The sequence below is a fragment of the Blastomonas sp. AAP25 genome, from assembly GCF_001295965.1.
Taxonomy (GTDB): Bacteria; Pseudomonadota; Alphaproteobacteria; order Sphingomonadales; family Sphingomonadaceae; genus Blastomonas; species Blastomonas fulva.
In genome coordinates, this window is record NZ_LJHP01000015.1 from 1 (window position 1) to 40,575 (window position 40,575).

32 protein-coding genes are annotated in these 40,575 nt (G+C 64.9%); 14 read left to right on the forward strand and 18 right to left on the reverse strand.

Translation table 11 applies throughout. The features are described from left to right. The 6 genes from IP68_RS11810 to IP68_RS11835 all read right to left on the reverse strand — a co-directional run. A partial coding sequence (locus tag IP68_RS11810; RefSeq protein WP_054135230.1) for a GspE/PulE family protein occupies positions 1-1,183 on the reverse strand: 1,183 nt, incomplete at its 3' end. 92 nt (positions 1,184-1,275) lie between these two features. Further along, positions 1,276-3,468 (reverse strand): type II secretion system secretin GspD, encoded by a 2,193-nt coding sequence (gene gspD, locus IP68_RS11815; RefSeq protein ID WP_054135204.1) that lies wholly within the window; start codon positions 3,466-3,468, stop codon positions 1,276-1,278. Then, on the reverse strand, positions 3,465-4,361 hold the full coding sequence (locus tag IP68_RS11820) for a type II secretion system protein N (RefSeq protein ID WP_082382320.1): 897 nt from the start codon (positions 4,359-4,361) through the stop codon (positions 3,465-3,467). The genes gspD and IP68_RS11820 overlap by 4 nt, the downstream gene beginning before the upstream one ends. A gap of 195 nt (positions 4,362-4,556) precedes the next feature. Continuing rightward, positions 4,557-7,286, reverse strand: coding sequence for a TonB-dependent receptor domain-containing protein (locus IP68_RS11825; RefSeq protein ID WP_054135205.1), 2,730 nt, complete (start codon positions 7,284-7,286; stop codon positions 4,557-4,559). A gap of 77 nt (positions 7,287-7,363) precedes the next feature. Next, a complete protein-coding gene (locus IP68_RS11830) occupies positions 7,364-8,908 on the reverse strand; it encodes a hypothetical protein (protein ID WP_054135206.1) in 1,545 nt (514 codons plus the stop codon). Between the two features lie 427 nt (positions 8,909-9,335). Further along, positions 9,336-9,746: a tol-pal system YbgF family protein gene (locus IP68_RS11835; RefSeq protein ID WP_054135207.1), complete on the reverse strand. Its 411-nt coding sequence runs from the start codon at positions 9,744-9,746 to the stop codon at positions 9,336-9,338. 210 nt (positions 9,747-9,956) lie between these two features. On the opposite strand from IP68_RS11835, the gene IP68_RS11840 reads away from it, so the two are divergent. Both IP68_RS11840 and IP68_RS11845 read left to right on the forward strand, forming a co-directional pair. Then, the gene (locus IP68_RS11840; protein WP_054135208.1) at positions 9,957-11,603 is read left to right on the forward strand and encodes an alkaline phosphatase; all 1,647 of its coding nucleotides are present in this window, start codon (positions 9,957-9,959) and stop codon (positions 11,601-11,603) included. A gap of 192 nt (positions 11,604-11,795) precedes the next feature. Beyond that, on the forward strand, positions 11,796-13,994 hold the full coding sequence (locus IP68_RS11845; protein ID WP_054135209.1) for a M13 family metallopeptidase: 2,199 nt from the start codon (positions 11,796-11,798) through the stop codon (positions 13,992-13,994). Positions 13,995-14,082: 88 nt separating this feature from the next. Here the strand turns inward: IP68_RS11845 and IP68_RS11850 are convergent, their stop codons facing one another. Then, the gene (locus IP68_RS11850; RefSeq protein WP_054135210.1) at positions 14,083-14,712 is read right to left on the reverse strand and encodes a murein L,D-transpeptidase catalytic domain family protein; all 630 of its coding nucleotides are present in this window, start codon (positions 14,710-14,712) and stop codon (positions 14,083-14,085) included. Positions 14,713-14,787: 75 nt separating this feature from the next. Here IP68_RS11850 and IP68_RS11855 point away from each other — a divergent pair, with 75 nt between their 5' ends. The 4 genes from IP68_RS11855 (at position 14,788) to IP68_RS19780 (ending at position 18,200) form a co-directional block, all read left to right on the forward strand. Next, entirely contained in the window at positions 14,788-15,930 is a 1,143-nt protein-coding gene (locus IP68_RS11855; RefSeq protein WP_156318087.1) for a L,D-transpeptidase family protein, read from the forward strand. A gap of 89 nt (positions 15,931-16,019) precedes the next feature. Further along, positions 16,020-16,658: a GAF domain-containing protein gene (locus IP68_RS20630; protein ID WP_156318089.1), complete on the forward strand. Its 639-nt coding sequence runs from the start codon at positions 16,020-16,022 to the stop codon at positions 16,656-16,658. Further along, entirely contained in the window at positions 16,643-17,890 is a 1,248-nt protein-coding gene (locus IP68_RS11865; protein WP_231683956.1) for a bifunctional diguanylate cyclase/phosphodiesterase, read from the forward strand. The genes IP68_RS20630 and IP68_RS11865 overlap by 16 nt, the downstream gene beginning before the upstream one ends. Positions 17,891-17,984: 94 nt before the next feature. Then, positions 17,985-18,200: a DUF1289 domain-containing protein gene (locus IP68_RS19780; RefSeq protein ID WP_082382325.1), complete on the forward strand. Its 216-nt coding sequence runs from the start codon at positions 17,985-17,987 to the stop codon at positions 18,198-18,200. Here the strand turns inward: IP68_RS19780 and IP68_RS11870 are convergent. The 11 genes from IP68_RS11870 to IP68_RS11920 form a co-directional block, all read right to left on the reverse strand. Then, entirely contained in the window at positions 18,178-19,395 is a 1,218-nt protein-coding gene (locus IP68_RS11870) for a trans-acting enoyl reductase family protein (protein WP_054135214.1), read from the reverse strand. The two genes, IP68_RS19780 and IP68_RS11870, sit on opposite strands and share 23 nt — an antisense overlap. A 164-nt stretch (positions 19,396-19,559) precedes the next feature. After that, the gene (locus IP68_RS11875; RefSeq protein WP_054135215.1) at positions 19,560-20,150 is read right to left on the reverse strand and encodes a carboxymuconolactone decarboxylase family protein; all 591 of its coding nucleotides are present in this window, start codon (positions 20,148-20,150) and stop codon (positions 19,560-19,562) included. A gap of 4 nt (positions 20,151-20,154) precedes the next feature. After that, positions 20,155-20,922 carry an SDR family oxidoreductase gene (locus IP68_RS11880; RefSeq protein ID WP_054135216.1) on the reverse strand — a complete coding sequence of 256 codons (768 nt, stop codon included), beginning with the start codon at positions 20,920-20,922 and terminating at the stop codon, positions 20,155-20,157. Further along, positions 20,919-22,682: a hydantoinase B/oxoprolinase family protein gene (locus IP68_RS11885; RefSeq protein ID WP_054135217.1), complete on the reverse strand. Its 1,764-nt coding sequence runs from the start codon at positions 22,680-22,682 to the stop codon at positions 20,919-20,921. Before IP68_RS11885 ends, IP68_RS11880 begins: the two co-directional genes overlap by 4 nt. Continuing rightward, complete coding sequence (locus tag IP68_RS11890; RefSeq protein ID WP_054135218.1) at positions 22,679-24,745, reverse strand: hydantoinase/oxoprolinase family protein; 2,067 nt, start codon at positions 24,743-24,745, stop codon at positions 22,679-22,681. Before IP68_RS11890 ends, IP68_RS11885 begins: the two co-directional genes overlap by 4 nt. After that, a complete protein-coding gene (locus tag IP68_RS11895; RefSeq protein WP_054135219.1) occupies positions 24,745-25,677 on the reverse strand; it encodes a 3-keto-5-aminohexanoate cleavage protein in 933 nt (310 codons plus the stop codon). Before IP68_RS11895 ends, IP68_RS11890 begins: the two co-directional genes overlap by 1 nt. A gap of 56 nt (positions 25,678-25,733) precedes the next feature. Next, entirely contained in the window at positions 25,734-27,107 is a 1,374-nt protein-coding gene (locus IP68_RS11900) for an MFS transporter (protein ID WP_231683949.1), read from the reverse strand. Continuing rightward, on the reverse strand, positions 27,068-27,835 hold the full coding sequence (locus IP68_RS11905; protein ID WP_054135221.1) for an SDR family NAD(P)-dependent oxidoreductase: 768 nt from the start codon (positions 27,833-27,835) through the stop codon (positions 27,068-27,070). The genes IP68_RS11900 and IP68_RS11905 overlap by 40 nt, the downstream gene beginning before the upstream one ends. Next, positions 27,832-28,974 (reverse strand): serine hydrolase, encoded by a 1,143-nt coding sequence (locus IP68_RS11910; protein ID WP_054135222.1) that lies wholly within the window; start codon positions 28,972-28,974, stop codon positions 27,832-27,834. Before IP68_RS11910 ends, IP68_RS11905 begins: the two co-directional genes overlap by 4 nt. Positions 28,975-29,018: 44 nt before the next feature. After that, positions 29,019-31,187: a TonB-dependent receptor gene (locus tag IP68_RS11915; RefSeq protein ID WP_231683950.1), complete on the reverse strand. Its 2,169-nt coding sequence runs from the start codon at positions 31,185-31,187 to the stop codon at positions 29,019-29,021. 159 nt (positions 31,188-31,346) lie between these two features. After that, a complete protein-coding gene (locus IP68_RS11920; protein WP_231683952.1) occupies positions 31,347-32,132 on the reverse strand; it encodes a GntR family transcriptional regulator in 786 nt (261 codons plus the stop codon). Positions 32,133-32,395: 263 nt separating this feature from the next. Between IP68_RS11920 and IP68_RS11925 the strand changes: the two genes are divergently transcribed. The 8 genes from IP68_RS11925 to IP68_RS11960 all read left to right on the forward strand — a co-directional run bounded on the left by IP68_RS11925 (position 32,396) and on the right by IP68_RS11960 (position 40,394). Next, positions 32,396-33,895, forward strand: coding sequence for an AMP-binding protein (locus IP68_RS11925; RefSeq protein ID WP_054135223.1), 1,500 nt, complete (start codon positions 32,396-32,398; stop codon positions 33,893-33,895). Then, a complete protein-coding gene (locus IP68_RS11930) occupies positions 33,886-35,175 on the forward strand; it encodes a malonyl-CoA decarboxylase domain-containing protein (protein ID WP_054135224.1) in 1,290 nt (429 codons plus the stop codon). The genes IP68_RS11925 and IP68_RS11930 overlap by 10 nt, the downstream gene beginning before the upstream one ends. After that, positions 35,166-35,579 (forward strand): thioesterase family protein, encoded by a 414-nt coding sequence (locus tag IP68_RS11935; RefSeq protein ID WP_156318091.1) that lies wholly within the window; start codon positions 35,166-35,168, stop codon positions 35,577-35,579. The genes IP68_RS11930 and IP68_RS11935 overlap by 10 nt, the downstream gene beginning before the upstream one ends. 158 nt (positions 35,580-35,737) lie before the next feature. Further along, on the forward strand, positions 35,738-36,805 hold the full coding sequence (locus IP68_RS11940; RefSeq protein WP_231683954.1) for a L,D-transpeptidase family protein: 1,068 nt from the start codon (positions 35,738-35,740) through the stop codon (positions 36,803-36,805). Between the two features lie 137 nt (positions 36,806-36,942). Then, positions 36,943-37,749 carry a DUF1206 domain-containing protein gene (locus IP68_RS11945; protein ID WP_054135226.1) on the forward strand — a complete coding sequence of 269 codons (807 nt, stop codon included), beginning with the start codon at positions 36,943-36,945 and terminating at the stop codon, positions 37,747-37,749. Between the two features lie 409 nt (positions 37,750-38,158). Continuing rightward, positions 38,159-39,064: a LysR substrate-binding domain-containing protein gene (locus IP68_RS11950; RefSeq protein WP_054135227.1), complete on the forward strand. Its 906-nt coding sequence runs from the start codon at positions 38,159-38,161 to the stop codon at positions 39,062-39,064. A gap of 133 nt (positions 39,065-39,197) precedes the next feature. Next, the gene (locus IP68_RS11955; protein ID WP_054135228.1) at positions 39,198-40,007 is read left to right on the forward strand and encodes an SDR family oxidoreductase; all 810 of its coding nucleotides are present in this window, start codon (positions 39,198-39,200) and stop codon (positions 40,005-40,007) included. Positions 40,008-40,172: 165 nt separating this feature from the next. Further along, complete coding sequence (locus tag IP68_RS11960) at positions 40,173-40,394, forward strand: DUF2798 domain-containing protein (protein WP_054135229.1); 222 nt, start codon at positions 40,173-40,175, stop codon at positions 40,392-40,394. Positions 40,395-40,575 lie beyond the last annotated feature (181 nt).

Here is a 40,575-nt window from a genome sequence, read left to right on the forward strand (position 1 = left end):
AGCCATCGGCCTGCACCGGCTCGCGGCATTCGGGGCACAGCCGCCGCACCAGCCGCTGCGCGACGACCGCGCGCAAGGTCGAGGCGAGCAGGAACGGCTCGATCTTCATGTCGCGCATCCGGGTGATCGCACCGATCGCGTCGTTGGTGTGGACGGTCGAGAGCACCAGATGCCCGGTCAGCGAGGCCTGCACCGCGATCTCGGCGGTTTCGTGATCGCGGATTTCGCCGATCATCACCACATCGGGGTCCTGGCGCAGGATCGCGCGCAGCCCGGCGGCGAAGGTCAGCCCGACCTTGGGGTTCACCTGAGTCTGGCCGACACCCTCGATGGCGTACTCGACCGGGTCCTCGACGGTCAGCATGTTGCGCGAGCCGTCGTTGAGCTGCTTGAGGCACGAATAGAGCGTGGTGGTCTTGCCCGATCCGGTGGGACCCGTAACCAGCACGATGCCATTGGGCTCGGACAGCGCCTCGGCAAGGATCTTGTGGGTGCGCGGGCTCATGCCCAGCAGCCCCAGATCCATATTGGCGTTTTCCTTGTCGAGCAAACGCAGCACCACGCGCTCGCCAGCCCGGCTAGGCAGCGTCGATACGCGCACGTCGAGCAGTTTGCCGCCAATCGTCAGCCCGATGCGGCCATCCTGCGGCACGCGGCGTTCGGCGATGTCCAATCGCGCCATTACCTTGATGCGGCTGACGATCACCGGCGCGACATTGGGCGGCATCCGCAGCTTTTCCTGCAGCACGCCATCCATCCGCATCCGGATCACGAGCCCGGTCTCATAGGGCTCGATGTGGATATCCGACACGCCCTGCCGCGCCGCCTCGGCGATGACGCCGTTGATCAGCCGGATCGCAGGCGCATCGTCGGCGCTGTCGAGCAAATCCTCGGCACTGGGAAGGTCGCTCGCCAGCATCTCCAGATCGCTGCCATCGATGTTCATCGAGCTCGCCATCGCCGCGGCATTGCCTTCGACCGCGTAATGATCCGACAGATAGCGCTCGAACTGCGCCACCGGGGCGAGCTCGACATCGAACGGCATCGCCAGATAGCGCCGCACCTCGAGCAATGTGATCGGGTCCGCGCCCTCGCGCAGCGCGACCTTGAGCCGCCCGTCGGCCTCGCCCAGCATCACCACGCCGTTGTCGCGGGCAAAACCATAGGGAATGTCGAGCATCATCCGCGCGAGGCTGCGTTCGGCGGCAAGCTCGAGCGGCGCGTCGGCGGCGGCTTCATCGATCGTGCCGTCGCCGGCTTCGCCCTTGCGGATCTTCATGGCCGGTCTCCCCCCACCGGCGGCAGCTCGGCCTGGCCGGGCTGGCTGGCAGGCAGCGTGGTTGTATCGAGCGGTCCGCTGCCGGGCATCGGACGCGGCGCGATCACCTGGTCATTCGGCCCCGGCGGCGCGGCGACCGGAATGTTCGCGCCCAGATAGTCGCGCACGATGGTGTCGAGCGAGGGTTCGACCTTGGGGTTGAACTCGATCTGCGCCGCGCGGACATAATTGTAGCGCCGCGCCGCGATCGCCTGCGCGTCCTCGGCGGTGCGCAGGATCGTCGGGCGGATGAACACCATCAGGTTGGTCTTGGTCCGCTCGCGCCCGCGCGACTTGAACAGCTCGCCGATGATCGGGATGTCGCCGAGCAGCGGGATCTTCTGGATCGTGCGGCGCTCGTTGTCGTCGAGCAGACCGCCCAAAGCGATGATCTCGCGGTCCTTGACCGTGACCGTGGTCTTGACCTCGCGCTTGTTGATGATCAGCTCGTTGAAATCGTTGCTCACCGGCCCGACGATCGAGCTGACCTCCTGCCGTATGTCGAGCTTGACCTGGTTGCCCGCGTTGATCTGCGGCTTCACCTCGAGCTCGATGCCGACATTCTGCCGCTGGATGGTGCGGAAGGCGTTGTCGAAATTGTTCGACAGCGCCTCGCCGGTGCTGATTGGGATCTCCTGGCCGAACAGGATCGAGCCCTGCACATTGTCGTTCACGGTCAGCGATGGCGTCGACAGGATGTTGGACTCGCTGTCCTCCTGCACCGCATTGATGATCGCGCCCAAGACCCGGTTGTTGCCGATATCGGCAGCAAAGCCGGTATAGCCGCCGCGCGCGCCCAAGATGCGGTTGGCAGCGTTCTGGCGCAGGAAATCGCCCACCGCGCTGTTGTTGCTGGTGGTCACGGTATCACCGTTGATCACCGTGGTGGTCTCATCCAGATCGTTGGCGAGAATGCCGCCCGCGATATCGAGGATGTTGGGCGCGACGTTGGAGAACGGGGTGACGAGGAACGGAATGTCCTTGCCGCCGATCAGGAACTGCACACCGAGCTCGCGCGCGACCCGGTCCGAGATCTCGACGATGATCGCCTCGACCAGCACCTGTTCCTGGCGGATATCGAGCTGGCGAACCAGCTCGGCGAGCGAGCGCTGGACATCGACCGGGGCGGAGATGATCACCGCATTGGCGCCCTCATAGCGGGTGATGATCGCGGTGCCGCGTCCGTTGGACAGCCCCACCGCGCCGCCGATCGGGGCGGACGCCGCAGCCGGGGCTGCGCCATTGGCAGAGGGAGCCGCCGCAGGCGTCGCGGACATCGGCTGCAAACCGCCGCCGCCCTGCGCGCCGACCATCATTTGCAGCACCGGCACCAATTGTTCGGCATCGGCATAATCGAGCCAGATCACGCGGATCTCGCTGCCGTTCGCAGCGCGCGCATCGAGCTCCCTGGCGATCGCGGTCAGCCGCGCAACGGTGGGCGCATCGCCGCGCAGCGCGACCGAATTGCTCGAATCCACCGCAACGACCGACACCAGCGGCGCGCCGCCCCCGCCGCCTTCCGCGCCGCCGCCGGGCGCGGGCGCCAGTTGCTGCAGCGTCATCGCGATCTCGCGCGCGCCGGCATGGTTGAGCGTGATCACCTGGGTGGTCGCATTGTCGCGGTCGATCTGGCCGATCAGCGAGCGAATGCGGCGGATGTTGTCGGCATAATCGGCGACGACCAGGCTGTTGCCGCTGCGGTTGGCGGTGATCGATCCTTCGCGGCTGACAAGCGGACGCAGCGTCTCGACCGCGGTGGTCGCGTCGATCGCGCGCAGGCGGAAGACCTCGGTGACGAACTCGTTCTGCCCGCCGCGGCTGCCCACCCGGCCCGGCGCAGACGCTGCGCCATCGGTCGGCTGGATGCGATAGGCGCCGTTGGCGGTCGGCACCGCGATCAGCCCGTTGGCGCGCAGCGTGGAGAGGAACACCTCGAAATACTCGCTGCGGCTCAAGGGTCGGTCGGTAACCACCGAAACCTTGCCCTGCACCCGGCCATCGATGATGAACGTGCGCCCGGTCACCGTGGCCGCATCCTCGATAAAGGCGCGTACATCGGCATCGCGGACATTGAGGCTGTGCTGCGCGGCCAGAGGTGACGCGAACACGAGCGCGGCGCAAAGCGCCAGGGTTGAAATGTGTTTTTTCATGGTTCCGGTATGATCAGCGCAATGGGAAGGGTCTCGGTGCCGCGCTCAATGAGCAGCGACAGCCGGGCTCCGGAACGAAGCTGCCCTGCCAACGCCGCGCCATCCTGCGCGGAGCTGACCTTGCGGCCGTTGATTTCGGTGACGATATCGCCGGGCTTGAAGCCGGCCTGCGCGAACACCGCGCCATCGGCCTTGGGGGTGACGGCAAAACCGCTGACCCGCCCGTTCTCGGTGCGCGGGGCAAAGCCGATGCCCGCGGTGATCGCCTCTGCAGTGAGCGGCCCGGCCTGCGCCACAGGCAGCGCCTGCGCCGGTGTGGCTGGCGCCGCCGCTGTGTCGCCCACGGTATCGGCGGGAACCGACTGGTCGATGAACAGGCTCTCGCGCAATCCGCCGCGTTCGAGCACGACATGATCGAACAGCACCTGCACCAGCTTGACGCCCGGTGCCACCTCCTCGCCCACGCCATAGCTGCGCTGGACGCCGTCCGACCCGGCGATGATCGCCGAGCCGCCGCCCGAAGCCTCGTTCATCCGCAAACCGTAGAGCGTCAGATCGAGCGAGGTGACTGCCGCGCTGGCATCGCCCGCGGCCGCCGCGCGGTCGAACCCGTCGAAGCTCGCGAACAGCGCGGCGCGCGAAGGCGCGGACATGACATTGGCGGTGCGCGCCTGCCAGTCGCCCAAAGGCGCGATCGGTGTGATGATGGTCCAGATCAGCCGCGCGATCTGGATGACCAGCGCAAGGATCAGCAGCGCCCGCAGCCAGCCATACAACCCCTTGGGCAGAAACCGCGCCAGACCGCTGGCCGGGGCTGCAAATCTTGCCGACCGGAATCGGGAAAGAGAAGCACCAAGGCCTGTCTGCGCGCCGTGATGGGCCGCTGATGCCACGAATCACTCCCCGTTGCGGGCCGATCCCCTTGGCCCTGACACGCTGCTAGGCGCGGCGCATGACGGTTGGATTACCAGTTTATGACAGATATTTGAATGCAAATGCGCGCGTGATCGGCCTGAAACGCCAACGGCAAGGGGCAGCCCCTGCGGACTGCCCCCCATCACACATATCGTTTGGCCGGCTTGGACCGATCAGAACTGCAGCGATGCGCTGATCGAGAAGGCCCGGCCGATGTCATAGGCGTTGTTGAGAATGGTCGAAGTGTTGAGCTGCTGGAACTCGACATAATCGGTTCCCAGCAGGTTGCGGGCCTCGAACTTGAGCTCGGCGACCTTGTTGAAGACCTTGAAGCCCTCGCGCCACACGAAGTCGAGCCGGGGACCGGTATATTCGATGAAATCGGGCTGGCCCGCAGGACCGCGGTTGGTCACGCGGTTGCTGTTCCACGACAGCAGGATGGTCTGCTGCGACAGACGTTCGCCGGTGCCTTCAAGCCCGACCTGCATGTTGGCGATATGATCGGACTGGCCGGTCAGCGCAAAGCCGCCGGTGCGGAAGATCGTCGAGGCGGCGACCATGTTGCCGCTCAGCGGATCGGCGATCTGGTCCTGCGCGGTCACCTTCACATCCGAATTGGTGTAGGTGTAGTTGCCCGCGATCAGCAGACGGCGTTCCTCGAAGAAGGTGCCGCCCAGATCGATCAGATCGAAATATTTCACCAGCTCGATTTCCGCACCGTACAGCGTGGCGGTCGGCGCGTTGGCGAAGGTGGTGAAGAAGTTGTCGCCCTGACGGAAACCGAGGTTTTCGATTGGATCCTTGATGTCCTTGTAGAAGATCGCGGCGGTCACGCGCTCGTCACGCCCGAAGAAATATTCGTAGCGCGCTTCGAGGTTGATAAGGCGGCTGTTCTTGAGGAACGGGTTGCCGAAGAAGGTGCGGTCGAATTCCAGATCGAGATACTGCTGCGGCGCAAGTTCGCGGAACTGCGGCCGGGCGATGGTCTTGGAGGCGGCAAAGCGCACCTGCATGTCCTCGGCCAGGTTCCAGGTCAGCGTCGCGGCAGGCAGAAAGTCATCCTTCTTGATGCTGGTCGCCACCAGATTGGCGCTGCCCAGGCCGAACAGATCGATCGGCAGCACGAACTGGGAGCCATCTTCATAGCGCACGCCAGCCTGAAGCTTGAGGGTGTCGGTGAACTTGGCCTCGAACTGCAGATAGCCTGCATGCACTTCCAGCCCGGCATCATAGGCTGCCGCGCCGTTGGTGCCCGAGGTTTCGACCAGGCGAACATCGAAGGTGTAGACGTTGAAGTCCGACAGCAGGAAGTCGGGGCGCTGCTGCGAAACCGCAAACGGCAGCGGTCCCTGCCCGCTCAGGAAGCGGAAGTCGCGGCGGATCGAGGTACGGTCGTTTTTGTAATAGGCATAGCCCGCCGAGAAGGTGATCGGAAAGCCGATGTCGGTGTCATAGGCGAGGTCGACATTGGCGCCGTAGACATTGTCGTCGAGATCGCTGAACGCGATGCGCGCGCCCTCGCCCGCCGACTGGAGATCGTTGACGAAGTCACCAGCGACCGCGTTGAAGGTATAGTCGAACGTCCGCTCATACGGGGCTTCGCGCTGCGAATTGGCGTAGCTGCCGCGGAAGTTGAGGCGGAAATCGTCGAACTTCATCTCGCCGACGAACTGGGTGTTCATCAGCTGGCGCTCGAACCAGTTGGTGCGGCTGCGGTTGATCAACCGGGTGTCGGTGACGCGCGCGTCGATGCCTTCACGGATCGATGCGTCCTTCAGTGTATCGCGGATGAAGACGTTGGTGAGCTTGAACTTGTGCTCGCCGACGTCCGCGGTGATTCCCAGCAGGCCGTTGACGACGATGCGGTTCTCGGTGGTCAGATAGCGAAAATCGATGTCGGGGTTGAGCGTATCGACGCCGTTCACCGGCACGATGCCCTGCGAGATCTGCTGGACGCCGCCGCGCGTACGCCAGGTGTTGTTGATGCCGGTCGCGCCGACGATGCCGATGTTGACATCGCCGATCAGAAAGCTGGTCGCGCCGCTGATCTGGCCCGAGAAATTGACCGGGATGTTGTTGTTGCGCTGAATCAGCGCGGTGTTGGCGTTGGCCAGGCTTGCGGTCAGGTCGCGCACTTCACCGGCGGTGAAGTTGGCCCCCACGGAAATCGGATTGCCCGAGGCAAAGGCGTTGCGCAGGTTGCGCGGCAGCGTACGCGCGCCATTGTCGAAGCCGGTGAAATCGGTCGAGGAGCCGAAATAGGTATAGCCCACCTCGCCGGTGGTGATGGTGTCAACGCCGGTGCCGACCTCGATCTTGAAGAACGGGTCGCGCGGAACCGACTTGGTGGTGAGGTTGATTGCGCCACCGCCGAATTCGCCGGGATAGTCCACCGAATAGCTCTTCTGGATGGTGGTCGAGGCGATGACGCTGGTCGGGAAGATGTCGAGCGGCACGGTGCGGCGCAGCGGATCGGGCGAGGTCAGCGGCGATCCGTTCATCAGCGCGAGCGAATAGCGCTCACCCAGACCGCGAACGAACACGAAGCGGCCGCCGACGACGCTGAGGCCGGTCACGCGCTGCAGCGATCCGGCAATGTCGCCATCGGCGGTACGCGCAATATCGGCTTCGCTGAGGACCGAGAGCACCTCGGAGGTCGCGCGGATCGGGTTGGGGATGAAGCGACCGCGCACCACGATTTCACTGCTGCCGCCGCCCGCACCGGGACCGGAGATTTCGATCTCTTCCTGGGCGGGTTCCTCGGCGTCCGGTTCCTCGGCAGCCGGCTGGGCGGCATCCTGGGTCGGCTGCGCGGGGGCTTCCTGGGCGAAGGCGGCCGGCGAAATCAAGCCTGAGCTGGCCATCAGCAATGCAGCGAATGAAAGCGGCGTCAATTTCGCCATGAGTCCCTCCAAGAATTCATCAAAAAGGGGCGGCGGCGCTTTTCGCCGCCGCCCCGAAACCGGTCAGCGGTTTGCAATCAGGTGGTCGGAATGGTCGGCACGGCGGTGCAAGCAGGCGTGCTGCTGTAAAGGCCGCAGGTCCATCCCTGGAACCGCGTGTCGGCAGCATCACGCACCGCACCGATATAGGTGACCGAGTTGTAGAAGCTGTTGATCGCGGTGACGTTGAACACCGGACGCGCGGTTTCGTTGGCACCATTGATGAAGATGCCCGACAGCGTCGAGGTGCCGTTGGTGGTGTTGTTCGATCCGGCGGTGAACAGCGCCTGGATGGCGGCAACGGTCACGTTGCCATCATCGGTGAAGGCGTTGGGGCAGCTGAGGAACACCGATTCAAAGCGCGGCGGGCCGGCTTCGTCGCCTGCAGCACCGGAAGCCTGCATGGTGATCGCGCTGTCGACGTCGAGGCACCAGCCGGGACCGCTGATCACGCTGTTGAACGCGGCAAAGTCCATGCCGCCGCGCAGCAGGATCGCCGCTTCGTCCGCGGTGGTCTGGGTGGAGACGAACGTGGCGTTCGACATCGACCACTTGGTGCGCGGCTCGGCGTTTTCGTTGCCGTTCGAATCGCCTTCGATCACGTGGTTGGCGCTGGCGGTCTGGATGCCCAGCAGGAACTGGTTGAAGCCCTGATAGCCCAGATCCATGTCGAAGGTGTCGTCGTCATTGCCCAGGCCGACGAGGTTGCGTCCGTTGACGCGGCCGCCGAACCATTCGATGCCGTCGTCCGAGCTGTTGTAGACCTGCACGTTCTGGAAGAAGGTGCCCGAGCCCACGCCTGCCAGGGTGATGCCGTTGAGCTCGTTGCCCGGCTGGACCTCGAAGCCCGAATAGCGAACCTGGAAGAACGCGATGCGGCCCGAATTGTCGGTGGGCACCGCGCCGCCATAATTGGCGTTGGTGCCTTCCACGACGCCCGAGCAATCGGTGCGGGTGCCGCCGGGGTTGGTCGGCGAACCGGTGGCGCAGTCGGACAGCGGCGCGCGGCCGAGGATCACGACACCGCCCCACAGGCCCTTGGAGTTGGCGGTGGCGGTGCCCACGACGTTGTCGCGTGCGGTGAAGATGATCGGCTGAGTCGCGGTGCCTTCGGCAAACAGCTGCGAGCCGCGGTTGACCAGCAGGAAGTCCGCGCCCGACGATCCGAAGAAGGTCACGCCCGGCTCGATGGTCAGGATGGCCGAGGTCCCGGCGCCACCTGCGGCACCGACATCGACGCCGACCTGTACGCGGCCCGAGAGCGAGTAGACAGTGCCGGCGCGGCGCGGGATCACCAGGTTGGTCGTGATCGTGCCCGAAAGCTGGCAGTTGCGGGCAACTGCGCCGCCACCCAGCGTGATGGTGCCGACATTGGCGGTGCCGTTGGGGCAGTCTGCAGCCGGACCGGTCGGGGTCGGCGTGGGGGTCGGAGTCGGCGTCGGGGCCGGCGCGGGTGCCGGCGTGGGAGCCGGAACAACGATGACGCCTTCGCCGGGCGATGCGACGTCATCTGCGCCGCAAGCGGTAACTACCAGGGCCGCGGCCGAAGCCATCAGGACCGAACGAACACGTGCATTGAGCATCTTTGAATCTCCGCAAATCAGGACAGATCAGTCTGTCGGCTTTTCTGGAACGAGGCGGAGATGAGCTGATTCCACCCCCTGGAACGCCGTTCGAAGGGGCAGATAGGCAGGCAAGATGAACCTGCGGCGCTATTTCAGTGACAATGGAGCGACAGGATTATGACGGTTTGGAGTCTTATGTGACAGAACCGGGTCACGGGGCAGATGCACCGACCTATCCACCTAATAAATAAGGACTAATCCGAACGCCTGGGCGAAGCCTGCAGTTCAGCCAAGGCCTTGGCGAGCGCCGAATGAGTCGCCGCGCGCATGCGCATTGCGCGAATAAGGTGACTTAATTGCCACAACTGTCCCACAGCCGGACGCAAAAACGCCCGGTCGGAACAGGTCCGGCCGGGCGCTGGTGATTTTCGATCGATCGGCGCGATCAGCGGCTGGCATAGCCCTGATCGAGGCGGCGCATGGCGTGGCGCGCGGCAACGCGGCTGTCCATCACGCGCCCGTCCGACAGGATGATGTCGAACGATGCCGGGGCGTTGATCGCCGCCTGGTAATGCTGACGCGCCGAAGCAACATCGCCCATCTTGGCATAGGCCAGCCCCATGTTGATCAACCTTGCGGGATCGCGGCGGGCGGCCGGTGAAACCTGTTTCTCTGCGGCCTGCATCTGTTCCAGAGCGGCCGGGTAATTGCCCTGCAGCAGCGCGGCATAGCCCAGCGCGCCGGCATCATAACCGATTTCATTCGCCGCCGCCCGGTTCTGCGCAGGCTGGGCAAAGCCAGGCGCAGCCATACCGAGGGCGGCCAGGGCCGCGATTGCGATAACTTTGGTGTTCATGTCATCTGATCCTTTCTCAACGTGACAGGTCGAATGCTATGCCTATGTGACAGTCAATGCAACATCATTGTAATATAAAAGACGTTCATATGTCATATTTCTGTAATTTTCTAAATTTGGTGGCATTGTCACACGCACGACACGGGACTTGACCATCAGACACGCGCGCTGTCCGATGCGCTGCCAAAACACTCCGGAGAGGCCATCCCCATGACCATGACAATCGACCGCAGGCTGCTGATCAAGGCGGGCACCTTCGGGCTTGCCGCATTGTCCATTCCCGGTGCGGCGCAGGCGCTGTTTGCAGGGCGCGGCTTCACCCATGGCGTGGCGAGCGGCGAACCTTCGGGCAGTTCGGTGCTGCTGTGGACGCGCTATGTTGCGGACAGCGATGCACGGCTGACCGCCGAGCTCTCCCCTACCCCCGATTTCGACAGGCCTGTGGGCGGCGGGTCGGTAACTGCCAGCGCCGCGCGCGACCATATCGCCAAGCTCACCGTCACCGGGCTCAAGCCCGACAGCTGGTATTTCTATCGCTTCGTGGCGGCCGATGGCAGCACGTCACCGGTCGGCCGCACCCGCACGCTGCCGGTGGGCGAGACCGCAGGCTTCAACATCGGCGTGTTCTCCTGCTCCAACCTGCCCTTTGGGTGGTTCAACGGCTATGCCCATGCCGCCGCGCGCAACGACCTGGATCTGGCGGTGCACACCGGCGACTATGTCTATGAATACGGCCTCGACGTGTACCCCACGCGCGGTCAGGCGCTCCCCGGGCGCAGCGTCCAGCCCGATCACGAGATGGTGACGCTGGCCGATTACCGGCTGCGCTATGCCAGCTACCGGCTCGATGCCGATCTGCAGCGGCTGCACCAGGTGGTGCCGATGATCGCGATGTGGGACGACCACGAGATCGCCAACGACAGCTATCGCGATGGCGCGCAGAACCATCAGAGCGACAGCGAAGGCGATTATGCGACCCGCCGCCGCATCGCCGAACAGGTCTATCGCGAGTGGATGCCGGTCGCCGATCTGGCGCCCGCCGACCCCTTGTGGACCAGCTACCAGATCGGCAACCTTGCCACGCTGATCCGCACCGAAAGCCGCCTGTCGGGCCGCGACAAGCCGATCGAACTTTCGGAAGCTTTTGCCGGTGGCGGCGACATCGCTGCAGCACTGGCCAGGTTCCGCGACGAAAAATGGGTCGACCCTGCCCGCCGCATGCTGGGTGACGATCAGGCGCGCTGGCTGGGCGACCAGTTCAAGGCGTCCAAGGCGTCGGGAACTCGCTGGCAGGTGTGGGCGCAGCAATGCGTGATGGGATCGATGAAGCTTCCGCTCGAAACCGCCGACTGGGTGCCCAGGGACGCGCCCGCGATCGTGCGCAGCCGATCGGCTGCGGGGCTTGCCGCGAGCAAGGCCGGCCTGCCGTTCAACATGGACGCATGGGATGGCTACCCCGTCCAGCGCGAGGCGCTGCTCCAGTCCGCGCAGGCCGCGGACGCCGATCTGGTCGTGCTGTCGGGCGACAGCCACAATGGCTGGGGCTTCGATCTGGATGCGGGCGGCAAGCCCGCCGGGGTCGAGTTTGCCGGTCATTCGATCAGCTCGCCGGGGTTCGAGGCCTATGCGCCGACGATTGCCCCCGCCGATGTCGCAGGCGCACTGGTGCGCGGCAATCCGCAGCTCAAATGGGCCGATACCAGCTCGCGCGGCTACATGACGCTGCAGCTGACCCAGCAAAGCGCCACCGCGCACTGGCACAAATTGCGCACCATTCGCGAACGCAGCACCGACCTGGCCGGGAGCAGCAGCCTGAGCGTCCTGCCCGGCCGGCGAACGATCGCGATGCCCGGCTGATCGCGGCGGCGGGGGCGGCGCGGCCAGCCGGCGCTGCAAAGCCGTTGGTCGACGCTGCCCTGCTGCCTGCCGAAAAGCTTTGCCCGCCTGTCGGACACGCCCTAGGCTGCCCGCATCGTCGCAGTCCGCCGTTCCGGCGCGGCATGGCGACCGCCCGCAATGCGGGCTCAACAGACCTTAGGGGAGCTACATATGGTAAAATCGATTCTGCTGGCATCGGCAGCGCTCATCGCGCTGGCGGCGGCACCTGTCAGCGCGCACGAAACCGACGGCAAGGGCCCGGAAATCGACCTGCTGATCGAAGGCGAAGCGTCTGCCGACGCGCCGCTGGCCGGCACCCCCGATGCCGAGGGCATCACCACCACCGCACGTGATTACTGGGGCAACTGGGGCATCGACACCACCGTGATGAACCCGGCGGTCAAGCCCGGCGATGACTTCTACGCCTATGTCAACGGCAAGTGGCTCGACAGCTTCGAAATGCCCGCCGATCGTACCCGCTATGGCGCGTTCACGCTGCTCGCCGAAAAGTCCGAGCAGCGCGTGCGCAAGATCATCGACGAGCTCGCCGCAACCAAGCCCGATCCGAAGACCGGCGCAGGCAAGGTTGCCGCTTTCTACAATTCCTATCTCGATACAGCAGCGATCGACGCGGCGGGCCTTGCCCCTGCCCAGCCCTATCTCGACAAGATCAAGGCGGCCAAGACCCGCGAAGACCTTGCCAAATTGTTCGGCGCGCCCGGCTTCCGCAGCCCGGTGGCGGGCTTTGTCGATATCGATTCCAAGCAGACCGACACCTATATCTTCCAGGTCACCCAGGCGGGCCTGGGCCTGCCCGACCGCGACTATTATCTCGTCGACAGCGAGGCGAACCTGAAGATCCGCGCCGGATACATGCAGTATCTGACCTTCCTGATGGGCAAGGCAGGCTATGCCGATCCGGCAGCCACCGCGCAGACGGTCTATGATCTGGAAAAGCAGATCGCGACCGCGCATTGGGACCGCGCTGTCGGCCGCAACCGCAACCTTACCTACAACAAGCTCACCAAGGCCGAGATGGTGGCATTGGGCGGCGGCTTCCCGGTCGAGACCTTCATGAAGGCGATCGGCGTCGACGGCCAGCAGGACTTCGTCGTCCGCCAGCTCACCCCGACCGCCGAGGAACTCGCCGCCGAAAAGCTGACCCCCGAACAGGCGGCGAAGCTCGGCAGCGGCATCGGCGGGCTGTTCACGCTCGCCAACACCGCGCCGATCGCGGCCTGGCAGGCCTGGCTTGCAGCCGGTTTCCTCTCGAGCAACGCCAGCGTGCTGCCCTCGGATATCGATGAGGCCAATTTCGCATTCTACGGCAAGGTGCTGGGCGGCCAGCAGAAGCAGCGCGAGCGCTGGCAGCGCGGTGTCGCCGCGGTCGAAGGCACGATGGGCGAGATCGTCGGCAAGATCTATGCGGACCGCTATTTCCCCGCGGAAAACAAGGCCGCGATGGACGATCTGGTCGGCAATCTGCGCAAGGCGATGGCGGCGAACCTCGACGACATCACCTGGATGGGCGATGCCACCAAGGTGGAGGCGCGCGACAAGCTCGCCAAGTTCACCCCCAAGATCGGCTATACCGAAAAGTTCGAGACCTATGACAGCCTGGCGATCGCGCCGGGCAAGGCGCTCGACAATGTCATCGCCGCGACCACCTGGGGCTACAAGGACAACATCTCCAAGCTGGGCAAGCCGATCGACAAGACCGAATGGTTCATGCTGCCGCAGACGGTGAACGCGTATTACTCGCCGCCGCGCAACGAGATCGTCTTTCCCGCCGCGATCCTGCAGCCGCCGTTCTTCAACCTGACCGCGGACCCTGCGGTGAATTATGGCGCGATCGGCGGGGTCATCGGCCATGAAATGGGCCATGGCTTTGACGATCAGGGCTCCAAGTCGGATGGCGACGGCGTGCTGCGCGATTGGTGGACTCCAGAAGACCAGGCCAACTTCAAGAAGCTGACCAGCGCGCTGGTCGCTCAGTACAGCGCCCTGTGCCCGCTCGACGACGGCAAGACCTGCGTCAACGGGGCGCTCACGCTGGGCGAGAACATCGGCGATGTCGGCGGTCTGTCGATGGCGTATCGCGCCTACAAGATCCACCTGAACGGCAAGGAGGACAAGGTAATCGACGGGCTGACCGGCGACCAGCGCTTCTTCATGGCCTGGGCACAGGTGTGGCGCAACAAGTCGCGCGAAGAGTTCCTGCGCCAGCAGCTGCAGACGGACTCGCACTCGCCCGCCAATTACCGCGCCAACGGCACCGTCCGCAATTTCGACGAGTGGTACAAGGCATTCGACGTCAAGCCGGGCGACGCATTGTACCTGCCGCCCGAAAAGCGCATCCGCATCTGGTGATCACGCGTCACCGGTGCTTCCGGCCCGGCTTCGTCCCCTTTTGGGGGCGTTGCCGGGCGGGAGCGCCGGGCGCTGACGACCCGCCAGCCTAGCGCGCGGAGAACAGCAGCCGTCCCGGCCCCAGCTGCGCCAGCACCATGGCGATATCGCTGTGCGAGACGGTGAAGCAGCCGAAACTGCGCCCCACCCTGCCCGATGTGCTCGCCATGGTCTGGCTGACATAATCGGCGCTGTGGATCACGATGGCGCGATCGAACGCCAGGTCGTTTTGCGGATCGAGCCCGTGCAACCGCCGCGAGCGGCCATATTTGCCGACATAGCTCTCGCCCACCAGAAAGCTGCCTGCGGACGAGGCATTCGATCCCGGTTCGTTCGAGAATCGCTGCACGAAGCCGGTGTTGGCGGGGTCAGACCCGCGCCCATGCGCCACAAGGTTGCTCGACACGATCCGCCCGCTGGCAAGATCGATGACCTGAAAGCGCGGCTTGCCCGAAGGTGCGGCAAAATCGACGAGGCCGACAACGTCGCGGTGCGGTACCTTGGCGCCATGGGCGTCGAGCGCCGCCCTGGCCTTGGCGAGCAGACCCGGAGCGGCATCGGTGCGAACGGCGGCAAAGGCGCGCGGCGCGCCCAGCCCGCCTACCCCCAGGCCGTCTACCCCAAGCCCGGCTGCCCCCAGCCCCAGCGCTCCGATAAAGTGGCGTCGTGTCAGTTTCATTGCTACACCGTCAAACAGTTCAGTCACCGCAGAATTGGGCACTCCAGGCACAAAGTGCAAACGGACGGATCAAGAATGCAGAAAAAATCGCGGATGACAAGGTCGGCGCTGCTCGGCCTGGCGCTGGCAGGGCTGGCGGTTGCAGGCTCGACATCGGCGCATGCGGCGTCCTGGCGGATCGCGCAGGCGCAGGAACTGCGCCAGTGGATCGCCGCCGCGCCGCAGGATGCGCTTCCGGTTCTGGACACCGCAGAGCTCGACACCGCGCTGCGCGAAGGGCCGGGCCCGGCGTTCGACCTGAGTGCACGCACGCTCGCGCTGAAGCTCGCCGCGATGCATCTGCTGGGCGCTTCGCCTGCAAACCAGAAGGCCGGCTGGCAGATCCCCGATACCGATGCGCAGACCGACCTGGGTCAGGGGCTCGACCAGGCGCTTGCCAGCGACAGCCTCGCCAGGTTCCTCACCGGCCTGCGTCCCGCGCACCGCGACTATGCCGCCCTGCGCGCCGCTTATGCCATCGAGAGCGACCCGGACCGCAAGGCAGTGATCGCCCGCAACATGGAACGCTGGCGCTGGATGCCGCGGGAACTGGGCGTGAACCATCTGCTGATCAACGCCGCGTTCTTCGAGGCGCGGCTGACGCGGCAAGGCAAGCCCGACCGGGCATGGCGCGTCATTGTCGGCAAGACCGCAACCCCGACCCCGGTGTTCGCGACCCAGATCACCGGCGTCAACCTCAACCCCTGGTGGAACATCCCGGTGAGCATCGTTCGCGAAAAGGGCGGGCGCTTTGCGGCAAGCCAGGGATATGTCCAGACGGGCGGGCAATGGCGGCAGAAGCCCGGCCCCGGCAACGCGCTCGGGCAGATGAAGCTGGTGATGCCCAATCCCTATAGCGTCTATATCCACGACACCCCCAGCAAGGCGCTGTTCGCCAGGGAGACCCGCGCCTTCAGCCATGGCTGCGTGCGGATCGACGATGCGGTCGGATTTGCCACCGTTCTGCTCGAAGGCAGCAAGACCAGCACCGAGGTCGCCGCAGCGGTCAAGGCGGGCAATTCGGTGACCTTCGATCTGGCGAACCCGATCCCGGTATACCTCGCCTATTTCACCGCCGCGCCCGCTGCCGACGGCACGATCGCGTTCAGCCCGGACATCTATCGCCGCGACAGCCGAATCGCGCTCGCCGCGAAAACGGGCGTGCCCTGCCGGGGCTGACGCCACGGCATGCCGCTGCTGCCGATGCCGCGCTTAACCAAACCTTAGACTGCCCTTGCTAGGCGTGATCGCGGTTGCTGGAGAAGGCCGTGATATCGCAGAGTTTTGAGCAACAGGCGCATGTGGTCGAGATCCTTGCGGATGCGATATCGGCGCATGTGTGCGACGCGGATCTGGCGATCGAGAAGATATTGTCGGGCATGGGCATCCTGAGCGGCGTCGACCGCGCCTATGTGTTCCAGCGAAAGCCCGGCGACCTGCTCGACAACACGCACGAATGGTGCAGCGACGGCGTGGCGCCGATGATCGATGTCCTCCAGAACATGCCGATGGACATCATCGCACCTTGGCGCGAGGGCTTCGAGCGCGGCGAGCCGCTGCATGTTCCCTCGATCGATGCGATCGATCTTGCCCCCGAGCTTCGCGAACTGCTCGAGATGCAGGGCATTGTCGGGATCCTGCTTGTACCGGTGCAGTGGGACGGTTCGGTCATGGGGTTCGTCGGGTTCGACCAGGTCGACCAGGCGCGCCCGTTCTCGTCCGAGGTGCTGCGCATCCTGATCGCGGTGGCAGGCGCAGTGGGCACCATCCTGGCCCGCGCCGCGGCGAACCGCGAGATCATCCGCACCAAGACCGAGCTGGAAGAGGCCGTCACGCAGCTGCGCCATCTGGTGATGCACGACGATCTGACCGGCGCGCGTTTCACCTCGCGATCAAGGCGGCGCTAGACAGCGGCGCGCGCTACCAGACCGAAACCAGCGTCGCGATGATCGACCTGGCGCGGTTCAAGAGCGTCAACGAGAAATACGGCCATACCGAGGGCGACCGGCTGCTGCGGCAGATCGTCGAACGCTGGGCTGTGGTGCGGACCCATGGCGTGGACATCTACCGCATCGGCGGCGATGAGTTCGCGGTCGTGCTCAATGGCAGCGATGCCGAACAGGCGATGCACACGGTGATCAAAACCATGCGCGCTGCGCTGATCGAACCGTTCATCCTGGGCGACCAGAACACGCGGATCGACATGAGCGCGGGGCTCACGGTTGCGCCGCGCGACGGCACCACTGCCGATGTGCTTGCCGCCAATGCCGATCTTGCGGTGCTGACCTCCAAGATCGAAAAGGGCAAAACCTGCACCTACAGCTCCGAACTGCGCAAGCTTGCGCTGCAGCGGCACGAGATCGCGCAGGATCTGCTCGCCGCGCGCCCGGACCGCGATTTCGTGCTGGCCTATCAGCCGATCGTCGATCTGCGCACCGGCGCCATCGTCAAGGTCGAGGTGCTGCTGCGCTGGCAGCATCCCACGCGCGGCCTGCTGATGCCCGCCGACTTCATCGATGTGCTGTGCGGGCTCGACCAGTCGCGCAGCGTCGGGCGCTGGGTGCTCGACACCGCCTGCCAGCAGATCGCGCACTGGAACAAGCGCTTCGGCATGGACCTCGTGGTGTCGGTCAACGCCTTCCCGCTTCAGGTGGCGACGTTTGATTTCATCCTCGACGTGCAGAGCGCGCTCTACCGCAGCGGCCTTCCGGTCGGATGTCTCGAGATCGAGGTCACCGAGAACATCACGCTTCAGGAAGGCTCGCTCAACCTGAAGGTGCTCAAGCAGCTGTCGGAAATGTTCGTCGCGATTTCGCTCGACGATTTCGGCACCGGCTTTGCCAGCCTCAACAGCGTGACCCAGATCGAGGTCCAGACGCTGAAGATCGACCGCAGCTTCGTGTTCGGCCTGCGCCCGGGCGATCCGCGGATCGAGGTGCTCAAGGCCATGCAGCGCATGACCAAGGGTCTGGGCATCCGCACGGTCGTCGAGGGGATCGAGCACAAGGCCGTGGCCGACATCGTGCGCAAGATCGGCTTCGACTGCGGCCAGGGCTATTACTGGAGCCGCCCGGTCGATCCCCGCTCCTTTGCAGGCCTGCTCGAGGCCGAATGCGCATCGGCGGTGCAGTTCGGCTGATCCCGCCGCGTCCGTCTCCCGGACCGGTGCGCCTGCGCGCATCTCCCACAATGGTGCGCTTGCGCGCAGGGGGGCGTTGTGGTTTGTGCGCGGCGTGAAGTCACCCTGTAACCTGACCTGCCGGATTGAACCCGATAGCGGCTATTGCGCGGGCTGCGGCCGCGACATCGCGGAAATCGTCGAATGGCCGAGCGCGCCTGATGACCGCAAGCAGCAGATCCTCTCGGCGTTGCCGCAGCGGCTGGCGGCGATGACCGACGCGCACCCCGCGCCGGTTGGACCACCCTCTATTCCAGCAGCTCGAACGTAAGCCCGGCATCGGCCTGCAGCCGCTCGATCAGCCTGTCGCCCAGCAGCGTCGCCGGCGTCCAGAACCCTCCCGGAACATCGTCCGCCACGTCGCGGGCAAGACACGCCGCGGCTTGCGACAGCATCTTGGCGGTGGATCCATAGCCGGGGTCGCGATCCCCCGTCACCCGGCAGGCGATCGTCTCGCCCTTGGTGGTCGTGCCGCGGAACACGATATCGAACCCGCCTTCCAGCTGCGCCTTCTCGCTTGGGCCCTCGCCCGGCTTGGGCAGCACCGCGGTTTCGAGCAGCCAGCGCACCGGCGGCACCGCCAGACCCAGCATCAGGGCATTCAGGCCCCAGCTCGTCGCCCGCGCCGCCGTCTTGCCGCGCGCGCCGTCCCCGGTCACCACCGCCTCTTCGTAGCGAAAGCCGGTGCCATAGCTGTTGCCGCTCAGCGCATTCGACCGATGCACCACCCGGGCGTTGATCGCCTCCATGATGAACGGCGCGATCCAGCCCCCCGAGGCATCGTCATGGGCTATCTTCACCTCGCGCTGCGGGGCCGAGAACCCATGCCCCGGCGGGCAAAGGCTGTAGGGGTCCTTCAGCTCGCGCCGCAGATCGGCATCGCCCACCGCTTCCTTGACCATGTTGATCATGCTCGCGATGGTCCCGCCCGATGCGCCGCCCTTCATGCTGACGACCCGCATCGCGATCTTCTCGCACGGCTGGCCGAAGCGCTGCAGCGCGTGCCGCTGGAGAAAATGCACGCCCAGATCCGACGGGATCGAATCGAACCCGCAGCAGTGCACGATCCGAGCGCCACTTGCCTTGGCGTCGGCTTCATGCCGTGCCTGCATCTTGCGGATCCATTGCGGCTCGCCGGTCAGGTCGCAATAATGCGTGCCGCTGGTGGCGCAGACCTGCACCAGCAGGCTGCCGTACAGCGCATAGGGGCCGACAGTGGACATCACCACGCTGGTCCGCGCGCACATCTTCCGCAACGCGGCCTCGTCGGCGGCATCGGCAACGATCATCTCAACCCCCGACAGCCCGACCGCCTCGCTGACGCTCTGCAGCTTGGCCAGCGAGCGCCCGGCGATCGCCCATCTGATCGACCCGTCCGCAAACTGCTCTTTCATGTACCGCGTTATGATCTGGCCGACGAAACTGGTCGCCCCGTAAACGATGATGTCGAAATTCGCGTCGGTCATGTGTGTCTCCAGAGCAAGGCCCGGAGACGGTGATACGGGAATAACGCGCGGCTGCCACAGATTAGTCTGCTCGTGGCGGCAACAGCCATTGCCGCATGGGGCGCACCAGCGCCGTGGCGCAGGGCTGTCGGATCAGGATCGCGGCGCGCGCGATCCGTGCCAGCTCATCCGGCGTGGTTGCCGATTTGCCACCCCTGACCTGCCAGATGGGCTTCGCCGAACCGGCGGGGAGTCTCTTCGAGCGTGGTCGCGAGGCTGTCGTTCCAGCGGTTGAAAAAGCCGTAGAGCGCGATGACCGCGAGCAGTTCGACGATCTGTTGCTCGTCGAAATGCACGGCCAGTTGCGCCATCGCTGCATCGGTCACTCCGGAGGGGGACTGTCCGGCAAGCACCGCAAAGGAGAGCGCGGCGCGTTCGGCTTGCGAGAACAGCGGGCTGCGCTCATAATCCCAGATCGCCGCGATCTTCTCGACCGAAGCGCCGCTGTGCGCCGCGTTGCTTGCTGTGTGCGCCGAACAATATTGGCAGCCTGCGGCCATGCTGGCGAGATAGCCCGCCATGTACTTGAGATCGGCTGCCACGCGCCCTGCCCCCATGATCGCGGTCCAAAGACCAAGCGTGGCCTGCAGGATATCGGGCCGGTAGCCCAGCGTGGTGATGCTGCCGGGCAACTCGGCGAAATCGGCGAGAAACGGGCTGGTGTCGATTCCGCGCTCGGCGAGTTCCTCGATTGTCAGCGATTTGATGCGTGCCATGCTGTCAGCCTTCCCATTCGCAATTGCCATCGACGCCGATGATTTGCCCGGTGACGTGCCGCGCCGCGTCCGATGCCATGAACAGCGCCATGTCGCCGATTTCCGACGGCTGGATCTTGGTCCTCAGCGAGATGAAGCCCAGCGCCTCGGCTTCGACTTCAGGCACGGTCAGCCCACGCGCTTCGGCCGCCCGCCCCATCAGCATCCGCATCCGTTCGGTGTCCATGAAACCCGGGCGGATCGCGTTGACGCGGATGCCATCGGGGCCAAGCTCGCGCGCCAGGTTGCGGGTCATCCCCTCCAGCGCCCATTTCGATGCGACATAAGCGGTGCGCCCGGGTAGCCCGGTGACCGCCGATGCCGTCGAGATGTTGATGATCGCGCCGCTGCCCACGTTCTTCATCCCGGGGACCACTGCGCGGATCATGTGGAACGCGCCCTGCACGTTGACCGCAAAGCAGCGCGCCCATTCGTCGGGCGCGTTGGTCTCGATCCCGCCGATCGGCCCTGCGATCCCGGCGTTGTTCACCAGCACGTCGACCGGCCCCATCGAGGCCGCAAAAGCCTCCACCGCGACCGGATCGGCAACGTCGACGCAGTATCCCGAAAGTCCCGGATGACCGTCACATGCGCTGTCGAGCGCGGTCGGATCGACATCGCAGATGCTGACCTTCCAGCCCGCGCCGGCAAAGACGTGCGCGATGGCAAGGCCGATGTTCGCCGCGCCCGCGGTGACCACCGCGTGCCTGATCGGAGTCGCTGGAATGCTCATGAATGGTGCTCCCGCAATTGCCGTGTCGCAAAACCGTCAAGCCGCCCGTCCGGCAGCGCGACGACCCCGTATATGCTGCGCGCCCGCTCGGCGCTGATCAGTCCTTCGGCCATGTCGCGCAGCACCGTCTCGGCTGGCCGCTCGAAGGGTGATCCGTAGCCACCGCCGCCGCACGACACCGCCAGCACGCGCTCGCCGTCCTCGACATGCACCTGTGCACAGGCGGCGAGCCGCTCGCTGCTGCCGTCGACATGGATGATATGCTGGTCCGCACCGCCGCCCGATCCACCGCCACGCACGCCCACCGGCGCATTGACGTGGCCGTCGGACAGATAGCCGATGTCGATCGCACCGCCCACGGGACCGAACTCGATGACGGTCGATGGCGCGCCATTGGTGCGGCCAGCGCCCTCGCTGTCGGGCACGAACGCGCGCCGGTGAACGAGGATGGGCTGGACGATCTCGGCATGCTCGACCCCGTCGATGCAGCACAGCCCGGCGTTGCCGACATGCCCCACCGTCCACCACGCATCGGCGACCGGGCTTGCAGCCCCGCCGCTCATGCCCAGGAACACCTGGTTGACGAACGCCTTGCCGCTGCGGGGGTCGATCCCAGAGACGACGCCGGCCGAAGGCGCGATCACCGCGCCGACTTCGGCCATGCCGATGCCATCCTGCAGCCCGGCGAGCGCGGTCTGCACCGAGTTGGCGACGCGGTCGGCGATGTTGGTGGTAGCTGCCGAGCACGAGAACGGATGGATCGGGATGCCCGCGATGCACCCTTCGCGCAAACGCACGTCGATCCGCCGGAACGAGCCTGCGTTCTTGGGTACCTGATAGTCGATGCTGTTGAACACCCCGATCATCGCGGCGGTGCGCGCGCAGGCTTCGGACAGGTTCATGCCGCAGGGCATGCAATCGGGATTGTCGGCAAGGTCCACCGTCACCCGGCCCGCTGCCGGATCGACGGTGATGTGCGAGGTGATCTCGACCCCCTCGGCGGGAAGCCCGGGGAACGGATCGTGCGTCGAGCTGCCGCTGACCTGGCCTGCGGGCAATGCCGCGATCGCCTCGGCCATGCGCGCCTCCGAATAGTCGAACCACTCCCCGGCGAACGCTTCGAGCCGGTCCCAGCCGATGTCCTCGGCCAAGGCGGTCAGGTTGCGCTCGCCGACGCGGACTGCACCGACGGTCGAGAGGTAATCGCCATGCCACTGGTGCGGCACGCGGATGCGCACCTTGCACATGCGGATGATGTCGTCGATGTCCTGCCAGTCGCGCTGCACCTGCACGGCGGGGAAGATCAGCGCGCCCTCGTTATACACGTCGGTCGCCTCGCCCATATAGGTCGTAGGCTGCGAGTTGCCGATATCAGCCTGGTGCGCCTTGGCGAGCAGGGTGAAGCGGTGCCGCCCCTCGGGATCGAAAACCGGTGCGATCACAGAGAGGTCGGCGGGGTGCGAGCAGCCGTGATAAGGCGAATTGTGCAGGAAGGCATCGCCCGGCTTCTGGACCGGGTGGAAGTCTTTCACCGACTTGACCATCAGATCTGGCCCGGACAGCACGTGGATCGGCAGGCTGTCGGCGGCGGTGATGAGCTCGCCGTCATGGGTGAGGATGCAGCACGAGAAATCGCGCGCACGGTTGAGCACTCCCGATCGCCCGGTGCGCAGCAACGTGTTCGACATCGCGCGCACCACGCCATCGAGACGGCTGCGCAGCACCGCCATTTGCGCGCCGTTGAAGCTGGGCGAAGTCATTGCGAGCGCTCCTCGATCAAGATGGCCCCCGGCGCCGAGCGCCAGAAACACGACGCCGGATCGACGACGATGGTGGTGAAATCGGATTCGATGATCGCCGGGCCGTCGATCTTGAGATCCGGCGCAATCGCCTCGAGCCGCCAGACCGCGGTGCTGCACCAGCCGCTGCCAGCAAAATACACCTGGCGCGTGCCCGCCTCGCGCCGCTCGGCCTGGTGCATCGCGAGCCTGAAGTCCGATGCGCCGTCGCGCGCCGAACATTGCACGCGCGCGCGCAGGCCGATCAGTTCGATGTCCGATGCCGGATCGACGATCGTGAACAGCCGCAGATGCTCTGCCTCGAAGCGCTTGCGGAAATCCGCGATCGCACGGTCGCTGGCAAAATCGGTGTTCGGCAGCGGGACGTCAATCTCCCACGCCTGGCCTTCGTAGCGGGCCTCGGCGATGAAATGCGTCTCGCCCGGCCTGCCCGACCGTGCAATGAATTGGGCAGCGCGCGCTGCCAGCCCGGCCACCGCAGCGCCGACCGCGTCGCTGTCGAACCGCGCGGTGTTGCTGTGGACGGTGGCAGCGAACTCGGCAGTGATGTCGGACATCATCGCACCTGCCGCGCTCATCGCTGCGCCGGTCTCGGGGATCAGCAGCCGCGGGCAACCCAGGCGCCGCGCGATGAAGGTCGAGTTGAGACCCGCCGCCCCGCCCCCGCCGATCAAGACCGCCCTGGCCGGGTCGATGCCCTGGTTGACGACGAGGTCCTGGATGGCCTGCACCATCGCTTCGGTGGCCAGGTCGACGATCGACCACGCGGCTTCCTCGATGGAAACTCCAAGCGGCGCGGCAATGTGCTCCTCGATCGCGCGGCGCGCGCCTTCAGCATCGAGCTGCATCTTGCCGCCAAGGAAAAAATCAGGGTCCAGATAGCCCAGCACCACGCACGCATCGGTGACCGTGGGCAAGGTGCCGCCGCGCTGGTAGCAGACCGGGCCGGGCATCGCGCCTGCGCTTTGCGGGCCGACATGCAGCAGGCCTGAGGCATCGACGCGCGCGATGCTGCCCCCGCCTGCGCCGACGCTTTTGACCTCGACCGAAGGATAGCCCGCCAGATGCCCGCGATACGGCTCGCCGATCCACAGATCGCGGGTCATCGCGACGCGGCCGTCGGCGATGATCGAGATGTCGTAGGTGGTGCCGCCGGTATCGGCGATGATCGCGTTGTCGAAGCCGCCCTCGCGCAAGGCGTAGTGACGCCCCGCCACAGGGGCCATCGACGGGCCGGAATTGATTGCGGAGATCGGTTGCGCAGCGACCTCGCGCGCGTCGACCATGCCGCCCGCGCTGGTGAGCACCATGACGCGCCCGGCAAACCCGGCTTCGGCCAGCCGCGCTTCGAGGCTGCCGAGATACGCGCCCATCAGGGGCTTGAGCGACGCATCGATCGCCGCAGACGACGCGCGGCGAAACTCGCGCAGCGTCGGGTTGACGCTGTGCGACAGGCTGAAGGGCGTGCCCGGAAAGCGCGCAGCGATCATTGCGCCGATGCGGTTTTCGTGCACCGGGTTGACCGTCGACCACAGCAGGGCGACCGCGATCGCCTCGACATCTGCCTGCGCGATCGCCTCGAGCACCTGTTCGGTCGCGGCCTCGTCGAGCGCGGTCAGCACCTTGCCGCCCTCCATGATCCGCTCGGGCACCTCGAAGGTGAGCGCGCGCGGCACGTATGGCTGCGGATAGGCGTGCGCGTGGTTGAACGGCTCGGCCCTGCCGCCCTCACGGAACAGCAGCATGTCGCGGTGCCCGGCCGTGACGATCAATGCGGTGCGCGCAGTGCGCCCCTGGATGATCGCGTTGATCGCATGCGTGGTGCCATGGATGAAGCTGTCGCCGCGCGCGAGCAGGTCGGCCAGCGTCAGCCCGCGTGCATCGGCCGCGACGCGCAGCGCGTCGAGCACGCCGGCCACCGGGTCCGACGGGGTAGTCGCCGCCTTGTGCAGCGTGATCGTACCATCGTCTTCCTCGACGACAAGGTCGGTGAACGTCCCGCCGGTATCGGTTGCAAAGCGCATCAGAAAGCCACCCTGTCCCCGCCCTTGGTGCCCAGGATCTCTCGCGCCTCTTCGGGGGTGGCGATCGGGATGTCGAGCGCATCGAGGATCTGGCGCACCTTGCGCACCTGCTGCGCGTTGCTGACGGCGAGCTCGCCCTTGCCGATGTACAGGCTGTCTTCCAGCCCGACGCGGACGCTGCCGCCGACCAGCGCACATTGCGCCAGAAACTTCATCTGCGGGCGGCCGACGGCAAAGCACGACATGATGTAATCATCGCCGAACAGCCGGTCGGCGGTCTGCTTCATCAGGAAGAAGTTCTCCAGTTCCGCGCCCAGCCCGCCCAGGATGCCGAAGATGCCCTGGATCAGGAACGGCGGCTTGATCAGGCCGAGGTCGGCAAAGTGCTTCACGCTGTAGAGATGGCCGATATCGTAGCATTCATACTCGAAGCGGGTGCCATGGCCCTCGCCCAGCTCGGTCATGATCCGTTCGATCAGCGCGAAATTGTGGTTGGCTGGGAAGCGCTTGGAGCCCAGCATAAGCTCGCGTTCCCACTCGTGCTTCCAGTCGAACTTGTCGGCGAGCGGCCAGAAGCCGAAGTTCATCGACCCCATGTTGAGCGAGGTCATCTCGGGGCTCGCGGCCAGCGGCCCGGCCATGCGGTCGTCCTCGCTGAACCCCGGGGCGCCGCCGGTGGTGATGTTGATGATCGCATCGGTCTGCTGTTTGATCCGCGGCAGGAACTGCATGTACAGCGCAGGATCGGGGGATGGCCTTCCGTCGATCGGATCGCGCGCGTGCAGGTGCAGCACCGCCGCCCCCGCCTCGACCGCCTCGATCGCCTGCTCGGCTATCTCGTCGGGCGTGACCGGCAGATAGGGCGACATGCTGGGCGTGTGGATCGATCCCGTGACTGCACAGGTGATGATCGCCTTACCGGTATGCTTCATCGATTGGCTCCAATTGTGTCTAGAAGGTTCAGGGCGGCGGCAGGTGCCGCGCGTGACTATTCGAGCGCGCGCATCGTCCGGCCGAAGGCCGTGCGACTGGCCATCGCCATAGTCGCGCCAAAGCTGGCGACGACGAGAACCATCGCGAGCAACGAGAGGTTGAGCTTGTCGGGGTCGGCAAAGACGAAATCGGTGATCGCGCCGACCAAGGGAGGGCCCAGTCCGATGCCCACGAGCGTCACGATGGCGAGGAACACCGAGGTCACCACCCCGCGTATCGCGGGTGGAGTAAGCATCTGCACGCCTGCGAGCGAGGCGGGCGATCCCAATGTCAGCGAGAAATTGAGCAGGCCATAAGCGATGACCGAAGTGGCGATATCGCGGCTCAAGGCGAACACGAGCATGGCCGGGACCGCGCCGAGCAGGCCGATCGCGATGACCGGTGCGGCCGGAGACGGCGCACCGCTGCGCGCGAACCGGTCGGTCAGCCAGCCTCCGCTGAGATGACCCAGAGGCGCTGCTACCAGGATGACGCTGCCGACCAGCAGGCCCGCCTGCGACGGTGTCATGTCGAACAGCCGCACGTAGAAAGTCGCGCTCCACGCAGCGATGGTCTGGATCAGCAGCACGACCGCAACCGATGCGGCGACGTGCGGCATATAGGCGCTGCGATGGGCCCTGGCATGCGCGATCGCCGGACCAAAGCCTGGCTTGGCGAGCGGATCGGCGACCTGCACCCGCTTGGGTTCGCGCAAGGTCAGCGTAATGATCAGCGCCAGCGCCAGCCCGGGCAGCGCCATGAAGACGAACGTGCCCTGCCATGGCTGAAGCGTTCCCACCATCGGCAGGGTCAGCCCGCCCTGCGCCACCAGCAGCGCCAGCACCGCGCCACCGCCGATCATCGCCGCGCTCTTGCCAAGCGAGGCTCCGGTGGTGAACAGCGACACCGCGCGGCCAAGCTTTTCCTTGGGGAAATAGGTGGCAAGCAGCGACATCGCGGCAGGCACCAAAGCGGCTTCGCCAAAGCCCACCCCAAGCCGTGCGAGGAACAGTGAGCCGAAGCTGTCGGCCAGCCCGCACAAGGCGGTCGCGATGCTCCATAGCACGATGCCGATGACGATGAGATTGCGCCGGTTGACCTGATCGGCCATCCGCCCGAGCGGCACCGCGACGACGACGTAGAGGATCACGAAGCCGGTGCCCTGAAGCAATCCGAGTTCGGTGTCCGAGATGCCCAGATCGAGCTTCAATGGCTCCATCACCAGGCTGAGCACGAAGCGGTCGACGAACGACACCAAATGCGCCATCGCCAGCAGCCCGGCGACGTACCACGGGTACCATCCTCCTGTAACCGACGATGGCTGCACCAGACGGGGCGATGCCGGATGCATCAGCCGATCGCCGCCGAAATGCCTTCGTCGGCGAGCCATGTCGCGCCGTGCACCGCACGCGCCTCGTGCGAGAGCAGGAACAGGATGACGCCAGCGATCGCATCGGCATCGCTGAACGCGACCCCGCTCGGCGTCATCGCCTGCATCGCGGCGATCGCCTCGGCGTTGTTGCGGACGTCCTCGTTCATCGGAGTCGCGGTGTTGCCTGGAGCGACCGCGTTGATCGCGATGTTCATCGGGGCGAGCTCTGCGGTCAGCGCGCGGGTCATCATCACCACCGCAGCCTTGCTCGCGCAATAGAGCGCGTGGCTATTGATCCCGATCATTGCCGCGGTCGAGGCGCAGTTGACGATCCTGCCACCACCCCGGCGCTGCATCAGCGGGGTTGCCGCCGCGATGCTGTTCCACAAACCGGTGACATTGATGTCGATCATCCGCGCGGCATCACCGCCATCGGTGGCACCGACCGGGGTCGCGTAGAACACCCCTGCGGCATTGACGAGCAGGTCGAGCCCGCCAAGATCGGCTTCGACACTGGCCATCAGCGCAATCATCGCGGCAGCGTCGCGGACGTCGGCCTTGTAGGGTCGCGCGTTGCCGCCCGCGGCGACGATCGAACTTGCGACCGCGTGCGCCTTGTCCAGCGAAGAGCTCGCGAGAATTGCAACCTCGGCGCCTTCGGCGGCCAGTGCGCGCGCAACGCACTCGCCTATGCCCGAGCTGCCACCAGTGACCAGCGCCACCTTGCCATCGAAACGACCGGTCATGCGTACACCGCCGCACTCAGCGCCGCGCAGCGCTCGCCGAGCCCGCCGCCGGCGCACATGAATGAGGGACTGTATCCGAACGATATCCGGTTTTCCGGGTCGGCAAAGCCGAGTGCGCCGCCTGCGCCGGGATGGCCGAAGCTGCCGGGATTGCTGCCCATCGGCGACATGTTCGGCTCGTTGAGAAAGAAGCCGTGGCCATAGCGGAACACCCGGTCGGTCATCGCACAGGTACCGAACCACGACTGGTTGCGCATCGCGTCGATCGTCGGCGGCGAAACCAGCCGGACACCATCCAGCGTGCCACCGCAAGCCAGCGCGGCGTAGACCTTCGCCACCGATCGGGCATTGCCGTGCCCGTTGCTCGACGGCATCACGCCTTCGCGATAGGCGACGTCGTTATAGGGATCGTCCGATGGCGGACGCTGCTTCCATGCCCGGCCCAGCTTGGTGGTGCGGTCACGCGTCTGGACGAAGGTGTGGCTGTCGGGATTGGGAATGATGTCGGCCACCCGCGTGTCGGGCGCACCGCGCGTGCCATAGCCGTAATCGACGCCAAGCGGCTGGGCCACCTCCTCGTCGAAAAAGCGTTCGAGCCGGCGACCGTCGATTCGGCGGACCAGTTCGCCCAGCAGATATCCCGCACTGAAGCTATGATAGCCATGATCGGTGCCGGGCTCCCATTCGGGAAACTGCTGTTCATAGGCGTGGATCATCGCCTCCCAGTCGAGCCCAGCGCCATCGGGCGCGGAATCGGCGAACAACAGGCCCGCCTTGCCGGTGATCAGGGTGCGGACAGTGATCGCCGCCTTGCCGCCGCCAGCAAACTCGGGCCAGTAATGCGCCACCGGGCGATCCATATCGAGCACGCCGCGATCGGCCAGCATCCACAGGCACAAGGCCGCCATGCCCTTGCCGACCGACATCATGCAGACGATGGTGTCCTGCGCCCAGGGCCGGGTCTGCGCCTTGTCCGCCCAGCCGCCCCAGAGGTCGACACGCTGCACGCCATCACGAAACACCGCGACCGCTGCCCCGCGTTCGTCGCGCTCGCGAAAGTTCGCTTCGAACACCTCGCGCACTGCGGCGAATTCCGGGTCGCAATATCCCTGGATGGAGGCTGTCATCACTGCGGTCATGGTCGTTTCTTCGTGCTGGAGGTGTCGGTCGCCACGATGTCGGATCAATAGGCTACGCTGACCCGCAGCCCGTAGGTCCGCGGCTCTCCGACACGTCCCACGATGCCCGAGGCGAAGCTTGCGGTGCTGGTGACATATTCCTTGTCGGCCAGGTTGCGGCCGAACACCATCACGCGAAAGCCGCTGTCGCCAAAGTCATAACCCAGGCTGGCGTTGATCAGGCCATAAGGCGACTGCTGGTCGAGCCCGACATTGCCTGCCGTGAAGAACTGGCGGCCGCGGTGGCTGTATTCCGCGCGTCCGATGATCGAGCCGTTGCCGACGGGAAGATCGAGATCGACGAACGCTGAATAGGCCCATTTCGGCGCGAGGTTGAGGCGGTTGCCCGAAGCATCGAACACCACGTTGCCGGGTGCGAGCGCGGTGGTGTAGTTCTTGTACACGGCATCGAGATACGCAAGGTTGGCGCCGATCTGGATGCCCCGTACCGGCCGAATCAGCGATTCGATCTCGACCCCGTCGACGGTCGCATCGGACGCATTGGTGATATCGATCACCCCCGGCGTCAGAAACGCCTGCACCTGAAGGTTGGTGTAGTCATAGTGGAACACGGTGCCGTTGAGGCGCCACAGCCGGTCGAACAGCTCGAGCTTCACGCCCGCTTCATAGCTCCACAGCGTTTCGGGATCGAAGCCCTGGTTGACGTTGCGGCTGGCGAAGTTGAATCCGCCGGACTTGAACCCCTTGGTCGCCGAAGCATAGAGCAGCACGTCATCCATCGGCCGGAACTCGATGCCGATCTTGGGGGTCCAGGCCGAATACACGTCGCGCAGCTGATAGGTTTCGGGAAAGCCCGGGCGGAACCCGCCGGTGGTCACGAAGAACTGGCTGGCGGTCTGGTCGAAGCGCTTGCGCTCGCGGGTATAGCGCGCGCCCGCGGTGAGGCTGAGCCGGTCGGTCAGCGCGTAGCTGGCCTGCACAAAGCCTGCGAGGGCTGCAGTTTCGATGACGGGCGCGAAATTGGCCCGTACGTTTGCGGCGAAGGTGGTGACCGACGAGTTCACCTGGATGTTCTCGTCGAAATAATAGACGCCCAGGATATACGACAGGTCGCCCAGCGTGCCCGACAGGTTCAGCTCCTGCGAAAACTGGCGCTGGCCTTCGAACTGGTCGGTGCGCCGCACGTTGAGCGCGGTTCCGTCGGTATCGCCGACCTGCTGCAGGCGGTTGGTGCGATATCCGGTAAGCGAGCGGAGCGTTGCGCCGCCCAGATCGTAACTGAGGTCACCCGAGACGCCCCATTGGGTGCGGTCGGACCCCGAGCGGATGTTGAGCGCGACGGTGCGGAAATCGCCGAGCACGCTGTTGGCAACAGGATCGTTGGTCGGCTGGAGCATCTTGACATAGCCGCCGAGCGCATCGTCCGAATGGAGGTAATCGGCCCGCAGCACGAGGTCGAGACGACTGTCGGGGGTGAAGCGCAACTGCACCCGGCCACCCACGGTATCCTCATCGTCGATATCGCCGACCCCTGCGACGGCATTGTCCAGAAATCCGTCACGCTTCGAGCGCAGCACCGAGAACGACGCTGCGATCTTGCCCGGGACCACCGGTCCGCTGACATAGCCTTCGGCGCGCATGAAATCGTAATTGCCATAAGTGAACTGCGCACGGGCGCGCATTACATCGTCGGGCTTGCGGCTGATGACGTTGATCGTGCCGCCGACCGAGTTGCGACCGTACAGCGTGCCCTGCGGACCGCGCAGAACCTCGATACGCTCGACATCGAGGAAGTTGCTCAGATAGCTGCCGGGCCGCGCCAGGTAGATGCCGTCGACGTGCATCGTCGACGATGGGTCGGATCCGCCGAACACGTTGTTCGAGCCGACGCCGCGGATATAGACCTGCGAGAATGTGGCGTTCTGGGTGACCTGAAGCCCCGGCGCCAGCGAAACCAGGTCGCGGATGTCCTTGATCCCGGCACGGTCGAGCGTTTCGGCGCTGACCGCGGTCACCGCCAGCGGGGTATCCTGCAGCCGGGTTTCGCCGGTGCGGGTCGCGGTGACGATGATCTCGTCGTCATAGCCCGATGGAGCAGCTTCCGGCGCGGGATCGGCGCTGGCGGCTTCCTGGGCGAACGCAGCGGGAGATGCGATGGTGATCGCGATTGCGATTGCAGATGCTCCCCGCATCGATGCGAATTGGCTGACCATGATCGTCCCCTTTTGCTGTCCCAGGGCTGCAGCACGTTTGCCTCGCCGTGACGCAATGTAGACACAGGCCAATTTGATAATCAAGCCAATCGTCGACGATTTGTCATTTTTAATTCATTTCTCTGTCAAAACAGCCAATTATTGTCGACGATCCTGCCATCATTCTGATGCTGGCGGCGTGAGCAGCCTGACGCACCAATCGACATGATGCAGGATCACCGCCTCGGCGCTGCGCGAGTCGCTCTCCAGCAGGGCGTCGGTAAGTCGCTGATAATTCCTGACATATTGCGGCGCGTGCCGATCGAGATCGATCGCCGCGACCAGCAGCCGGTTCCAGTATTCGATCTGCATCATCCGCATCACGAAATCGACATAGGGTTTCTGGGCGATCGCATTGGCGACATAATGGAAGTTGTTCAGCGCCTGAAAGAAGGCCACGCCCTCGCCCGGATTGGCCGCAGCCTCGCGGATCGCCGCCATCGCCGTACGGATCAGCGCCGGGTTGTCGCCATCCTGCGCCCGGCCGGCGGCAGCCTTGAGCCCCAGCGCGGCGATCGGCGCGAGAACCTCGTACATTTCGGCAAGGTCATGCTGCTCCATCGGCCGCAGCACCGCACCGCGATCCGGCAGCAATTCGACCAGCCCCTGGCCGGCGAGCACCGCCAGCGCCTCGCGCACCGGCGCGCGGCTCAGATCGAGCTGCTGCGCCACCTCAGCAGCGATGATCCGGCTGCCCGGCGCCAGCTCGCCTCGGTCCATTGCGGCCATCAGCGTCTGATAGACGCGCTCGACGAGAGACATCTTCAGCTCACCCCCTGCAGTGACCTTGGATGCGCCGAACGGCCTTACGGGCACTTTCGGCTCGGTTTCGCGCGATGTCTTCGACACTGCCTTGCGCCTTGCAGGCGCCTTGGCCTTCGGATCCTCTGCTTTGCTCTTGCTCACTGGCTGTCCCTGTAGATTGTCGACGATCTCTCCTCGTAACCCAGCTAGGGCGCAACCGCCAGCACCCGTCGACCATAGCTATTTTTACTGTATCGTCGACGATAAAGCCTTTTATAGTCAAATATACGGCTATTTCGACTTTTATCGTCGACGATACTGGCTGGATCGGTTGACACAAACCGCCTTTCGCGCCTAGCCTGTCATCTCAGTTGGCGCTCCGCCAGCCGGACAATGCCATTTACGTGACAGGAGCCAGCAGGCCTATGACCGAGAACACCCTCACCGGATCGCTGGCGGTGACATTCGACCAGGCCGCCGATCGGGTTCTCATCGCGCAGGGCGACCGCACGCTTACCGGAGCGCAACTGCGCCAAGCCATGGACGCCATCGCCGCGCGGCTGATCAGCCTGGGCGTCGCACCGGGCGACCGGGTGGCGGTGCAGGCCCCAAAGTCGATCGATCTCGTGCTGCTCTATCTGGGCTGCCTGCGCCTCGGCGCGGTCTATCTGCCGCTCAACGATGCCTATCGGCCCGATGAGATCGGATATTTTCTCGCCGACGCCGAGCCGGCGCTGTTCATCTGCGCACCCGACTCCGCAGACGGGCTGCACCAATCGGGCTGCCCGCACGGATCGGTCGCCCTTCGCACCTTGGGCGCGGATGGCGCAGGCACCTGGCAAGCGGTCGAGCCATCGCAGGCCGGGCTGCCGCCCCTCCCCGCCTCGCCCGACGACCTTGCCGCCATCGTCTACACTTCGGGCACCACTGGCCGCTCGAAGGGCGCGATGATCAGTCAGGGCAATCTGCTCGCCAACGCCCGCGATCTGGCTGCGGTGTGGGGCATCACCGCTGACGACACGCTGCTGCACGCGCTGCCGCTCTACCATATCCACGGGCTGTTCGTGGCATTGCACCCCTTGCTCCTGGCGGGAGCGCGGATCGACCTGATGCCCAGCTTCGATCCTGACGCGGTGCTCGCCCGGCTGGCGACGACCACGGTGTTCATGGGCGTACCCACTTATTACACCCGGCTGCTCGCCACACAGGGTCTCGACCGCGATACCGCACGCCATGTCCGGCTGTTCGTCAGCGGATCGGCGCCGCTGACCCCCGCCACCTTCCAGGCGTTTGCCGAGCGCACCGGTCGCAGCATTCTCGAGCGCTATGGCATGACCGAATGCGGCATCATCTGCTCCAACCCGCTCGACGGGCCGCGGATCGCCGGTGCCGTCGGGCATCCCCTGCCCGGCTACCACGTGCGCATCGCCGACAATGCCGAAACAGGCGTGCTCGAGGTCAAGGGCGCGAGCCTGTTTTCGGGCTATTGGCAGATGCCCGAAAAGACCCGCGAGGAATTTCGCGATGACGGCTATTTCAGCACCGGCGATATCGCCACGATCGATGTCGGAGGGGTCGTGCGGATCGTCGGCCGGGAAAAGGACATGATCATCTCGGGCGGGCTGAACATCTACCCGGTCGAGATCGAGACGCTGATCGAGCGGATGGACGAGATTGCCGAGGTTGCCGTGATCGGCGTCCCCCATGCCGATTTCGGCGAAGCCGTGGTTGCTGTCGCCTGCCTCAAGACGGGCATCTCGATCGAGCCCGAGCTCATCGTCGAGCGCCTGCGCCCACAGCTTGCCGGCTTCAAGCTTCCCAAGGGGATCGAATTCGTCCCCGCCCTTCCCCGCAATGCGATGGGCAAGGTGCAGAAGGCCGAGTTGCGGCGGCTCCACGCAGATCGGTTTGGCGCATGCGGCTGAATGTGCCTTTCCTGCCCAGAAAGGCCGCGCATCGCGATCCGCTCGGCGAAGCGCAGCGGCTCTCGCTGGGCCTGCTCGAAAGCTGCGGCGAGACACAGGGAACGCTGACGGCGACCAGGCTCGCTGCGGCGCTGGCCTCGCTCGACGACGAGACCGCACAGGGCTATGACCTGTGGCTGGTCGATCAGCTCGGCCCCGATGCGGCGATGCTCGGCGCCAGCATCGAACGATGGCTGGAACGGCCGGACGCCGCGCATGCCGCACAGCTCACCCGCAGCGCCGAACCCCGCCGCCAGGAGCTGCTGCGGCGGGTCAACACCGCGCCATGCGGCACCCGCCATCTGGTCGACTGGCGCGCGCGCCTGCTGCGCCAGCTTGCGCAGTGCCCGGCGCTGGCACCGCTCGAGGCGGACCTCAGGCACCTGCTGGCGTCCTGGTTCAACCGGGGTTTCCTGACGCTCAGACCGATCACCTGGGACAGCCCGGCACGGCTGCTCGAACGGCTGATCGCGCATGAGGCGGTGCACAATATCGCAGGCTGGTCCGATCTGCGCGGGCGCCTGGAGGGCGACAGGCGCTGTTACGGCTTTTTCCACCCGGCGCTGCCCGACACACCGCTGATCTTCGTCGAGGTCGCGCTGACCGACCATGTCAGCGAGGCCATCGCTCCGCTGCTCGACCACCCCTCAAGCCGCACCGCGCCCGACCGGCCGAGCACCGCGATCTTCTATTCGATCAGCAATTGCGAGCCCGGGCTGCGCGGGCTGCAGTTCGGCAATTTCCTGATCAAGCAGATCGTGGCCGACCTGAAGGCAGAGTTTCCCACGCTCACGACGTTCGCGACGCTGTCTCCGATACCCGGCCTGGTGCGCTGGCTCGATGCCGGCGGCCGCAGCCTCTCGCGCGAGGGCGACGATCCCCGGCGGCTATGCGCGCTGTATCTCACCGGGTCCGCGCCCGACGGCACCCCCGGCAGGCCGCGCGACCCGGTGGCCGCATTCCATCTCGGCAACGGCGCCGAGCTCTGGCGGATCAACCCGCACGCCGACGTCTCGCCCAAGGGCATCGCGCAGAGCGAAGGCATGATGGTCAATTATGTCTATCGCGAGCAGGATCTGGTGGCCAACCACGAACGCTTCGCACAGCACGGCCATGTTGCGCGCTCGCGCGAGGTCGCCGCGCTGATCGACGGGCCCGCTGCCTCGCCATGGCGCTGGACGCTCCCCTGGGCCCATGCGCACCGCCTTTCATCACCGCAGGAGAAGCAGCCATGCCAATGATCGAAACCCACCGCGCCGTGGCGTTCCCCTGGCTGTGCGACCAGATGGGGCACCTCACCACCTTTCGCTATGTCGAGATGTTCGATGTCGCATCCTATCATCTGATGCACGCATTGGGCGACCGGCCCGCAGGACAAAACGCCGAACTCGGCTGGGCTGATGTCAACCACACGATCGACTACAAGGCCGAGGTCGCTATCGGCGCTCTGCTGCTGATCCGCAGCGGCGTTGTCCGCACCGGGCGCAACTCGATCGTCACCCGGCACGTCATGACCGATCCCGATGCCACCATCGAGCACGCCATCCTCACCGCGACCACGGTGCGCTTCGACCTGGTCGCGCGCAAATCGGCGCCCTTGCCCGAAGCCATTCTCGCAGGGTGCGAGGCGCTGACGATCGCGTAACCGACACTGCGCTGCCCGGTCGCGCTTGATGCGGCCCGCGTCCGATGGGCGCTCGACATGCCGTGCGTCTCGGCACCCCCGGGCAAATGTGTTTGCCGGGCCTCTGCATCCTTTCCCCAGCGGCAACGTTGGATGCAGTGATCAAGAGGGGATATCATTTGAAAGCTGCATATATTTTCGCCAGCCTGCTCGTTCTGGGCGGTTGCGATTCCGCGCCCGAGGCGGCGCCCGCGCGTGAGGCCAGAGCGCAGCCTGCGCCGAAAGCGGCGCCTTTGGATTTCGTTGACGCCCAAAAGCAGGTGCCTGCCTATTCCGAAACGCCCGTGCTTCGCGCCCAGGTCATCCTTGATCACCTGGGGTTCTCGCCGGGCGTGATCGATGGCGAAGAAGGTCAGTCCTATTTCGCCGCTTTGCGCGGATTTCAGACGGCGAATGACATCGCCGAGACCGGGAAGCTGGACGAAGCGACGCTTGCCAGGCTGGACCAGTGGCGTGATGTCCGTGCTACCCGCGTTGTGATGATCCCCGAACGGTTCGCATCAGGGCCGTTCATTCCCGATTTTCCTGCCAGCGCTGCAGACCAGGCGAAACTGGACCGGCTTGGATACAAGAATCTGATCGAGGCCCTGGCCGAGCGGTTCCACACCACGCCTGAAGTGATCACGGCGATGAACCCCAACATGACGTCCATGGCAGCGGGGACCGCGATCCGGGTGCCGAACATTCCAAACGCCAAGAGTGCGTTTTCGGGAGAAGACCCGCGTGGTTGGGGCGAGACGCTTGCAAGCCTTGGCGTGGCGGCCGATCAGCCGCTGGCCGACCGGGTGGTGGTGGACAAGTCCGATGGCGTGCTCAGGGTGTTTGACGGCGACGACAAGCTGATCGCGCAGTTTCCAGCGACGATGGGCAGCAGCAAGGACCCGCTGCCGATCGGGGAATGGAAGATCCAGGGTGTCAGTCGCAACCCGGATTTCCATTACAATCCCAAGCTGTTCTGGGACGTGAGCAACGACAAGGCTGCCCAACAGCTCAAACCGGGTCCCAACAGCCCGGTCGGCGTGGTCTGGATCGATCTCAACAAGCCGCATTACGGCATTCACGGCACCAGCGAGCCGCATACGATCGGGCGCGCTGAAAGCCATGGCTGCATCCGGCTGACCAACTGGGATGCCGCCAGGCTCGCGCAAATGGTCAAGCCCGGAACCCCCGCGACGCTTCAGGAATAGGCATTTCGCCCGATGCTCCGGGCCGGGATTTGTCGGCATACCCATCCCGCCCCACCGCAAGTATCGGGTACCGGGCACAATGCAGGAACTGCGCAGTTGCGCAGGCGTAAGGCTGCCAGCGACGAGCAGGAACCAACATGATCGACAAGATGAAACAACTCGAGACCTTCGCGCGTGCCGGGTGGTTTGCCAGAGGCGTGGTGTATTGCCTGCTCGCCTATCTCGCACTCACCGGTGCAGGTGCATCCGACGCCAGTCCGCAAGGGGTCTTCCGGTCGGTGCAAGATATGCCTGCGGGCAAATGGCTGCTCGGCCTCCTCGCGCTCGGGCTGGCGCTTTACGGTGCCTACAGGGTCTATAGTGCAGCGCTGGACAGCGAGGGCAAGGGCGACGACGCCAAGGGCATAGCGGTCCGCATCGGCTATGCCGCCAGCGGGTTTGCGCATTTCTTCCTGGCCTATGCCGCGATCCGGCTGGCGGCGGGTCAACCTTCCGGCGGCGACGGCGAAACCGAACAGCGCGCGGCGGGCATGATGCTGGACATCCCCCTGGGTCAGACCATCCTCGGCGCGTTGGGCGTGGCCTTCCTTGCTGCTGCCGCGCACCAGCTGACCAAGGCGTGGACGACCGAATTCATGAAAGACATGGCCGCCGGTGCACCGCGCTGGGTGGTGCCGGTGGGCCGGGCGGGACTGGTCGCACGCGCGGTGGTGTTCGCGACCATCGGGGTGTCGCTGATCAGCGCGGGATGGTTCGGCGCTGCGGGCGAGGTCAAGGGCCTCGGCGACGCGCTCTACTCGCTCACCGATCATCCGGAGCTCTATTCGCTGGTCGCGATCGGACTGTTCATGTTCGGTGTTCACAGCTTCGTCGATGCAAGATGGCGGCGCATCCGCAACGAAGACATGGTCTCCGTTCTCAAGGCGAGGGCCGCGCGGCGTTAAGGCATGCTTGTTGTCGGGCCGGGCAGGTCGACCAACTGCCCATCGATTTGTGAGCGACCACGGCTTATGACCATTTTGGGTTAACCGCTGACTGCGCACGGCCAGCCAAGGCCATTGGTCAGCGACACGTTCTGCAATCAATCTGGCTGAACAAGACTTCGACGATGGACACGGGCATCACGCCTTGCGTGATGTTGCCAGGGTGACGCTGCCAGGGTGACTCTGTTGGACTCGCCAGCCAGCCGTTGGAGAAATTGCGCCGGCCGCCGTTCCGATGGCCATCCCGGTGTCTGAGCGATCTTGGCCTTTAGTGCAGCCTGGTGCCACGCGTGCGGCCTTCAGTGGCTTACGGCTATATTGGGCCCGTCTTATCGGCTAAATTGCTGGTGGTTGTGCGGGAGGCGAAAAAATGGATCGGCTGGATGCCATGCGGGTCATTCTCGCAGTCGTTGATGCAGGCAGCCTGTCCGCAGGAAGCAGGGTCCTGAGTTCGCCTTTGGCCAGCGTCAGTCGCAAGGTCGCAGAACTTGAGCGTCATCTGGGTACAAATCTGCTGGTGCGAACGAGCCGTAAAATCCAGCTTACCGATGCAGGGCGTGATTATGTCGATTCTGCACGGCGGATCATTGCGGACCTTGAGGAGACCGAACGCCGCGCATCCGGGGAATATCAGACGCCACGCGGCGAACTGTCGATCACAATGCCGATCGAGTTTGGTGCAAAGTTCGTTATCCCCATCGCACTGGCCTTTATCGAAGCCCATCCTGACGTCACCTTAAGGCTCGTGACCTCGGACCGGCTGGTCCAGTTGGTGGATGAACATGTCGATGTGGCAATTCGGCTTGGTGCTTTGCCTGACAGCGCTCTGTTTGCTGTGAAAGCTGGGCAGTTTCGTCTGATCACTTGCGCTGCCCCTGGCTATCTGGAACGCTGTAAGCCACTGGCCAGCCCACGCGACCTTCCCGAACATGACGGCATCATGTTCGGACCGCTTGGGATGTTCTGGAGCTACCGCCTGGACAACGAGGATCTCATCTGCATGCCGCGGGCCAAGGTTTCGGTGAATAGCGCAGCTGGCAATCTCGCGGCAGTGCTCGGGGGTGTCGGCATCGCCCGATTGTTCGATTACCAGGTGTCGGAGCACCTGAAGTCCGGTGCGCTCGTGCGCGTCCTTCCTGATGCCGATGGCGAGCCACGCCCGATCCACATCGTCTACCCACGTCAGGGGCTGTTGCCGCTCAAAGTGCGCGCATTTATCGATTGGGCCGCGCCACGCCTGCACGCGGCGTGCTCCGGGCTGGACGATTGCGTCTGAACACTGGGCCAAGAATGAGAGGCTCACTCTCATTTTCCCATTCTACCGACAATCTCCCAACCTTCTAAATCGTTCTGGTCGCCCCGATCTTCCCGGTCGGTCGGCATCCAAACCTTCTCTGAAAGGAAGAACGATGAACGAAGTAAAGGGCACTGCCCTCATCACCGGCGCTTCGGCCGGAATCGGCGCAATCTATGCAGACCGGCTGGCGCGCCAGGGCCATGATCTGATTCTGGTCGCACGTACCGCAGCCAAGCTCGATCAGGTCGCCGGAGCCATACGCGAAGCTACCGGCCGCAACGTGGACACGCTGCCGGCCGACCTCTCCAACCCCGGCGATCTGCGTCTGATCGAAGCGCGCCTGATCAACGATCGTCGCATCACGATGCTGGTCAACAATGCAGGCATCGGTGCACCCGTGCCGACCTGGCAGGCCGATGTCGATCAGATGGAGACGATGATCGATATCAACGCCATCGCTCTTGCCCGGCTGACTTATGCAATCGCACAGCGCTTTGCTGCCGCAGGTCAAGGTACGATTATCAACATCGCCTCGACCGTCGCAATCGCCCCGGAATTTCTGCTCAACGGCGTCTATGGAGCGACCAAGGCGTTTGTCCTTGCGCTCACCGCTTCGCTTCAGGCCGAACTCGCCGACAAGGGTGTGCGCATCCAGGTTGTCTTGCCGGGTGCCACTGCGACCGAGTTCTGGGACACTTCGGGTGTGCCTCTGTCAGGCATTCCGGCTGAGATCGTGATGTCGGCAGATGCCATGGTTGATGCGGCGCTGGCCGGCCTGGCGCTTGGCGAGACGGTCACCATTCCCGCCCTTCCCGATACCGAAGCCTGGCACGCGTTCGAGGCGGCTCGGATCGCCATGGTTCCGAACCTGTCGCTGACTGAACCGGCCGCGCGTTATCGCCCGGTTCCCGTCTCCGCCTGAACCCACCCTGCTCTTGGGACGACCCATGCGAAGAAATTATCCGGTCCGTTCCAACATCGAACAATCAGCGGCGGCACAGGTCACAATCTTCCGCAGGAGGCGCCAGATGCGTTCGCGCAGGCGGTGATCGATGCCGGTCTGCCAAAATGTGAGGAGCACTGGCGCATGAACACGAAAATGAAGCAGAAAGTCGCATTTGCGCTCGTGATGGGGATGCTCACAACAGGGATCATCTCTTTCTCGCTCATCGCTATAAACCTCGGCTTTTCGGAGAGGTTTCTTGGGACTTGGTTACAGGCATGGATGACGGCGTATGTTATTGTCATTCCAATAATCCTGGTCGTCAGTCCCCGTTTGCAAGCGCACATCGACCGCATAATCAAGTGACCGAAAAAGGGTGTGCGCGATCCATCGATCCGACAGCTTTCCTGCGCTCAGGTCGTTAAGCGATATCGGGGCTAAACCAGACGCGACTGCCTAAGCTGGGAGGGTACGATAGGAATAAACTGAGGCGCCAGTTCCTCGCCACGCTGCTTGCCATCGCCAGCGGCGCGCGGACCGCTGCCGA

What these genes read in the sequence shown, in the direction of transcription:
- gspD (WP_054135204.1), bottom strand. Translation starts at nt 3,468, where the DNA reads ATGAAAAAACACATTTCAACCCTGGCGCTTTGCGCCGCGCTCGTGTTC.
- IP68_RS11825 (WP_054135205.1), bottom strand. Translation starts at nt 7,286, where the DNA reads ATGGCGAAATTGACGCCGCTTTCATTCGCTGCATTGCTGATGGCCAGC.
- IP68_RS11830 (WP_054135206.1), bottom strand. Translation starts at nt 8,908, where the DNA reads ATGCTCAATGCACGTGTTCGTTCGGTCCTGATGGCTTCGGCCGCGGCC.
- IP68_RS11835 (WP_054135207.1), bottom strand. Translation starts at nt 9,746, where the DNA reads ATGAACACCAAAGTTATCGCAATCGCGGCCCTGGCCGCCCTCGGTATG.
- IP68_RS11840 (WP_054135208.1), top strand. Translation starts at nt 9,957, where the DNA reads ATGACCATGACAATCGACCGCAGGCTGCTGATCAAGGCGGGCACCTTC.
- IP68_RS11845 (WP_054135209.1), top strand. Translation starts at nt 11,796, where the DNA reads ATGGTAAAATCGATTCTGCTGGCATCGGCAGCGCTCATCGCGCTGGCG.
- IP68_RS11850 (WP_054135210.1), bottom strand. Translation starts at nt 14,712, where the DNA reads ATGAAACTGACACGACGCCACTTTATCGGAGCGCTGGGGCTGGGGGCA.
- IP68_RS11855 (WP_156318087.1), top strand. Translation starts at nt 14,788, where the DNA reads ATGCAGAAAAAATCGCGGATGACAAGGTCGGCGCTGCTCGGCCTGGCG.
- IP68_RS11870 (WP_054135214.1), bottom strand. Translation starts at nt 19,395, where the DNA reads ATGACCGACGCGAATTTCGACATCATCGTTTACGGGGCGACCAGTTTC.
- IP68_RS11875 (WP_054135215.1), bottom strand. Translation starts at nt 20,150, where the DNA reads ATGGCACGCATCAAATCGCTGACAATCGAGGAACTCGCCGAGCGCGGA.
- IP68_RS11880 (WP_054135216.1), bottom strand. Translation starts at nt 20,922, where the DNA reads ATGAGCATTCCAGCGACTCCGATCAGGCACGCGGTGGTCACCGCGGGC.
- IP68_RS11885 (WP_054135217.1), bottom strand. Translation starts at nt 22,682, where the DNA reads ATGACTTCGCCCAGCTTCAACGGCGCGCAAATGGCGGTGCTGCGCAGC.
- IP68_RS11890 (WP_054135218.1), bottom strand. Translation starts at nt 24,745, where the DNA reads ATGCGCTTTGCAACCGATACCGGCGGGACGTTCACCGACCTTGTCGTC.
- IP68_RS11895 (WP_054135219.1), bottom strand. Translation starts at nt 25,677, where the DNA reads ATGAAGCATACCGGTAAGGCGATCATCACCTGTGCAGTCACGGGATCG.
- IP68_RS11900 (WP_231683949.1), bottom strand. Translation starts at nt 27,107, where the DNA reads ATGGCTCGCCGACGAAGGCATTTCGGCGGCGATCGGCTGATGCATCCG.
- IP68_RS11905 (WP_054135221.1), bottom strand. Translation starts at nt 27,835, where the DNA reads ATGACCGGTCGTTTCGATGGCAAGGTGGCGCTGGTCACTGGTGGCAGC.
- IP68_RS11910 (WP_054135222.1), bottom strand. Translation starts at nt 28,974, where the DNA reads ATGACCGCAGTGATGACAGCCTCCATCCAGGGATATTGCGACCCGGAA.
- IP68_RS11915 (WP_231683950.1), bottom strand. Translation starts at nt 31,187, where the DNA reads ATGGTCAGCCAATTCGCATCGATGCGGGGAGCATCTGCAATCGCAATC.
- IP68_RS11925 (WP_054135223.1), top strand. Translation starts at nt 32,396, where the DNA reads ATGACCGAGAACACCCTCACCGGATCGCTGGCGGTGACATTCGACCAG.
- IP68_RS11930 (WP_054135224.1), top strand. Translation starts at nt 33,886, where the DNA reads ATGCGGCTGAATGTGCCTTTCCTGCCCAGAAAGGCCGCGCATCGCGAT.
- IP68_RS11935 (WP_156318091.1), top strand. Translation starts at nt 35,166, where the DNA reads ATGCCAATGATCGAAACCCACCGCGCCGTGGCGTTCCCCTGGCTGTGC.
- IP68_RS11945 (WP_054135226.1), top strand. Translation starts at nt 36,943, where the DNA reads ATGATCGACAAGATGAAACAACTCGAGACCTTCGCGCGTGCCGGGTGG.
- IP68_RS11950 (WP_054135227.1), top strand. Translation starts at nt 38,159, where the DNA reads ATGGATCGGCTGGATGCCATGCGGGTCATTCTCGCAGTCGTTGATGCA.
- IP68_RS11955 (WP_054135228.1), top strand. Translation starts at nt 39,198, where the DNA reads ATGAACGAAGTAAAGGGCACTGCCCTCATCACCGGCGCTTCGGCCGGA.
- IP68_RS11960 (WP_054135229.1), top strand. Translation starts at nt 40,173, where the DNA reads ATGAACACGAAAATGAAGCAGAAAGTCGCATTTGCGCTCGTGATGGGG.